Genomic DNA, 53,061 nt, shown 5'->3' on the forward strand with positions numbered 1-53,061 from the left:
CCATGTACCTGCCCAATTTACTGCTGCACTCCTTGGCTGTATGGGGCTTCACCTTGTTCGGCAGGCTCGCCCGAGTACAACAGCCTCAAATTGGGTTCGTGTACCTCAGGTCAGGACTTTGCCGCCGGCTTCCTTCAGATTCCGCCTCACGGCGGACACCCTTGCCTTAAGCTAACGGTTGGTACAGCCAACCCCCGTTCGGGACTTTCACCCTATAGCTACCGCCCATGCCGGGCGCACCGAAAAAAACCTCTTCGTATTTGTACGAAGAGGTTTGGTTTGAGAAAAAATGGGAACACTATGAAACAGGTACTCTTTTCGTTGGAAAAGAGTCAGCTGAACCCCTACTCCCCCTAGTTTCGGGGTTCTCACACCTCTACTCCCTTTATCTTCCTACACGGGGCGTCGATGAAACAGGCGGCGCTCCCTTTTTTTGCCTTCCAGTCTTATATCCCCGCGTCCGCCATTGTCTGCCAACGGCACTCCCTACATGGTCAGCCGGTACAGGTAGGCCAGCGCTGTCAAGATGAAGGCGAATCCCAGGAGAAAAAAGGTATTGGCCCGCTGCCTGACACGCTGCTCGTCGCCGTTGAAGTGGGCGAGCAGGCGGGCACGCCAGCGTTTGGTGCGGGGCTGCCACATCAGCAGCAGGCCGACAGCGAAGAGAAACAGGGGCAGCATCATCTGCGCTTCACCCCTTTTTCTTGCGCCGCAAGAGCCAGCCTTTTTCCGGCTCCTCGGATGCCCCTTCCACGATCAGGCGGGCCGACTCTGCAAGTTGGTACGCCTCGTCAAACGCCAGATGGCGAAACGCTTGTTCCGCTTTGGTCAGCATGTCATCCACCTGCCGGTTTTGACGGCGGTAGCGGTTGGCGTACTGGATCGCTCCTTCTGCCTTTTGGCAGGTGGCGATCGTCAGCTCCGCCAGATGCTCCGTCTCCAGCAGCAGTTCGTTGGCTTCATTGATCAAAATGGACACTTCGTCCAGGTCGTAGCGGTACTGCTCCATCATTGCCTTGATCCGCGTGAGGATCTGCACCACGTCTTCAAACAGGAATTTCAACCGGGACGGAATGCCCGGCAGGTAGCTCCGCTTGATCTCCTGACGAAGCCGCACCAGCGTGCTGGAGATTCGCTCCAACTCGTCGAGGGCGTCGTCCTCCGTCTCGATGACCAGCCGCTCCGGTTCCGGATGTTGCTCCTGTTTCGCCTCTGCCTGCGCTTCGTGGCCTTTGGGGATCACCAGTTCATATTCTGCGTCCTCCTGGTCCGGCACCTCTTCCACGTGGCTGACAGCCATGCGTTCTTCGGCGTGGACCGGCGGTTTTTTACCGGGACGGGCAGCCGGCGAGTCAAACAGCCATTCCCGCTCCGCCTGGGTCAGCGCCTCTTGTGACGCCGCCGCGGGGGCGACAGCGCCGTCTTCCGGTCCGGTTTCCAAACGCTCCGACGCTGCAGCAGTCCGTTCCTCATTTTCTCCTGTCAAGACATGGCCGGCAGCCCCCTGTGCGGCGGCTTCCGCTGTGGCTGCTCCCGACAAGGCCGCTGCTGCTGGTGGGGTTGCAGCGGCTGCTGGTGCGGTTTTAGCGTTTTCTGATGCAGTTTCAGCGGCCCCTGATGCGGAAACAGCCGCCGCAGCAACAGCTCCCGCTGCCGCATCGGCAAGCGCTGCTGCAGGTGCAGCCGCCCGATCTGCCGCCGCCGGCTTGATCGGCATCTCGTCAGCAGCGTTTTCTCCGATGATTCCATTTGACTCTCCGCCAGCCTGCTCCCCTGCCCTGGGTTCTGCTGCGGAGAGGGATGCTGCTGCCTCCCGTTGGCTCAGGACCATGTTCTCGATGTTCTGGTACGTGGTGTCAATCAGCACGTCAAACGCTTTTACATGGGTCTCCACCATGTCCAGGCTTCCCTCTTCCAATGCCGACTTCGCCGCATTGATCAGCTGCTTGGCCTGCATCAGGGAGCCTTCCAGCGGGTCGCGGTTCAGATCGTACCCGTCACCCGTCGCCTGGATGATGCCTTCCTCCAACTGCCTGAACTCTTCCGGCATCTCCTTCAACACGCGTCCGACCAACGCCGGTATCCGCTCCAGGTCGCTGGTCAGCTTGCCCAGCAGCTGTTGCGCCTTCAGCGTGATGTCATAGGCCAGCACGTCGTCGCCGTCCGTGCGCGCTTCCTTGATCTTGGCGCGCATCATTTCCACGTCATCCAGCGCCGTCTTCAATTCGTGAAAGGACAGCCCGTACTCCAGACGCAGGTCGGACAGTCGCCGTTCCACCTGCTCCATCTGCTTGCCGATTTCCGGAATGGCCAGCTTGCTTTCCTTTTTCGTGGCGATCACCTGGGTGGTGTCCGTCTTCAATGCGTCCAATTCCTGCTCGATGGAACCGAGCATCTCCCGCGCTTCCTCCAGCAGGCCGAGCGCCATTTGGAAGCGGAAGCGGTCGCACGCCTCCTCCGCGTCCAGAATCATCATCTCCACATCGGGGATGCGGATGCGCAGCAGGTTTTCCTTCCGGTCGGCCAGGTGCATGAACCGCTCCTCCGTCTTGCCGCGGGAACGGCGCATCTGCTTGTCCACCTCAATGACGTTGATTTTTTCCACCAGTTGGTCCTTCCACTCCTCCACCGCATCCACCTGGGCAAAAATGGCGCGGCGGCGGATCATCGCGTACACCAGCGCAGCGGAGAGAGCGGCAAAGACTGCGCCAATCCCGTACAGCCACCAAGGCAGACCCGAGTCCGATTGTTTCTGCTGCTGGGCAGTGTCTGGAGAACCTGCGGCCGCGCCCGGCTTGTTCTTCAACCCTTCCAATTCTCCCTTGACTTCCGACAAAAACGCCTGGATTCCCTGCAGGTATTGTTTGTCCACGCGGAACGGTTCATAGTAGGCCTCCGCTTTTTCGTGCAGCAGCTCAGGAGTGGCCCCTTTTGCCGCCAGGGCCGGTCCTGCATGTACCCCAAGCTCCTGGGTGTTGATGTCAAGCACGACCATCAGGGTGTCCTCGGGCAGGTTGTAGTTGTCGTACAGCTTTTTCGCGTATTCGTCGGGCGTTTGCGCTTCCGGTTGGGTGCTTTCGACCACCACCACCTTGTAATTGCCGCCGAGCTGCTTGATTGCTTCGGCAGCGCTCTCCCGTTCGTTCTTTTTCAGATAACCGTCGGCGTCTTGAATCACTTCGTCCGTTTTGTCCGGAAACGGCACAGCCATTGCCGGATTCGCATATAAGAGCATGCCTGCCAGACAGAGCAGGACCCAATTTCTTTTCACGGTCATGACAACCCCTTAATGTAAAAATTCTCAAGAATCACGAGCCGGCTTATCCGCGGGCCGGTAGCAGCCACGCTTCCAGATAGCGCATGACGGAGACGAGCAGCCAATCCGCAAACTCCTCCGAAGCCGGCTCCAGATAGTAGACTTCCCGCACCGATTGCGGCTGCAAAAACGGGTAAATGAGCTGGCTGGCCGTGGCCAGTGCGATGCGATCCACCGGCACGACGCGAAACTCTCCCGCAGCAATTCCTTCTTCGATCACGTTGGCGATGCCGTGCTTCCAGCGGCTCAGGTACAGCGTCATCACTTCCCGCGCCAGCATCGACTCCACGCTCAATTCACGCTGAATCAGCCGAGTGATCGGCGCGTGCTCCCGCTGAAACGACAGGTAGAGGCGAATCACCCGCTCCAGCCGTTCCATGGCAGGAAGTCCGCTGTCTTCTTTTTCCCGTATATCCAGCTGGCGAAACAGCGTTTCAAAATACGAGGCGATCAGCGTCTCCAGCACGCCCTGCTTTCCCCGGAAGTGGTAGGAAATGAGCGCGACGTTCACCCGCGCTTCTTCCGCGATCTGACGCACGGACGTGCCGTGGTAGCCGTGTATGTCAAACAGCTTGGCCGCTGCCGACAGAATGCGCAGCTTGGTCTGATCCATTCGCCATTCCCCTCTCCAGTTCCGGCCATTGAAAATCCGAACCGGGCAGCAAGGCTGCTCAGGCACATGCCTTTTGTGCAGACCATTCGCCAACAAATAGACAGTCCTGTAGATAGTTCGACAAAGTTTTCCAGAGTTCCTCCTGCCAATTCTGGGCAATTACGCGAAAACGTCTCGACAGCGCAAGGTCGGCGGCTGCTGTGACGCCCCGCGCAAAAAGGCGCTCACACACCGCACCTGCGGCACGCGAACGCCTGCTTTCATTTTTACTTTGATGTTTTCTCCGCGCTCGTCGGGTTCGGCAGCGGCTGCACTTGTCCGTAGTTCTGCAGAAATGTCTCCACCCGGGTGTGTTCCAGTACCCGTTGGTTGTTGGCGTCGTACTCGGAGCGAATGGACATCACCAGGCTGGTGGGCAGCATGGTGGTCTTGTTGTAATACACGGTGTACTCCGCCTCCAGCTCCATCTGGTCAATCATCTCGTCGACGTTTGTCTCCGCCGCCTGGATGGACACTCCCTGCCGGAGTGCTCGCCACGCACCGTCGGACAGCGTCATCGCCAGCTTGAGCCGCGGCTGATGGGCAGACTGGACATGCAGGCCGGCCTGCTGCTTCATTTGTTCTGCCAGCCAATTTTTCAGCTTCGTCGAGTCCAGCAGCACCCGCACCGCTTCGATGTCATCTGCCGTATTGCGGTCGGTCAACGGCAGCACGCTCTTTTTCATCTCGTCCATCTGGCGAAAGGCAAAGACCGGGTCCCAGTTGTTCAGCTCCTGGCGAAACGACCCGTCGAGTCCCGCGCTCTTCCATTCCCGGTCGCTCTCCTGCTTGACGAACAGCCGCTCTTGCCTGGACAAAAGCGACAGGGTTTGGACCCGCTTTTGTTCGGGCTGTGACAGCTTTACGTTCATCAAGATGCCTTCCTTATGCTTCCGTCCGGAGAAACTGACGACGTTTGCGTTGGCGGTGTCCCCGGTCAACAGCTTGGTCTGTCCGTAAAACGCAAATGACTCCTGCTCGGCAAAACGGTCGCGAACCTGGTCATAGGCGGCTTGCGCGTTTGGCCTGTCTCCCATCGTATTGCAGCCTGCCAGCACAGCGCACAGCAGGGGCAAGAAAACGAAGTGCAACGCTTTGCGCATGTTCGTCCCTCCTCCTCGTCGCCATTAGGGTATCCGAGGAAGAAAAGGCTTATTCTGCTGGCGGGTCAAAGGGAATAGTAGAGCACGCCGTCTTTCTCCCTGATCTCCACCTGGTGCAGAATCGCCAACAGGTCGATGTGGCCCAGTGTTTCCGAGAGTGTGAGCGGCAGTTCTTTTTCATACAGCGTTGGAAACAAGAGCGCATTCAGCTCGTAGGCCGTCTTTTCACCGTCAGCCAGGAACCGGCGGAGCATGTCCGTCCGCTCCCAGTTTTTCTGCAATCGCGCCAGAATCAGCTCGCGGTGATTGGTGACCGGCTCGCCGTGCCCGGGCAGCACCAGGTCGATCTCCATGTCGGCGCACATCTGAAGCGCCGTCCGGTACTGCACCAGAGTCAGCGGTCTGGCCCGCGACTGATCGCGGGGCGGCTCGACAAAGGCATTGGAAGAGATGTGTTTGATGATGTGATCCCCGGCGATCATGACGCGATCAGCCGCCCGGTACAGGGAAAGATGGCTCTGCGAGTGGCCCGGGGTGTAGAGAACCTGCCACCCGGACAGATGGGGCGCCGTCTGTTCGTGCTTTAGCAAGCCGTCGATGCGGCTTTTTTGGGAAAATGTCATCATCAGCTGGTGAAACTTGCGGATGAGGGAGAGTTTCTCCTCGGGCACGCCGCTCTCCCGATAGAGCTCGTGGAAAAACCGATCGTGAAAATCGAGAAACGGTTCGTGCCACTCCACGTACGGGACGGAGAGCGGATGGGCGTAGATGCGCGCTCCCGACGACTCACGGACACGTTCCAACAACCCGCAGTGGTCGACGTGATGGTGGGTCAAAATCACCTGTTCGATCGCATCCACCGGGTAACCGAGCTCATCCAGTCCGTCCGTCAGCGCCTGCCAGGCCTCTTCGGTCAGCGGTCCGGCATCCACCAGCGTCAGCCGTTCGCCCTCCACCAGATAGACGTTGACCGCGCCGACGGAAAAGGGAGTGGGAATCATAATCCGGTACACCCCATTCGCTACTTGTTCAGCCATTCGCTTGTGCTTGTCAGTGCTCATTCGCCATTCCCCCGTCCTGTCTGTGTTTGTGAATCCTGGAAAAGCTGGTGCGTTCCTGTCGGCGAAGCCAATTTTATCGGCAGAAAAAGCAAAGAGCCTCGTTTGGCTCCTACGCGAGAATCACCTGGTTTCTGCCTTTGTGTTTCGCCTCGTACAAGGCGACGTCTGCCTGGTGGAACAGCTCTTCCACGCTGTACTGCGGCTGCTGATCCCGGCACCATGCGGCCAGGCCGCAGGAGATGGTGACCTGCGGAATCGTTTCCGCCTGCACAAGGGAGCGGATGCGCTCGGCGATGCCATGGGCGGTCGCCTTGTCCACACGCGGCAGGTAGATCGCCAGTTCCTCGCCACCCCAGCGGGCCGCAATATCCGATTCACGAATGTTTCGTCGAATCAGGTCGGACACCTGCAGCAGGACTTCATCGCCCACCTGATGCCCGTACGTGTCGTTTACCGTTTTAAAATAATCGATATCTATCAAGAGGAGCGAACCGTGGCTGTCTTTCTCCAATGAAGTCCGCACGCAGTCGTTCAGGTGGCGCCGGGTGTAAAGTCCGGTCAAGTTGTCGGTGATCACCATCCGCTCCACTTCGTTGTGCAGCATGGCGTTGGTCATGGCCAGGCTCACGTGCTGCCCGAAGATCTCCAGCAGTTTATAATCGTCAAAACCAAAAAAATGATGGCGGGAATCCGCAACGAGCAGCACGCCTCCCAGCTCTCCTTCCACCACCAGCGGCACTCCCATCAGCGATGCGCAGGGCATCAGGGAAAAGGGCAGCGGTTTGGCACCGGGCTGTGCGAGCATGAGCACCTGTTTGCCGGCCACGGCATCCGCCAACGGTTTTTCCGAGGCCGACACCAGCTGTCCGTGACACGCGGGCAGCGATGACGAGATGACTTCAAAGCGGTCGTCGTCCGGCCGTTTGCGCAGGATGGCGACAAATTCAGCCGAGAAGGTCTCCAGGAGCTTCTTTGTCACAAAGTCGAGGATTTCCTTCAGATTCAGGCTGCGGTTCAGCTGCCGGGCCATTTCGTTGATCAGACGCAGCTCGCGGATCAAGTTGCGCGACTGCTGGTAGAGCTGGGCGTTTTCAAAGGCTTTCCCCGCTGTCTCCGCCAGGATGGAGATGTACTCCGTCTCCTGCCGTCCCGGCGCTGCCTGCCGTTCTGCCGTCAGCTGCAGCACCCCGTAAATGCCCTGTTTGCCCAACAGCGGGGCGGCGATCACGGCCATCGGGATGCCGTCGTGCTCTTCGTAATCGACGACCAGCCTTCCCTCCAGGTACGCCTGCGTGCTGGTGGACGCGTCATCGTCCTGAAAGGAGAGGGGTTTGACGGGTGTGGTGGCGTTGGTTTCCACGGTCAAGAACAGTTCGACAAAGGCCGTCGGAAAGAGCTTTCGGATGCTGGTCACGATCTCGTTCAGCACGTCTTCCACGTCGATCGAGGCCTGAATCCTGGTCATCAACTGATACAAGAGATCCTTTTGCGTGGCCTCACGGCGCAGCGCATCGGCGACCATGGTCCGCCACAAGGCGTAGCTCGCCTTTTCCCCCACTTCCTGCAGGAAGGCGACATCCCGCTCATCGTACACGCAATCCGGCTCATCAGGCGCAAGGTGCAGAAACAGCGCGTACAGCGGCCTGTTTTCGCAGGAGATGGGAAAGACGACGGTGCGCTGCTCGTCCCACACGGACGGCGTGATAACCCGATCGCCCAGTCGGGCCGCCACCTGTCTGATGTGGCAGTCCCCCTCGCCCGCCGGCTCGCTGGTGGCCAGCTCCCGGCTGTTCAGCGTTCCGGCTTCCGTCAGCTTGACGGCAGAGCAGTACCCTTTCTCCACGATGTCCGCGATCTGCCGCACCAAGCTGGCCAGCAGGTCCTGTGTATTGTCATGTCTGGCCAGGTTCATCACGATTTCGCTGGTGGCGTGCTGAATGTAGGCATCGTATCCCATCCGGAGCAACGGTTCCAGCCCACGCATGAAGGAACAAAAATCGAAGTCTACCTCGTTGTGGGGGGCCAGCATGCCGATAACGGCACGGGCACGCCCGTCGCGTTCGCACAGCGGAAACGCGCCCCAGACCAGGGGACCGCTGTCCGCCACACATACCGTGATCTCTCCCGTACGCAGGGCGCGGGATACGGGAGAACGGGCATCACCGCAAAGCGAGCTGCCCTTTCGCAGGTCAAGTCCGTTGGGATTCCAGGTTTGGCCGCCTTGCATCCTGATAACTTTGAGCAAACAGCCGACGGAATCTGTCAAGTAAAGAATGCCTGGACGCTTTTCCGGCCAGGATTGCAGAATAAAGTGGGCCATGTAGGAAAAGACCGTCTCCAACTTCCCCAACTTTTTGCTTGACACGAGATATTCCCTCTCTCAGCGTATTCTCATTTTTCCAAATGGTCAGTATCATTGACCTGCAGCACTTCCCAACTCTGTCCGGTGTAGCGGAACACGTTGACTGCCGTATTGTCGATCCGCGTTACACCCGTCCCCTGCTCGCCATTGGTCACGTAGTGCAAAAAGCAATTAATAAAGCCTCCGTGGGATACGACAACAATCTCTTCGCCCGGATGGTCTGCCGCCAATCCGGTCAACGTCGTCACAGCTCGCTGTTGCATTCCCTCGAAGGTCTCAATTCCGCATGCCGCTTCATCTTGGTGGGCAAATCGTTCCCTGATTTCTTCGTACGTCAATCCTTCCCACTGACCGTAGCACCGCTCCCTGAGCGCATCCAAGGCGGAAACGGAAACACCGGCGTTCTCCGCAATCTGGCGGGCTGTCTGCATCGCCCGGCTGAGATCGCTGGAGTAGACGGCACGGATGGTCTTGCCGCGAAACCGGGCAGCCACCTGCCGAGCCTGGCGCAATCCTGCTTCGTTCAGCGCCACGTCACTGTGGCCCTGAATGCGGCGCGCAAGGTTCCAATCCGTTTCACCGTGGCGAATCAAGTAGACGATTGTATCCAAGTTGATTACTCCTCCCGTGATTCTGGTGCTGGTCTTTTTTCATTATATAAGATGAATGTTTGCAATTCCATATAGATTACGACACATTTGGGACAAAATTCCCATTTTTCCTCCCGCCTCCATTTTCTCCCCCCGCGTGAAACGAGCGCGCCAATTCTCTCGTCAGAGAAGGTGTACGCGTGATTTTGACACCGAGGAGGAATTGTACATGAAACCATGGATCATCCGATCGGGATCCGTCGTGCTGAGCGCTGTCCTGTTGGCGCCTGCCGCCCAGGCTTACGCCGCGCAGCTGCTGCCGGCCGAAGCTCCCGTCCAGGCCACACCGATCAGCGCCCCGGCAGGCAATCAGCTGACCGACGCCGCCAGCAAAGCCAAACTCTCCAAGGAGGCAGCGCTGAATATCGCCAAAAAACTGGTTCCGCAGGGACTGGAGCTGGAAAACGTGTCGTTCCGTTCTGCCGACATCTGGCGTACGTTTCCGGAATGGACGTTTATCTGGGTGAAAAAAGACCAGAACGAGATTGCGTACTCCTATACTGTCAGCATCCACGCCGACAGCGGGGAGCTGACCGGCTATTCCCACTACCAGCAACATCCGTCCAAACCCGCCTATGCAGACCGCGTGTCGTATGCCGAGGCACAGAAGGCGGCGGAGCAGTTCCTCGCCCGTCACAACCCGGCCAAAGCGAAAGCGACCCGTCTGTATACGCGGGATCTGCCAGTGCCCAAAACGCCGCTTGATTCCAATACCTCCTACACATTCCGGTTTGTCCGCCTGGTGGATGACGTGCCGTTCCCCGACAACAGCGTGGAGATCACCGTCAACGCTGCCGGTACAGTCACCGGTTACACGCTGAGTTGGAGTGACGGCGTCCGCTTTGAAAAGCCGCAACGGATGCTGTCGCCCGAGGAAGCTGCCGCGCTGTTCAAGCAGCACGCCAAGGCAAAGCTCTCCTACGTGCTTCCCTGGGATGCGCGGGGGGAGGAGCGAAACAAGCCGATTCTGGCATATGAGAACCCGTTCACCTTTTACCTGGACGCAAAAAACGGTACGCCTTTGACGGACTCGCTCGAGCCGCTCAAACCTGAGGCGGAGACATCACCCGCAAGCAGCAAGCGCCTGTCCCCGCGCCATACGGGCAGTGCGCTCACCCAGGAAGCTGCCGTGCAGTTGGCAGAACGGACGTTTGATCTCTCCGGATACAAACTGCGTGCTGCCTCCTACAACGAAAAGGACTCCAACGGCAGCCGGCCGGTCTGGAACCTGGAATACCAAACAAAGAACGCCAACGGCCAAAGCTATGTCTATATCGCCATGGACGCGCTCAACGGAGACGTGTACCACTTCAGCAAGAACAACCAGCTGCCGGAGCCTAAAAAGGACGCGGCCAAAAAAGCAGACGCAAACAGCTTGAAGAAAAAAGCAGCGGAAGTGATCCGCTCCTGGACGCCGACCTGGGCCGACCGGCTCTATGTGACGGAAACAACAGAACTGAAACCGGACGCCGAGCGGTACGAGGTGCGGTTCCAGCGGCTGGTCAACGGCATTCCCGCTGCCACCGGCTCAGCCAGCGTCTCATTTGATGCTGCCACCGGCGAAGTGCTCACCTACAACACGCATTTTGGGTCCGAGACCTATCCGTCCCAGGTACCGAAGCACCGCTCCGCCGCGGAAGCATTGGCAGCCTGGGAGAAGGAAACGGAAGTGGAAGCGGTCTACATGCTCGAGCCCTTGCCGGATGACGCGGTCGCTTTCCGCGCTGAAAAAGCCGTTACGCTGCCGGAACGCAAGGCAAAGCTGGTGTATCGGGCCGCAGTGACGCCGCTGGATCAGCCGTACGTCTATGACGCTGTCAGCGGCGACTGGCGCAGCCTGTCGACGGGCAAGCCGATCCAGCTGCATCGTCCCGCCCCTGCCGACCTGAAGGGGCACCCAGCCGAGAAAGCGCTGATGCTGATGTACGAGTACGAGGCGCTCTCCCTGATCGACGGCAACATCATGCCGGAGCGCAGCATTACCCGCGGGGAAATGATCCAGATGCTGATGCTCAGCCTCAATCAAGGACGGGTACTGCCCGTGGCCGCCGGACGAAAAGCGAGTTTCAGCGACGTCGCCAGCACGTCCAAATACTTCGCCGCTGTCGAAGCCGCAGTCGATCGCGGCCTGCTGGACAAAAACTCCCCGTCGCTGAAGCCGGATGAGACGATCACACGGGAAGAACTGGCGGACATGATCGTCCGCGCCCTGGGATACCGCAAACTGTCGGAACACGCTGAGATGTTCGCGACGAAGCTGACCGACATCGACCAATCCACCCACCGCGGCGCCATCGTGATCGTGTCGACGCTGGGCATTATGACGCCCGCCAAAGGGGAGTTCCAGCCGAAGGGCAGCGTCTCCCGGGCTGATGCTGCCGTCGCGTTTGCCCGTTTCCTGGAAAAACGCAGCGAGCTGGAAGAGAACCGCACGTTTTAACCGGCTTAACTGGCAGCTGCACCAGCAGCCAAAAACGCAGCCGGGGCGGACCCCATGAGGCCGCCCCGTTACATTTTCCTTGACTTTGCGCGCTCCAAGACTATAATATTGGATGTATGTGTACAGGGTAGCATTGATTGCAGGTAAAAACGGAAGTGTCACCCTCTCTTAGTTTCATCCCTTTACAGGCTGCGGCTGAACTACCTGTGAGGAGCACGATGCGGAAACGCTACCGTCCGAAGTTCGTGTAGGTAAAGATGGAACTAGCCTTCCGGAAGTAAACACCTGTGAATCCCATTTTAAAGGAGAATGAAAACATGGCACGTTACACTGGTCCACGTCACAAACTGGCTCGTCGTCTGGGCATCTCCCTGGATGGCACTGGCAAAGACATCAAACGGAATTACCCGCCTGGCCAACACGGCCACAGCCGCCGCAAACTGAGCGAGTACGGCATCCAGCTGCAAGAAAAACAAAAACTGCGCCACATGTTCGGCGTGAGCGAAAAGCAATTCCGCCGCACGTTCGAGCAAGCTACCAAAATGCACGGCGTTGTTGGCGAAAACTTCATGAAACTGCTGGAGTCCCGTCTGGACAACGTGGTATACCGCATGGGCTTCGCGCCGACTCGTCCGGCTGCGCGCCAACTGGTTAACCACGGTCACTTCCTGGTAAACGGCAAAAAAGTGAACATTCCTTCCTACCGCGTACAACCGGGCGACGTGATCAGCGTTCGCGAGAAGTCCCGCAACCTGCAAATCATTAAAGATTCGCTGGAAGCGCGCAACTTCCTGCCGAACTACATCACGTTCAACGACAACGCAATGGAAGGTACGTTCAACCGTCTGCCGGACCGCGAAGAAATGCCGGCGGAAATCAACGAAAAACTGATCGTCGAGTTCTACAGCCGTTAATCTTTGATAGAGAAAAAGAAGTCGGGTTATCCCGACTTCTTTTTTTTGCCAAAAGCAAGTACCTGCTCCCATCCGGCTTGCTCATCGGGTCCGTCAGCTCATCGCCGCTTTGACCCGCTCGATCTGCCTGAGGTGATCGCGGATGTGGTCGACGTACTTTTGCAGCAGCTGGGCAAATGTCATGGGGCCGGCTTCCGAGTGAATGCCCACCCGCTGCCAGTCGTCTTCCGTCAGTCTGGACAGGACAGGCAAAAAGCTTTCCCGCAGAAACTTGAACAGCAGCAGGTATTGCCCGGCGTCCAGTTCATGGTAGCGTAATTGGGCAGCCCATTTGTCCTGGTCAAAGGCGGTCAGCAGCGGCCGATCCTCAGCCAGAACCGTTTTAAACCGATGAAGCCCGACAATCTCTGAGTCAGTCACATGCACGATGATTTCGTGGATGCTCCATTTGCCAGGTGCCGGCCGAAAGCGCATCTGCTCCTCGCTCAAGCCGTCGATGGACGCCCGCAGCAGTTCGTATCCCTGTGCGTATTCGTGTATCAGTTCTTTCATCCTTCCACTCCCTCCATGAACAAGCGTTACACTCATTGTAAAGAAAGGACGAAATATTTACAAAACAAACCCGATCTCTTGCCTGCAGCCGACGCAGACGCCAACAGCACGATCCCCGTCAACAGGACAAGATGCCTTGCCTCCCATAATAAAAAGCAGTCCGCTCGGAAAAATTCCGCACGGACCGCTTTTTGCCTTGTCTACACCAGTTTCACCTTTGCAAACTTCCGCTTGCCCACCTGGACGACCATGCCGTCCGCAAGCGGCACGCTTTGATTAATGTCGGCCACTTTCTCCTCGTTTACCTTGACCGCTCCCTGCTGCACCATGCGGCGGCCCTCCCCCTTGGAGTCGACCAGCTTCAGGTCAAACACGAGGTTGACAATGTTGGCCTCGCCGTTTTCGTACGCTGCCAGATTCAGCTCCACTTCCGGCAGATCGGTCGGCAGGGCGCGCTGCTGGAAGACGGTTTTGAAGTAGGTCTCCGCCTCTTCAGCCGCCTCCTCGCCGTGGAACATGCGCACAAAGGTTTTCGCCAGCCGCATCTTGGCATCACGCGGGTGCACGCTGCCGTCGGCAAGGCCGTTCTTCAACGCTTCCAGTTCCTCGCTGGAGATGTCGGTCGCCAGTTCGTAGTAGCGGAGCATCAGCTCGTCCGGCACGGACATCGCCTTGCCGTATATTTCGTTCGGCGCTTCGTTGACTCCGATGTAGTTGCCCAGACTCTTGGACATCTTCTGCACGCCGTCCAGCCCTTCCAAGAGCGGCATGGTGAGGATCACCTGCTGCTCCTGGCCGTACTCTCTCTGCAGGTGGCGCCCCATCAGCAGATTGAACTTCTGATCGGTGCCGCCCAGTTCCACGTCGCTTTGCAGCGCCACCGAATCGTAGCCCTGCATCAACGGGTAGAAGAATTCATGCAGCGAGATGGCCTGGCCGCTGTTGAAGCGCTTCTCGAAATCGTCCCGTTCCATCATCCGGGCCACCGTGGTCCGGGCCGCCAGCTGCACCACGTCGGCAAACGTCAGCGGCGCCAGCCAACTGGAGTTGTAGTGCACTTCCACGCGGCTGGCGTCCAGCACCTTGCCAAACTGCTCCACGTAGCTTTTCGCATTCTCCTTCACCTGTTCCTCGGTCAACTGCTTGCGCGTCTCCGACTTGCCCGTCGGGTCGCCGATGCGGCCGGTGAAGTCGCCGATGACCAACTGCACGGTGTGGCCCAGTTCCTGGAACTGACGCAGCTTTTGCAGCACGACCGTATGGCCGACGTGAATGTCGGGAGCGGACGGGTCCAGTCCCAGCTTCACTTTCAGCGGACGGCCGGTCGCGACGAAACGCTCCAGCTTGCGGCGCAGCTCCTCCTCGGGAATAATCTCCACAGCACCTCGGCGAATCACCGACAGCTGGCGTTCCACTTCCTGCTTCTGCGCTTCTGTCAGCGCGTATGTCTCATTTGTCTGTTCGACACTCATCCCAGTACAGCTCCTTTTCTTTGATCCATACTTGCATAAAATAAAAAAACCCGCCCCAATTTAGGGACGAGTCTGCACCCGCGGTACCACCCTAGTTGAAAAGATGCGCACGGCATCCTTTCCGCTCATCGCACAGGATAACGGTCTGCTCCGTCCGGATTGTCCGGAAGGCTCCCGGTGTGTACTTCGCGATGTGGAAGGGGCTGGTTTGCACCGAACACCAGCTCTCTGACAACTCCGCTTGTCACTCGCTACTGTCACCGTTCGACGCCACGGTCTTCTGTAAACACGTATACTGTTATTGTTGCACAGCGGCTATTTCATGTCAACGGCGCGCTTCTATCCTCCCGATCCCGCCTATGGTATAATCAGGATAACACTAGGGGGTCGTAGAACTATGTCGAACAAGCACTCTTCTTCCTCTGAACCAGCCAAGCGCAAGCGCCGCCGCGGCCGCAGGCGGACGATCCTGCTGCTGGTCAAGGGTCTGCTATTGATGGGGCTGTTGGGCGTCATTCTGGCCGGAGGTGTTGTGTTAGGCTACGTTGCTGCGCTCGTCAAGGACGAGCCTGTGCGCAGCCGGGAAGAACTGCAGCAGAAAATCTTCACCAATTACCTCACCGGCTTCGCCTTTTACAACGACGGTTCGCTAATCGGACAGCTCCGCGCGTCTGAAGGGGACCGGCGCCTGGTGAGAAAATCGGAAGTCTCTCCGTATCTGATCAACGCCATCATCGCCACCGAAGACAAATACTTCTTTCAGCACAAGGGTATCGTGATCCAGTCGACGCTGCGCGGCGCCTTGCAGGACTTGACCAACCAGCCTGTCGTCACCGGCGGCAGCACGCTGACCCAGCAACTGGTGAAAAATACCATCCTCTCGCATGAAGTGAGCCACATGCGCAAGGCGCGGGAAATCTTCAACGCGATGCGTATCGAGCGGATGTTTTCCAAGGACCAGATTCTCGAAGCCTACATGAACGAGATCTACCTCGGGAAAAATGCCAACGGCTCCAATGTCTACGGCGTCCAAGCAGCGGCCAAGGGCATTTTCAACAAGGACGTGAAAGACCTCGACCTGGCGGAGGCCTCCTATCTGGCGGGGATGATTCAAAACCCTGGGGCGTACTCGCCGTTTAACAACGAAGGATACAAACGCGGAAAGGATCGCCAGAAGATGGTGCTGGACCGGATGATGGAAAACGGGTACATCACCCAGGCTCAGTACGATGAAGCACTGGCGTCCGATCTGAAGTCGCGGCTGGCCAAACCGGCGAAGCAGGCGTACCGGGAAGTGCCGTTCCTGATGATGGAAATCGAGGAGCGGGCCGCCCGCGCGCTCGTCGACGCCGAATTAAAGGAAAAAGGGCGGGACAAGTCCAGCGTCGAGCGCAACGAGTACCGCCAACTGATCGAAGAGAAGCGCCGCGACATCCTGCGCAACGGCTACAAGGTGTACACCACGATCAACAAGGACGTCAACACGATCATGCAGGCCGTGGCCCAGGACCCGAAAAACTTCGGAAAAAACGCGACGTACACGATTCGCCGCGCCAACGGCAAGACGGAAAAAATCGAGAACGCCCTGGAAGAAGTCGGGGCCATGCTGATTCACAACAAAACCGGCGCCATCCTCGGCATGATCGGCGGACGGGATTTCAACGTGGAACAGACCAACCACGCCACCGTTCCCCGTCAGCCGGGTTCGGCCATGAAGCCGCTGGCTGCCTATGCGCCCGCGTTTGAACTGGGACTGCTGCAGCCCGGTTCGCCGATCGACGATTCGCCCGTGCTGCTGGCAGACGGGAAAACCGGCTCCCACCTGCCGATGAACTGGAACAACAAGTTTCACGGTATCATGAGCGCCCGCGAAGCGCTGCGGATGTCCTGGAACATCCCGGCGATCAAGACGTACCTGAAGGTGGGCATCCCGAAAGCGCTGGATTACGTGAAAAAAATGGGCGTCACCACCTTGGTCGACAGCGACAATTACGCCGCCACAGGGGTGATCGGCGGGCTGGCGTACGGATTGACGGTGGAGGAAATCACCAACGCCTACGCCACCTTTGCCAATCGCGGGTCATTTGTGGACGCCTACCTGATCGAGCGGATCGAGGACAGCCAGGGCAGGGTCATCTATCGGCACGAAGCAAAGCCGGTACAGGTGTACAGCGAGCAGACCGCCTACCTGATCACCGACGTGCTCCGATCGGTGGTCAACGCCGGCACCGGGACCCACATCCGTCAGTACGTTCCGCGCAAGGTGGACATCGCCGGCAAGACGGGGACGACCAACAACAACAACGACTTGTGGTTCGTCGGTTACACTCCCGAACTTTCCATGGGCGTCTGGATTGGGTTCGATGAGCCACATCCCATTCCTGACCGGGACAAGAACGTGCCGATGGCCGTGTGGGGCAAGATCATGAAGCAGATTATCGACAAACACCCCGACTTGTCGCCGCCCGACAAGACCTTTGCCAAACCGGCCGGCATCGTCACCGCCACCGTAGACAGCAAGTCCGGACTTTTGCCGAGCGAACTGTCCAAACAAGCGGGCCATCTGATCACGGATCTGTTCAACCAGAAGTACCTGCCGACGAAAACGGATGACTCGCATCAGAAAGCACGCGTCATCCTCTACAACGGCGAGCGCTACCTGGCCAAGGAAGGAACGCCGGACGACTTTGTGTCAGAGGGCATCTTCTTCCGCTCACCGGACCCGCTGCCCGACAGCGAGCAGCTCGCCAAAGACAAAAAGGCCAACGTCAAGCCGCTTGATTGGGAGCAGCGCCTCCCCGAAAAGGAAGATCCCAGGACCGAGGTGGCCGGCGCTCCCGCCGCTCCGACCAACGTCACCGCCGTCCAGTCCGGCAAGCAAGTGACACTTTCGTGGAAGTCGGGCGGCGAAGCGGACCTGATCGGCTACCGGATTTACCGCGCCAACGGGTCAAACGGCTTCGTCCGCGTCGCCACGGTGAAAGACCCGGCCGTGCTCAGCTATACGGATGCGTCGGCAAACGGCGGACGATACTACGTCACTGCCGTGGACATCACAGGCCAGGAGTCGGCGCCGTCAGCGGCAGTCTCTGCCGGAAATTCCACAGGCACGTGGGAGGTCCCAACCGCCCCCGGCCAAACGGAATCGCCGCTCCCGGAGCCAAACGACCCCGGCATCGGAAACGGCGGAGACCCAATCGCCATGCCGCCCAGCGCGCCCAAGTCTTTGACGCTGACAAAAGTTCAGGGCGGCTGGAAACTGCAGTGGAAGCGCAACAGCACAAACGAACAGGTCATCGCGTACAACGTCTACTTCAGCCCGGACCCGGCAACCGGATACCTGCTCCTGGAGTCGGTGACCGGCACCAGCTATGTGCACATGAGCGAAGACAACAGCGGCACGTATTACATCACTGCCGTCAACAGTTTCGGAGAATCGCCGCAATCGAACAGCGTTGCCGCCCACTAAACGACGTATGATAGGGATAGAGAGGTGAACAAGAGATGGTTTTGCTGCCATCTCTTGTTTTCTAAACCAGGAGGTGCGTCAATGAAGCACGTCAAGCGCTATCATTCACAGCAGCTCGTCGCCGGCGGAAAGCGGCTGCTGGTGGAGGGGCCCGTCGAACCGGAACGTCTCGCCTCCCTCCGCTTGGACGAAGGGCTCAAGGCGTTTCGCATCCCCGAAGAGCAGCACAAGGCCCTCGTGGAAATTGCCGCCCTGCCGGAGGGACGGATCATCGTAGCCCGGGAAGCGGACCTGGTGCTGGGCTACGTCACGTTTCTCTATCCCGACCCGCTTGAGCGCTGGTCGCAGGCCCAACTCCCCGACCTGCTCGAGCTGGGGGCAATCGAAGTAAGCCAGGCCGTCCGGGGCGGCAGTGTCGCCAAGACGATGCTGCAGGTGGCCTTTATGGACGACGCGATGGAAGACTATATTGTCATCACGACGGAATATTACTGGCATTGGGACCTGAAAGGAACAGGGCTGGATGTGTGGCAGTACCGAAAAGTGATGGAAAAGGTAATGGGCAGCGTCGGCATGGTCTGGATGGCGACGGACGATCCGGAAATCTGCTCCCATCCGGCCAACTGCCTGATGGCCCGAATCGGCAGTCGGGTCCCGCCGGAGAGCATTGCTGCTTTTGACGCCATGCGCTTTCAACACCGCTATTTCTATTAGGAGTATTTGGAGCGCCAGGAAAAAGGGGGAGTTTTGCCCATGCGAATCGAGAAGATCATGCGCCGACGGGTCGTCACTGTCCATCCCACCACCAGTATCGGCGATGCACTGAAACTGCTGCGGGGCAACCGCATTCGACATCTGCCCGTCGTGGACCAGGAGCGTCTCGTGGGAATCATCTCCGACCGCGACCTGCGCGATGCCCTCCCGTCCACGCTGCTTGCGCACGACGACGATCACACTGTCCTGCAAAAACCGGTGGCGGACATCATGCAGCGCCAGGTGATCACCGCCCATCCGCTCGATTTTATCGAAGACGCAGCAGTGCAAATTTACGAACACAAGGTAGGATCGCTCCCGGTCGTGGAAGGAAACCGGCTGGTCGGCATCATCACCGAATCAGACCTGTTCAACAGCCTGATCGAACTGTTTGGCGTGAACAAACCCAGCTCCCACATTGAGGTGGAGGTAGACGACCGCGTGGGCATGCTGGCGGAAGTCAGCCAGGTGATGCGCGAAGCCCAGGTGAATGTCTGCAGCGTGGTCGTCTTCCCCGGGGACCAGCCGGGCAGGAAGAATCTGGTCTTCCGCGTCCAGACGATCGACCCGCGCCCCGTCATGGAACTGCTGCGCAGCAAGGGCTTTGCGGTCGTCGCTCCCGGGGAAGGGGGGGAGGGGCGTTGAGCCGGAACGCTCGTCTGATCTACTCTGCCGATTACACCCGCTACTACTTTCACGACGAACATCCGTTCAACCAGCGCCGGTTGCTGCTGACCTACGATCTGATGAGCGCCTACGGTTTGATAAACGACGCCGACATCCTGCCGCCGCGGCTGGCGACCGACGAGGAACTGGCGCTGATCCACGATCCGCGCTACATCCAGTTTGTCCGGCAGCAGGGGGAAAGTGACACCGAGCTGCCGCTGGCGGCCGGGTACGGGATTGGCACCGAAGACGTCCCCTTCTTCCCGCAGATGCACGAGGCCGCCGCGCTGATCGTCGGCGGCACCTTGCAGGCGGTGGACGCGGTGATGAACGGACAGGCGGAGCATGCCTTCAACCCAGCGGGCGGACTGCACCACGCCTTTCGCGGGAGGGCATCCGGTTTTTGCATCTACAACGACTGCTCCGTCGCCATCGCCTATTTGCGCCAGCACTGGGACGCCAGGATTCTCTATATCGACACCGACGCCCATCACGGGGACGGTGTGCAGTGGGCCTTTTATGACGATCCCAACGTCCTCACCGTCTCCCTGCACGAGACCGGCAAATACCTCTTTCCCGGCACCGGCAGCCTGACGGAACGGGGAGAAGGCAGCGGCTACGGCTATTCGGTCAACATCCCGCTGGAAGCGTTTACAGAAGATCAGTCGTTTTTGGACATTTACCACGAGTTGGTTCCCAAATTGGCGCGCGGCTTCAAGCCGGATGTGATCGTGACGCAAAACGGCTGCGACGCCCACACCTACGATCCGCTTACCCACCTCTCCTGTTCGATGCGCATCTATCAGGAAATTCCCCGGCTGGCTCATCGGCTGGCGCACGAGTGGTGCCAAGGCCGCTGGATTGCCGTGGGCGGCGGAGGCTATGACATTTGGCGGGTGGTGCCCCGCGCCTGGACATTGCTCTGGAGCGAGATGACCGATCAGCCGCTCGCGGACGGCCCGCTGCCGGAAGCGTGGCGCTCCCGCTGGCAGCCGCTGAGCGAACTGGAGCTGCCGACCCGGTTGTTTGACGATCCGTTTCCGCCCATCCCCCGCCGGGCGGAGATCACGGAGAAAAACCGCATCACGCTGGAACGGGCGCTGATGTACGCGCCGATCGAAACGGATAGCTGAGCGGACAACCGGCGTGCCGGTATGAAGGGCATGCAGGGCGCACCATATGAAAAACCGGTCTCTCCCGCGAGAAACCGGTTTTTTCATGCGTGTTTCACTATGAACGGCTCAGCAGCTTTTCCAGCTCGTCTGGCTGAAAGCCTTTGACTGCTTTGTCGCCGACCACCGTCACCGGCACGCCCATGAATCCGAAGCGCTCCACTTCTTCCTGGTAGGCGCGGCTGGTCATCACGTCCCGCACTTCAAATGCGACGCCTTTGGCGGTCAGCCACTGTTTCACCATGTCGCAGTCGATGCAGTTTTTGGTGGAGTACACGATCACGCCAGGCGTCATCGCGCGCAGCATCCGGCTGACGATCGCGTACGAACGCTGCGACGCCAACCGGGTAAACTCCGCGAAGTTGACGTGTGCAGAACCGTCGGCCTTGTCCGACATGGAGCGAACAATCACAAACGGCACGCCGTTCATGGCGCATACCTGCCCGACGGCTGCCCCTTCCATCTCTGTGCAGTGAGCGTCAAACTGCTCACGGAGCCATTTGACCTTTTCCCTGCTGGCGACGAACTGGTCGCCGGAGAGAATTCGCCCGCTCGCGACCTGCACGTCGTCTTCCAGATCCTTGCCCGCCGCAATCGCCAGCTCCCGCAGCGCCGGGTCGGCCTGCCACACCCATTGCTCGGTATACGGAATCTGGCCGGGGGCAAATCCCAGTGCCGTCACGTCAATGTCGTGCTGCACGCAGTCCGTGGAGACGACAATATCGCCGATGTTCAGATCGGGGTGCACCGCTCCCGCCACCCCGGTGAAAATGATCCGGTCCACCTTGAACTGATCGATCAGCATTTGCGTGGTGACAGCGGCGTTTACCTTGCCCACCCCCGATTTACAGAGAACGACGGATGTTCCCTCCATCTCTCCCTCGTGGTAGACAATGCCCGCCTTCTCCGTGCTGACCGTGCCGGTCATCGCTTCCAGATACAGCGCAATTTCCTCGTCCATCGCGCCGATAATTCCAATGCGCATCGCTTCGTTCCCTCCTGCTCCTCTTGCTGTCAAACACTTGTTCCTCTCGGCGCTTTAGATTTCTCGCGGCCGGGTGCTTTCGCGGTATTCAATACGGTGGGGCAGCAGCACAACGTGCTCCTCCACGTGCTCGTTGTTCATGTACTTGGTCAACAGGCGCATCGCCACTGCTCCGATGTCGTACATCGGCTGGACGACCGACGTGAGCCGCGGCCGCACCATTTCCACCAGGCGGATGTTGTCGTGCCCGATCACTTCGATGTCGCCCGGTACGTTCAAGCCGGCATCCTGGACGGCGTGAATCGCCCCGATCGCCATTTCGTCACTGGCAGCAAAAATGGCGGTCGGCGGGTCGGACAGCTTGAGAAACTCCCCAGCCGTACGCAGCCCTGATTCGTAGAAGTAGTTGCCGTGGGCCACCAATTTTTCGTCATGCGAAATCCCGGCGTCGGCCAGCGCCTTTTTGTAGCCCTCGTAGCGCATCAGACCGCCCAGCGGGTCATTGATCGGACCGGTGATCATCGCGATCCGCTTGTGCCCGTGTTCGATCAGCGCCTTGGTGGCGTCGTAAGCCGCCTGGAAATGGTCGATGGTGACGGACGGCAATGTGTTGTCCGCATCACGCGTGGCCGCCAGAACGATCGGCACCTGTGCGCTGGTGAACGCCTGCAAGTGGTCTTCCTTGATTTCCGCTCCCATGAACAAAAGGCCGTCCACTTGTTTTTCCAACAGTGTGTTGATCAACTGCAATTCCTTTTCCATGCGCTGGTCCGAGTTGCACAGGATGATGTTGTACTTGTACATGGTGGCGATATCTTCAATGCCGCGTGCCAATTCGGAAAAAAACAGACTGGAGATGTCCGGGATGATGACACCGACCGTCGTTGTTTTCTTGCTGGCTAATCCGCGCGCGACTGCGTTGGGCCGATATCCGAGACGTTCGATCGCAGCCAATACTTTTTTTCGCGTCAATGGTTTGACATTCGGGTTTCCGTTGACAACCCGGGAAACCGTCGCCATCGAAACTCCCGCTTCTCGTGCCACATCATAGATAGTAACCGGCATCACATACCCTCACTTTCCCCATAATATGGTTTTCATGATCATTTTCATAAATGTATGCACTTATGATACGACAAGCCGTGCCCGGTTGCAATCGTTTATCAGGCGAGCGGCCCCTCATCTCATCAGTTTGTTCATCGTTTTCAAAAGTTCGTCAATAACCTCGCTGTCTCCCTGTTGAATGCGGTCGATGACACAGCTTTTCATGTGCCCTTCCAGCAGCATTCTGCCCACCGCATTCAGCGCCGACTGAGCCGCCGCGATCTGATTCAGGATGTCGTCGCAGTACACGTCCTTTTCCACCATGCCGCGGATGCCGCGAATTTGTCCTTCCACCCGGTTCAGCCGGGAGATGAGATTGCTCTTGATCTTGTCCGGCCGCGGCGTGGACCGCTCCGGCGCACAGCAGTGCTCCTGTTCACTCATCCGCTTTCGCTCCCTTCAGCCATGTCCTCTTGTGCTTAGCTTACTGGTTGGGACGTGTTTCGTCAAATGAAGAGGGCCCTCCCGCCGATCGGAAGAGCCCTGGACACTTATTTTATGCAAGACGGACGAATCAGCGCTGCACCGTTGGCGTTGCTTCCTTGTACAGACCGGATGCGAGCAGTTCGTCGAGGATGTGGTTGAACTGCGGGATGTTGACCTGCTGCTTGGCGTCGGACAGAGCGACGTCCGGATCCGGGTGCACCTCGATCATGATGCCGTCCGCGCCGACAGCAAGACCGGCCTTGGCCGTAGGCAGGAGCAGATCGCGGCGACCGGTGGAGTGAGTGACGTCGACGAATACCGGCAGGTGGGTCTCCTGTTTCAACAGCGGCACGGCAGAGATGTCCAGCGTGTTGCGGGTCGCTTTTTCGTAGGTGCGGATGCCGCGCTCGCAGAGCATCACCTGCTTGTTGCCCTCGGACAGGATGTACTCCGCAGCGTAGATGAACTCTTCGATCGTCGCCGACAACCCGCGCTTCAGCAGGATCGGGTGGTTGATCCGGCCGGCCGCTTTCAGCAGCTCAAAGTTTTGCATGTTGCGGGCCCCGATTTGAATGACGTCGATGTAGCGGGTGGCCAGTTCCAGGTCAGCGGGATTGACGATTTCGCTGATCGTCACCAGGTTGAATTCGTCCCCGATCCGCTTGAGAATCTCCAGGCCTTCCACGCCCAGGCCCTGGAAGTCGTACGGCGAGGTACGCGGCTTGTACGCTCCTCCGCGCAGCACGCGAAGACCGCGCTTGACGTGATTCTCCGCCACGGCGCGCACCTGCTCGTAGCTCTCCACGGAGCACGGGCCGGCGATCATGATCGGACGGCCTCCGCCAAACTCCACGCCCTTGATCGTGATCACAGTGTCTTCCGGCTGTTTTTTGCGGCTGACCAAAAGAACCTTTTTATTGTCGTCTTTCATCAGATCGAGCGACGCCTGGAAAATTTGCTTGAACAGATGGCGGATCGTATTGTCGCTGAACGGACCGTTGTTGTTCTCCACCAGCTGGGTGAGCATTTGGCGCTCCCGTTCCGGATCAAAGGGGTTGACGCCCTGCTTTACTTTCTCTTTGCCCAGCTCCTGAACGAGTTCGGCCCGCTTGTTGATCAATGCGAGAATCTGCAGGTTGATCTCGTCAATCTGTTTGCGCATGGTTTCGATTTGGTCGTGTGCCATCTTCGCTCCACTCTCCTCGTCTTCTTTGTTCTCACCACAATAAATTAGGGTTATTATAATCAATCAAATTGCCCTTGTCAGCAGTTTAGCGCCAAAAAGCATGAAAGTAAATTGCAAATTTGTTTTAAAACGTTTGCAATTTTTCCTCTTGTCGAGAAGATTGCCTGTTTCGACAGGATTCTCCGCACTTCGAGTCGAAAACATTCCCGAAGTGATTTCCCGGATTTTCCTATGGAATGAGGAGTGACCTGATTTTGTCGGACATTGTGCAAACAGCTTCGGATGAGCTGATCTTTGCTTTGGATATTGGGACACGCAGCGTAATCGGGCTGATCGTCGAGCCTTCGGGCGATCGGTTCCGCATCATCGACTGCGCCATCCGTGAACATGACGAACGCTCCATGCTGGACGGACAGATTCACGACGTCGACGCCGTCGCCAAAGTCATTCGGCAGGTCAAGGAGCAGTTGGAAGAAACGCACGGCTCACTGAAACGGGTGGCTGTGGCGGCGGCGGGCCGTTCGCTGCGGACGCGGCGGGTGCGGATGGATATGCCGATTGCCCCGCACGCAACCATCTCCCGCGACGACGTGCTGGCCCTGGAGTTTTCCGCCGTTCAGGAAGCCCAGGCCCAACTGGCCCATGAACTGAACGAACGGGACGTCACCCGCTACTACTGCGTTGGATACAGCGTCGTCAACTACTACCTGGACGGCGAACTGATCGGCAACCTGCTCCACCAACGCGGGGACACTGCCAGCGTCGAGGTGATCGCCACGTTTTTGCCCCGCGTGGTCGTGGACTCGCTGCTGGCTGCGCTGAAGCACTGTGACCTGGAAATGCAGGCGCTGACCCTGGAGCCGATCGCGGCGATCAACGTGCTGATCCCTGTCACCATGCGCAGGTTGAACATCGCGCTGGTGGACATTGGCGCCGGCACTTCCGACGTGGCCCTGACCGAGGAAGGGACGATCACCGCCTACGGCATGGTGCCGGTAGCCGGGGACGAGATTACCGATGCCCTGATGAACGCCTTTTTGCTCGACTTCCCAATGGCAGAGGAAGTGAAGCGGGCGCTCTCTTCCAGCGAAACGGTATCGTTCACCGACATACTCGGGATGGAGCACAACCTGTCGTCTGCCGAGGTGGCAGCTGCCATCGACAGTGACATCCGCCACCTGGCTGTCAACATCGCAAACAAAATCCTGGAACTGAACGGCAAGCCGCCGCAAGCCGTGATGCTGATCGGCGGGGGCAGCCTGACGCCTAGACTGACAGAACGCGTCGCGGAAGCGCTGAAGCTGCCGCCGTCTCGCGTCGCGGTCCGGGGCGCAGATGCCATCCGGCAGTTTGTGGACGAACATCCAGACATCACCGGACCGGAATTCGTCACACCGGTCGGCATCGCCGTCGCGGCGCGCCGCCATCCGATCAAATACGTGACCGTCACCGTCAACGACGCGCCGATCCGCATCTTCGACCTGCGCAACATGACGGTCGGCGACGCGCTGATTGCGGCCGGCATGGACATCCGCCGTCTCTACGGCCGCCCCGGCATGGCGATGTCGCTGACCGTAAACGGCCGAATCAAAATCATTCCGGGCGGCCACGGCACCCCGCCCGTCATCGAGAAAAACGGGGAAGCGTCGGGGCTGGACGCCCCCGTGGCGGACGGCGATGTGATCGTCGTCGTGCCCGGTCAGGACGGCCGCGAAGCGGAGGCGCGGGTGCTGGATCTGCTGGACCGCCTGGACACGCTGGAGCTCACCTGCAACGGCCAGCCGCTGTCACTCGGCCCCATCGCCCTGGTCAACGGCGTGCGGCAACCGCTGGACGCCCCTCTCGCCGACCGCAGTGAGCTGGAGATTCGTCTGCCCGGCACGGTGGAAGAGGTGCTGCGGGAAGCGGGGCTGCTCCCGGACGGAGACGAAGCAGCGCCGCCTCCCCTCCGGTTCAGCGTCAACGGCCGCTCATACACCCTGCCAACCCGCAACCTCCGGGTGGAGGTAAACGGCAAACCGGCCGCACTGGACGATCGCGTGCGGCAGGGCGATGAGCTGGCATTCCGGGTGGAAGAACTGACGATTCCCGCCATCCGCGACGTCATTCCTCTCGAGGAGTGGGGGCAGGAGACGATCACCGTCCACTTCAACGGTCAGCCTGTCGTGCTGCCTGTGGGCGGCGTATCCGTCACGGTGGACGGCCGACCGGCACAGGCGGACGATCCCGTCCGGGACGGCGCGGTGATTACCGTAAAGGCAGCCGAGCCCGTCGCGCCCCTGTTCAGTGACGTTTTCCGCTATGTCGACGTCCCGCTGGAAAAGCCGACGGGCGAAGGCAACTTTCGCCTGGTGACGCTCGTCAACGGGGAGCCGGCTTCGTACCACACGGTGTTAAAGAACGGCGACAAACTGGAACTGTATTGGGAGTAACCGTCTGCTCTCACAAAAAAACGGGTGCGGCCCTTACAAGCCCACCCGTTTTTTTGTGCAGTTTCACATTCGCGGCGCCACCCTGGGACGAGGCCGACAGCGAAGAGAGGCGGACGCTTGCGTTCGCCCCTCCCCCGCCGTTCGCTGCATCCGCTCTAGCCTTGCACAGCCTCGCGGATGGCGTCCTTGGTAATTTTCCAGTGGGAGGTGTGCCATTTTACCTGGCCGTCCTCCAGCAGAAAAATCTGCGGGGACTCGTGTTTGATGGCAAAGTGCTCCTCCACCGCGTTGGAGACAGGACGGTCCTCGCGCACGAGAATGACCGCCGCGGGAAGTTGCTGTTCGCTGAGGAACGCCTGAAACTCTTCATAAGCGGTCGTGCTGATCGGGCAGATCGTGCTGTGCTTGAACAGCAGCCGTTTGCCCGCGCCCGACACGAATTGATCCAGTTCCTCCAGCGTGTGCAGTTGTACTTCCGTCACGAAGAATCGCTCCTCTCACATCTGGTGCATGCGTCTACCAGTATACGGAATCGCATCGGCGAAGTCTACGTTTCCCGTGCGATACAGCCCGCAGGCCAGCGCGCGGCGATATCTCGTAAATGCAGCAGAATTCTTACGGCACAGCGAAAAAAGAGCCGTCCTTTCGTGAGGACAACCCGGTTCGCCTAGACCATGATTTTCGTCAAACGCTGTCGCAATTCGTGCATCCATTTCTGGTCCCCCAGCGATCGGGCCAGCAAAAACAGGTCCAACAATTCGTTCACCCGCTCCTGCAACGCCTCTCGCACAGTCGCATCCTCTTTCTCTTTGGCGATGAGCACCATCAAATGGGAAAGTTCTGACACGTCTTCAAAATTAATCGATTGGCGCTGCGGATGTTGGCCCCATTCCTCCATCAGTTTCTTCAGATCAGCTTTGATGACGTCCACCACCTGGGAATGGCTGCAAGCATCGTTTTCGCAGACGTGTACCGGCACGTTCATGATTTTCACGCGGCCGCGGTACACGACGTTGCGCAGCACGAGCTCCATGCCACTTCCGCAGCGGCTGCATTTCTTGTACATGGGTTCACCTCTATCCGCATCTGTGTACTCCCCCTACGTATTCGAGCCTTCTTTCTGCAATCCTGCCCAAAACGAGGTGGTACTTGGTGGATGGATTGACATTCCCAAGCAGAAAAAAACGCCCGGCGGCTGACCTCCCGCCGGACGAAAGAACAAGACCGGACAGGGATCAACCGCCGGGCGCAGCCACCAAGCGGCATCGCTTCGGCAACACTGCCGACGATCAAGCGTATATGGCGTTCACTTTCTCGCAATGCGGGCAGACAGCCACTTTTCCGGAACGGCCCAGCTCGTCCTCGACGCGATAGCCGGTGATTCGCTCGGAGAAGCAAAACAGGCATTCCGTGTTAAAGTCCATATCGTACTGTGCCTTCCATACGATCGATTTAAAATCCTCGCCGACGCTGATCAAAATCGTCGGAGCCTCGTGAAGCAAAGCTCTGCGCATGACAACTGCCATCCTTTCATATCGCGTAGTCTTTACGTATCCTCTAGCTTTTCCATGTTTTCAGAATAATATACTTCCCAAAAATGGGCATTTGCCCGTTACGGCTCTGTGTGAAAACCCATATGTTATGGGTGTAAGCACAAGAGGCTTAACAAACAAAAGGAGGATGTTTGATGAGCAGCATCTTTAACGGCGACCTGGACGATTTCACTCTGGTGTTGATCCTGTTCATCCTGCTGGTGATCGTTGGTTGTTCCTGCGACAATTAAAACGGCAGCGCACATCTGCGCCAATCATAGCATATACATTAGCACCGAATCCTGCACAGCGCGTTTCATACGCACGCTACCCTGACCACGGGTAGCTTTTTTCTCGTCGATTTGTGTACAATATTTACAATACATACTAGTGCAATGGAAAGTGAGGTACGTCTGTGCAATGAAAGATCCCCGTATCGAAAAACTGGCCGATGTGCTGGTGAACTACTCGACGCGCGTCCAGCGCGATGAAAACGTTCTCATCTATGCGATCGGCGAGGTAAGCGAACTGGTTCGCGCCGTCATCCGCAAGGTGTACGAGGCGGGCGGCAACCCGTACGTGCAGTTGATCGACCAAGCGATCCAACGGGAACTGCTGCTTGGCGCAAATGAGACGCAGTTGGGCGTGATGCGCGATGCAGAAGTTTCCTTCATGAAGCAAATGGACTGCTACATCGGCATTCGCGGCAGCGACAACATCAGCGAGCTGTCCGACGTACCGGGGGACAAGATGCAGCTCTACAACAAGCTCCTGCTGCGTCCCGTACTGGACGTGCGCGTGCCGGAGACCAAGTGGGTCGTGCTGCGCTACCCCAATGCGTCCATGGCCCAGTTGGCCAACATGAGCACCGATGCTTTCGAAGACTTCTATTTCAAGGTCTGCACTCTGGATTACGGCAAAATGGACAAGGCAATGGACAGCCTCGTCGAGCTGATGGAAAAGACGGACAAAGTGCGCATCACCGGCCCGGGCACCGATCTGACCTTTTCCATCAAAGGCATTCCGGCGATCAAGTGCTCCGGACAGTCCAACATCCCGGATGGCGAAGTGTTCACCGCTCCCGTCCGCGACTCCGTCAACGGCGTCATCAGCTACAACACGCCGTCGCCGTACCAGGGCTTCACGTTTGACAACATCAAGCTGACCTTCAAGGACGGCAAAATCATCGACGCGACCGCCAACGATACCAAACGGATCAACGAAGTGTTCGATACGGACGAAGGTGCGCGCTACATCGGGGAATTTGCCATCGGGGTCAACCCGTACATCCAGAACCCGATGAAAGACATCCTGTTTGACGAAAAAATCGACGGCAGCTTCCACTTCACACCCGGTCAAGCCTACGATGAAGCGTTCAACGGCAACAGGTCGTCCATCCACTGGGACCTGGTCTGCATCCAGCGTCCGGAGTGGGGCGGCGGCGAAATCTGGTTTGACGACCGCTTGATTCGCAAAGACGGCCGCTTTGTCGTTCCGGAGTTGGAATGCCTCAATCCGGAAAATCTGAAGTAACGATGCAATCGCCGCACAAAAAAGCGAAGGGACGCAAAATCCCTTCGCTTTTTTATCTGCTCTCTTAATTCGCTGCGGCCCGGACAGTCTCGTCCGTTCCCTACAGGGGACAGGCGGTCTGTTGTTTCAGCAGAGCCGGCATGTGTTGTTCCAAAAACGCAATCGTCGTCTCCAGGTGGTGGATCGTGTACTCCCAGCAGAATCGCTGGTACTCGTCAAGGTGCTGCTGCAGATCCTGGTACGAGTGTCTTGTGTGCTTGAGCAAGTCCCGCTGCATCTCCAGACAGTCCTGCATCAGTTCCCTTTGCTCCTCTGGCGTGCGGCTCTTGCCGAAAAAGATTTTGACCAGCATGTCGGACCGCAGCACCGGCGGCAGTATCGGGGTCAGCATCTCCTTGCGAAACGCCTCCCGACCGGCCTCCGTGATGCTGTAGAGGATCTTGTTCGGCTTGCCCGACTGGATGACTTCCCGTTTGGTTACGTATCCTTCGTCCTCCAGCTTGCGGAGCGCCGGGTAAATGGCACCGAAGCTGGCGTCATAGAAAAAGCCGATGCTGTTGGAAAACGCCTGTTTGATATCGTACCCACTCATCTCTGTGTAACTCAAAAACCCGAGAATAATTGTTTTGACATCCATCTCTCTACATCCCTCCAACACGCTGTCTGCACTGTCGAATGCGCTATATGTTCGAAATATTCTATATAAGTATTATAAGACCTTTATTATGATTATACCAATCCTATTTCTTTATTATATCAATTAAAATTATTGATATATCCATCTCGTAAATATTTGGGCGTCCCTTCCTCCCTGCTGTGCCATAAGATGATACATACCTATCTGCTGTGGGGGGAGATACCGTGACAAGTAAAAAATGGTCCCATTACACCAAAGTCAAGTACCCTGTGAGCAGCAGTTTACATCCTCTCAACTTTTTCGTGCCGATTGTGGAGCGCGTCAAGGCAGGCGTCGTCTCCATTGTGACCGAGGATACGCCCCACGGGCACAAAATGGAATCGCTGATCCGCAGTCTGATCACCGACGAGTCGCCACTTCCCTCCGAGCGGAGTTACGGCTCCGGTTTTATATTTCATCCCAAAGGATACATTCTCACCAGTGAGCACGTGATAGGAAAATCGCGGACCATCTACGTCAAACTGTACAACGGGAAGGTGTTTGAAGCACAACGGGTGCTGACCGACCGCGTTCGCGACTACGCTGTTATCAAGATCGACGCGGATTGCAAGCTGACCCCGCTGCGGCTGGGCAGTTCAGCCGACACGAAGGTGGGCGAATGGGTCATCAGCATTGGTTCCCCGCCTGCCGCCATAGCGGCAAACCGAGGACTAAATGGCGAGTGCCGCTTGGGAGTGAATGCAACTTACCTTTCTCAAGTATGTATGTTACAATTAAGGACAACACAATAAGCTGTTTCGCAGAGGTGACACCGACGTGGGTCAAGAATTTGCTGGCGAGCAAATGTGCCCGAAGTACGAAGGGGCCATGAACATTCTCGGCAAGAGATGGACCGGACTGATCATCCATGTGCTGCTGCTCGGGGCTGTCCGTTTCAAGGACATCCGCGAAATGGTGCCGCACATGAGCGATAAAATGCTGTCGGAACGATTGAAAGAACTGGAGGAACTGGGCATTCTGGAACGCAAGGTGTTTCCGGAAACTCCCGTCCGCATTGAATACCATCTGACGGAAAAAGGAAAAGATCTGCGCCCCGTGATCGAATCGATTCACGCTTGGGGCCAGAAGTGGATATAGTCGGCTGCACCGGCTGTCCGCGCCCCGCTAAAGTCCCGCCAGGAACGTCGGCGGGGCTTTTTTGGCTGTCCAGGCATATGCACCGCTTCCCTGCTGTAGACTCTACCATCCGCGATGAGGGAAGGTGGTTCGATGCGAACGGCTGTCTACATTCGCGTCAGTACGGAAGAACAGGCCAAGGAGGGATTTTCCGTGGCCGCCCAGCGGGAGCGGCTGCTCGCCTACATTCGCTCCCAGGGCTGGACCTTGGCGGACATCTACGCCGACGAAGGCGAGAGTGCCAAGGATACGCGCCGGCCTGCGCTGCAGCGGATGCTGGCAGACGTGCGGCTGGGGCGGATCGACGTGGTGTTGGTGTACCGGCTGGACCGCCTGACCCGCTCCGTCCTGGATCTGTACCGGCTGCTGAGCCAGTTTGAACGGTACGGCGTCCGCTTCAAAAGCTGCACGGAAGTCTACGACACGACGACGGCAATCGGCCGGCTGTTCATCACGCTGGTGGCGGCTCTGGCCCAATGGGAGCGGGAAAACCTGGCGGAGCGAGTGAAGCTGGGGATGGAGCAGATGGTGCGGGAGCGAAAACGGCCGGGCGGCCCCCCGCCCTACGGTTATGAATGGCAGGACGGCCGGCTGGTGGTGCATCCGACAGAGGGAGAGGCAGTGCGCGGCATGTTCCGGCATTTTCTGGCCGGATGGACACCCCGGCAGATTGCCGAATGGGCCAACCATGAGGGCTTTCGCGGAAAACACGGTGCCCGCTGGAGCCCCGGTGCGGTGACCCGCCTGTTGAAAAATCCGGTATACTACGGAGCCCTGCGGTGGAACTACGCGGAAGGCGGCCAGCGGCTCAACCGGCCGGAAAAGTGGATGCTCGTCGAACGGGCACATCCGGCCATCGTCGATGCCTCTACGTTTGCAGCCGTCCAACAGCGGCTTGCGGAGCGGCGGTCTCTTCATCCCCGGGTCCTCTCTTCGCCGTTCATCTTTTCCGGCCTCCTGTACTGCTCCCGCTGCGGCTCACCGATGCGCGGCAAGACGGCCCGGACCAAAAAACCCAACGGCAAACGCTACACGCACCACTATTACCTGTGCAAAAACAGGCAGAAGGGCGGGTGTCAGGCCGCCGCGATCCGCGAAGATCGGCTGGCCCGGGAAGTGATCAGCCACCTCCACCGCTACGGGGAGGAACTGCGTGCGGCCTGCCGCGAAGCTGTCGCGTCCGGGGCAGCTCAAACGGAAATGGCGGCAGCGGAAGCGCTGCTGAAAAAATGCCGGCAAAGGCGGAAACGCTGGGAAGACGCCTATGCCGAAGGGCTCATCACACTGGGAGAGTACCGCGCCAAGCTGGGAGAGCTGAAACAGGCGGAACAGGAGGCGCTGGCCGCAGCGCAGTGCCGCCCTCTTGCGGCCGTTTCGGACGAGTGGCAGGAAATGCTGGCTGATTGGTCCTCCATCTGGGAGAGTGCCACGCGGGAAGAGCGCCGGCAGTTGGCCGACATTCTGCTCCGCCGTCTGGAAGCGGATACGTGTCCGTCAGCGTCCGGCTCCGGTCTGGCCGTGCGCCTCACGCTGCTCGCGTTTCGCTGAGGCAGTTTGCCCCTACGGGAGCAGACGGTTCCCCGCTCGGTCTGGAAAACTCCGTCACGGCCGGCATCATCAGTGCCAAAAACCGGCGCCTGCAGGTGGCCAGGCGGATGTACGAGGATATTTTTCAGACAGACGCGGCGATCAACCCCGGTAACAGCGGCGGTCCGCTGATCAATCTGAACGGAGAAGTGATCGGACTAAACGCGTTCATTATTCAATCCAGTCAATGTCTCGGATTTGCCATCGGCATTGACGCGCTGAAGGAGCGGTTGGCACAGTTCGTGTTCACCTAAGCTAAGCCCCTCCCGCCTCGCAGGTGATGCTGACTTGCCGCACCGGCTCTCGCCCCCAACAAAAAACCCCGTCTACCGTGACGGGGCTTGTTTTTCAAAGGCAATCAAATACACGCCGCTGCCCTGTTCATTGATCTGTTGTTCCGCCTGCTTCAACTGCTGAAGCTGGGCCTCTGTCAAGCGGGCAATCGGCAGTTCGTCGAGCCGGTTCTGTTTCACGTGCCATTCCTCCGTTTGTTGTCAGACTCGAAATGTAGTCTGCCCACTCAGGAGGTTATGTATTTACGCCACGTGCAGAAGAGCCTTGGCAATGGCTGCACAAGAACGTTTGCAGAACACAATCGGCAGTTCCCGGTCTTTTGCCTGATTTTTCACCGTCTTGGCCAGATTGTGGTTGACGAAGTCGGTCAGCACCAAAATCATGTGGACGCCGGTCGGGATTTTCACGCCGGTTTGCGAGCTTTTCCGGCCGGTCACGTGATGAATCTCGGTAAATCCTTGATTTTGCAAAAAATCAACGATATTGCCCAGGCGGTCACCGCCGATGACGAGAATGGACGACATGGTAATTCCCTCCTACTTGAATGGTTTGCTGAATCGTTGTATGTTGTGTCTCGCTTGTTTTCTAATTGATAATGAATCTCACTATTATTGATAAATATTATCATTCCCAATTAGCTTTGACAATACTCTCCGAGGTAACATTTTTGTGTCAGCAGAAATACTAAGACCGATCCTGCATTGTTCTTGTCCGGTGCCTTTTTCCAGCGATATGATATAATGAAAAGACACTTACCAGTGAGGAGGTAGCGTTGGGTGCAAGAGATGTCACAACTGCACGCCATATTTACCCGCACCAGCGGCTTTATCGAGCGCTTCATGGGCATCATCCAGCCGATTATCGACGCGGCGCAGGATGAACACACCCGCCTGTACTATCACCACATCTTGGAGGAAGAAGAACAGCGCCTCGGCCGCCTGAACGAGCTGATTCCCTACCTCGACTCCCTCATCGACGGGGACAAGGCGAAACAACTCAGCGATCGGGAGTTTTCCCGCCTGCTTTCCGACATAAATCTGGAACGGTTCGGCCTGCACAACTTCCGCGAACACCTGGAACTCTCCCTGTACGAGTTTCAGGACGAGGAGACGCGCAGTGTCCTGAGCAGCATGCGCGAAGCGACCCAGGAAGATTACCTCCGCGTCAAGGAGATCATTGCCGCGCTGAGCGAACGCTTTTCCGACGACGACCGCCGTCCTGACCTGACCGACCATGACGAGGGGCACGACATTCACCAGGTGGATCACCTGCAGGCTTCCGCGGCCCAAATCGGTTCAGCACACGCCGGAAAAGCACCGGGAGCCGCACATGCCGTTTCCGCCCCGGCAGCCAAAAAAGGATTGACCGTCGGCAGTTTGAAGGGGTTGTAAAGGGCCGTTTCTTCTTCATCATTTTTGAACGAATTGGAGGTAGCAACGATGGACAAGCTCCGCAAGTTTCCCGACTCTCCCTTGACGAAAGACGAGTGGCACCAATTGGACGAGACCGTCGTCGAGATGGCCCGCCGCCAACTGGTCGGACGCCGCTTTATCGATATCTACGGACCGCTTGGCGAAGGCATCCAGACGATTACCAACGACATTTACGAGGAATCCCGCTTCGGGGGCTTAAGCCTGCGCGGCGAATCCCTGGAGCTGACCCAGCCGAGCCGACGGGTCAGCCTGACCATCCCGATCCTGTACAAAGACTTCGTGCTGTACTGGCGCGACGTCGCCCAGGCCCGCACCCTGGGGATGCCGCTGGACATGAGCGCCGCAGCCAATGCGGCCGCAGGATGCGCTCTGATGGAAGACGACCTGATTTTCAACGGCTCCAAGGAGTTTGATCTGCCCGGCCTGATGAACGTCAAGGGGCGCCTCACCCACTTGAAAAGCGACTGGATGGAATCCGGCAACGCATTTGCTGACATCGTCGAGGCCCGCAACAAGCTGTTGAAGATGGGACACAGCGGCCCGTACGCGCTGGTCGTCTCTCCGGAACTGTACTCGCTGCTGCATCGCGTCCACAAGGGGACCAACGTCCTGGAAATCGAGCACATTCGCAATCTGGTGACCGACGGGGTGTACCAATCCCCCACCATCAAGGGACGCACCGGCGTGCTGGTTGCCACCGGCCGGCACAATCTGGACCTGGCAATCGCCGAAGACTTCGACACCGCGTTCCTCGGCGACGAGCAAATGAACAGCTTCTTCCGCGTTTACGAGTGCGTCGTGCTCCGCATCAAGCGGCCGAGCGCCATCTGCACGCTGGAAGAAACGGAGGAATAAGTACGGGGAGGCACTTCCGCCGAAAACAAGAAGAGTCCTCATCACAGAGGACTCTTCTTTCGTATGAGAATCACGTCTTTTCAGCTGCTGTTGCACGGTCTGCTGCCTACTGCGTCACGACGGCGGTGTAGGCGGCAATGGCGCTGTCCAGCCGGTCGATGGCCAGCTTGGTATCTTCCCTGTTCAACAGGGTGTAGTTGAGCCGCATCGTGTTCACCTGCGGCTCGGCTGCGTAAAACGGGATGCCTGGTACGAACGCGACGCCTTCCCGCACGGCCTGCGCGAGCAGTTTTTCCGAATGGATGTGTTCCGGCAGCTTCACCCAGAGGAACATGCCTCCCCGCGGCTTGTTCCAGGTAATGCCGCTCCAATTCTTGCTGGCCAGCAGTTGGTGCATCCATTCCATCCGCTCCTGGTAGGCGGCACGGATCTTGCTGATGTGGGCGTCCAGATCGAAGCGGGACAGCAGTTGATGCAGCGCAATCTGGTCAATGGAACTGGAGTGCAGGTCGACGGCCTGTTTCGCTCTGACCATCGTCTGGATCACCTGAGCGTCTCCGATCGCCCAGCCGATCCGCAGCGCCGGCGCCACCGTTTTCGAAAAGGTGCTGGTGTAGACGACCGCCGAACCTTCGGGGTGCTGATCCAGCGAGAAGATGGTCGGATACGGCGCCTCCCCGTCAAACTGAATCTCGCCGTACGGGTCGTCTTCCAGGATCAGGATGTTGTTGTCGCGGCACTGGCGCAAAAGGCCAAGACGCCGTTCCAGACTCCATACCTTGCCGGTCGGGTTGGCAAACGTGGGAATCACATAGGCCATTTTGGGACGGTACTGGGCGATCTTGCGGGCCAGATCCTCCATGTCCATGCCCTCGTCGTCCCCCTCCACCGGAATAGCGCGAATGCCGCGGAACTGAAACAGCTGCAGGGCAGCCAAATAGGTGGGGTTTTCTACCAGCACGACGTCGCCTTCGTCCAGATAGACGCGACAGAGCAAGTCGACGGCCTGCTGGGAGCCGGTGGTAAGCAGCATGTTTTCCACGCCCACATTCATGTTCTTTTGTTTCATCCGGGATGCCACCCACTCGCGAAGCGGCAGGTACCCGTCCGTCAGACCGTATTGCAGCGATTTCGGCCCTTGACTGAGCGCGCGGTCAAATGCAGCCTTCATTTCTTCGAGCGGAAAAAACTCCTCTGCCGGCAGTCCGCCAGCCAGCGACAGCACCGGGGTCCCCTGCGTCAATTTCAGAATTTCCCGCACGGCCGAGGAGCTCAGTGCGCCAACCGATTGTGAAAAAGCGTACTCCATGTTCCGTTCCCCCTTGATTGAGTTTATCCTTGTTGTATCACTCACGCCGGGAGAAGTCCAATCTATGCTTGCTATAGACGGAATAGGTTTTGGCTATTGTTCTCTTGGACAAGCAAAAAAGGAAGCGTAAACCGCTTCCCGTCTCATTCTCTGGATCGTGTTCGTTTGTATCGCGCGCCAGGGTTCAGGGTTCGGGTTCCCTATGCGATGCGAACCACCCGGGCATTTTCCGTCTGCGGCAGGAATGACAGATCGACGTGTTCGCGCGCCACATCGAAGCCAATGTCTTCAGCAAGCAACAGCGCTTCTTCACGGAACGTCGGCGTGCAGCTTCCTTCGTTCAACTGGCACAGCCGCTTCAAGCGCTTAAGCCGCTCCGCCATCTTCTCCGCGCGCATCACCTCGTTGCGCAGGTCACACACGTTTACGTGCACCGCGTCGGCGATCATGCTGATGTCATTGATATGGACAATGAGCCGCTTGCCCTCCTCCGTGACAAAACCGAGCGAGCAAAACTGTGCGCCGGACATCTCCAACCGTGTGAGCACGGCGTTGGCAAACTCCTCGCCGGACCGCAGGCGAATCAGACCCGCTTCTACGGCGCCGCCTATCTTGCGCTCATTGGAGATGACCGTATACATGTCCGTATATCCGTTGATCTGGTAGCGCATGATACCCTCCTGCCGAACAAACGTGATCATTGAGATCAATTATCATTACCACACCCATCGTATAATGAAAATCATTATCTGTCAATGCTGAGAATGATTTTTACTGAGAATGGATTTTTTTGCATGGGCGCGTCATTCGTGATCGCGCCCGCCGCGCTTTTTTATAGTATTCGCCCGCCCGGTTTTGGACTATGCGGCACTCGCCTATTTTGGGCGGGGCCCATCCCGGACGCGGCACTGCCCCGCCTCCGCCTCGCTTCCCAAAAAATCAAACCGCCAGGGCGTTTTGCGAACACACTGGCGGTCAGTTCTCAATCACATGAACGATATATTGCTAGTTGCACGGGGAGAAAATACCCAAACGCTCAATCCGCGCCACTGCTTCCGCCAGCCGCTCTTCGCTGGCCAAAAGCGCTGCGCGCACGTACCCTTCGCCGGTGGGGCCGAAACCTACGCCCGGTGCGACAGCGACATGGGCTTTTTCCAACAGCAAGTCGGCAAATTCGGCAGAGGTAAACCCTTTCGGCACCGGCAGCCAGGTGAAAAACGAGCCCTGCGACGGTGCCGCCTCCCAGCCGATGCGGTGCAGGTTGGAAAACAGCGCGTTGCGCCGGCTTTCGTAGACGGTCACCAACTCGCGGACACACTGCTGGGAATCGGTCAGCGCCCGGACCGCCGCCATCTGGATGGCGCCGAACAGGCTGCAGAAGTAGTGGTCCTGGATCAGGTTGATCAGCCGGACCAGTTCCCGGTTGCCGACCATCGCGCCGACGCGCCAGCCGGCCATGTTGTACGTTTTGGACAGCGTGTAAAATTCCACGCCCACTTCTTTGGCTCCCGGCACCTGCAGGAAGCTGACCGGCTTCTTGCCGTCGAAGCTGATCGCTCCGTAGGCGAAGTCGTGACAGACGACGATTTCGTGCTTGCGGGCGAAACGGACCGTCTCTTCGAAAAATTCGTACGGCGCATTGACCGCGGTCGGGTTGTTGGGGTAGTTCAGGAACATCAGCTTGGCTTTGTCCAGATCCTCTCGGGCCAGCTCGCCGTAGTCCGGCAGGAAACCGTTCGCGGCGCGCAGCGGCATCATCACCATCCGCCCGTCGGCGATGGCCACTCCCGACCAGTAATCGGGATAGCCGGGGTCCGGCACCAGAGCCACATCGCCCGGATTGAGCAATACCTGGCAGATTTCCACCAGTCCGGTCTTGCTGCCGAACAGGATGGCCACTTCCTCTTCCGGGTCCAGATCGACGTCAAACTCCTGCTTGTACCAGTGGGCGACAGCCCGTTTCAGTTCCACACGACCGCTGAACGGCGGGTACTTGTGGTGAACCGGACGGGCAGCATGTTCCTGCAGTTCCTCGACAATGTGCGGCGGCGTCGGCAGATCGGGGTTGCCCTGCCCCAAGTTGATTACGTCATGGCCGGCGGCGATGGCCTTGTTCACTTTCGCCACCAGCGAGGCAAAAAACTGCGTCGGCAGACGGTCAATCATGGCGGACGGTTGGATGCGCATCAGTCTCTCGTTCCTTTCCCTTGGGTAAATCGTGCAGACGTCGGCGGCTAAGCAAAAAGCCCCTTTTCCTGTACAGAAAAAGGGGCAGATCGACATCTCCACGTTCTTATCTGTCAGGAATGCTCCTGCTGGAATTGGCACAGCATCTGCACAGGCAGATCCGCTGCCGGGCTTCATCGGGCCAGTCCCTCCGCCTCTCTTGATAAGGTGATTGCGTGCTATTCAGTTTCGTTTGCAGTCTCGTTCCATCCCAGCAGCATCCGGCGGGTCAGCGACCGTGTCGCCCCCCGCAGCGACGTCCCTGCAGGGCCGCCGCAGCATTCCGACTGTGCTGGTTGGATATCTCTTTCATACTACTTGAGCAAGCGAACAGTGTCAAGATGTCGGCTGGACGTTTACCTTGGCGCCGTCTTTCAGCAGCGTCTGTCCGCGCACGACGATTTGCTCGCCTTCTTTCAGCCCTGCCTTTACCTCCACCAGATCGCTGGATTCGATCCCGGTCTGCACTTCCACTTTTTTTGCCGTGTCTCCCTCCAGCTTGTAGACGAACCGCTTGCCGTTCTCGTCAAAGACGGCCTTGAGCGGCACCACCAGCATGCTGTTGGTTTGCTGATGCGCAAACTGGATGCTGACGACCATGTCCGCCTTCAGCGAAGCGTCCTGCTTGGCCAGGGCAATTTCCACCGGATACGCGCGCAGCGTCTGATCCATCACGGGACTGATCGCGCTCACCGTGCCGTCCAGCTCCTTGGAGATGGCAGAGATTTGAATCTTCACCTTGTCCCCTTTTTTCACTGACGTTACTTCCTCTTCGGAGAGGTTTGCCTTGACGATCAGCGGATCGGTATCCACGATGGTGACCACTGGCGCTTGCGGCGAAGCCATTTCCCCTACCTGACCGTTGACGGCGGAGACGAAGCCGGAGATCGGGGCGGTCACCGTCGCGTTGGCCAACTGTTCACGCGCGTTTTGCAGCGAGATGCGGGCCTGTTCCACGGATGCCTGAGTGACGGCCACTCCCGTCTGCTTTTCAGCCATCTCCAGCGCTTCCTTGGCGTTGGCATACGCCGTCTTCGCATTGGTGAGGGCCGCCTGTGCCTGTTCCAATTGCTGCGGAGACACCGCTCCCTGTTTGAACAGGTCAGACATGCGCTGGTAGTCGCGTTCCGCGTCCCGCAGCGCCTGCTCGGCCTGCACCAGACCGTTTTTCGCCTGCTGCAGCCCCTGGTCGGAGGCGGCATTACTCTGCTTCAGGTTGGCTACGGCGAGATCGTACGCCGCCTGCGCCTGCTGCACTGCATTCTCCAGATCCGTTTTCTCCAGGCTGAAAAGCACCTGTCCCTGTTTGACATACTGCCCCAGTTTTACGTTCAGCTGCACAATCTTGCCGCCCACTTTTGGAGCCAAGGTGACTTCCTTGTTGGGGGCCAGTTTCCCGGTTACCCCCGCGCGCGTCGACACGCTTCCCTTTTTCACTGTATCGACCTGTACCGGCACCGGCTTGTTATCCGTTTGCGTCTGCTGCGTGGCCGCATCCGGAGCCGTACAACCTGCCAGGGCAACTGCCAAGGCCAGCAGCAGCCCAAGACTTCCCTTGTTCATCTTCATACCGTGTAGCCTCCTATCCCAACGTCGGCATTTCCTGGCCGGCCGCTTTTTTCTGCTTGCGTTTTTCTTTGCGATTGCGCCACTTTTGCCCCAGATCGTCAAACCAGGTGTAGACGACCGGAATCAGCACAAGCGTAATCAGTGTGGAGAAACTGAGACCGAAGATGACGACGACAGCCATGGGCGCCATCGATTCGTTCCCTTCCCCGCCGCCAAAGGCAAGCGGCATGATTGCCAGAATCGTCGCAAGTGACGTCATCAGAATCGGACGCAGACGGATCGGACCCGCCTGGAGGATGGCCTCGTTCCGCTCCACGCCCCGTTTGCGCTGTTGGTTGACGTAGTCGATCAAGACGATCGCGTTGTTGACGACAATCCCGATGAGCAGGATGTACCCGATCAGCGCCGGAACGCTCAGCGGATAGCCGGTCGTAAGCAGGCCCACGACCACGCCGATGAACGTCGGCGGGATGGAGAACATGATGACAAACGGTGTAAACAGGGATTCAAACTGGCTGGCCATCACCATGTAGACCAGCACGATCGACAGAATGATCGCCAGTCCCAGGCTGCCGAACGACTCGGCCATCTCCTTGCTCTGACCGCCGAATTCCAGCGTGTAGCCGTCCGGCAGTGACAGGGCGTTCAGCTTGGCCATCACGTCATTGGAAACCGAGTTCAAGTCGCGTCCGACGATATCGCTGCTGATCGTCACTTCCCGCGACTGATTGGAGCGTTTGATCAGCTGCGGCACGTCCTTTTTGACGATCTCGGCGACAGACGACAGGGCGACCTGCGCGCCGCTCGCCGTCGGGATGCGGAGCTGCTGCAGGTAGCTGATGTCGTCCTGATACGACTTGGGCAGCATGATCTTCACGTCAATCTGGTCATCCCCCGTCTGGTAGGTGGTGACCGTCATGCCGTCAAACGCCGTGCGCACGTTGGACAGGACCTGACTGGTGGTCAGCCCGTACAGGCTCGCCTTTTTCGGATCGACCAGCACCTGCACTTCCTGGCGCGTCTCTTCCAGCGAGGTGGTGACGTTGCGCGTGCCCGGCACCTGTTTGATCTCGCCGGCGATGATCGAGCTGATGTCCTCCAGCACGTCGAGGTTATCCCCGCGCAAGCTCACTTCCAGCGGTGCCCCCATCGGGCCGCCCGACTGGTCCAATTCCGTTACCTCAATCTCCGCCCCCGAGATGTCGGCCAGCCGTTCGCGCAGTTGTTCCGTCACCTGCTCGGTGCTGACGGAGCGCTGGTCCTTGGGCACCAGCTTGATTTGCAGCTGCGCCTGGTTGGACATGGCGCTGGCGATGAGCGCCGGGCCGCCGGAGGAGCCGATCGAGGTGTACAGCTGCTCCATTTCCGGCAGATCTTTTACGCGCTGTTCCACTTCGGCGACCACTTTTTCCGTCTCCTGCAGCATGGTGCCGTTCGGCAATTTAATGGAGATGGAAATCTGTCCCTGGTCCATCTTCGGAATAAATTCCGCGCCGACTCCGCCGGTGAGGGCAATTGCGCCGACAAACAAGGCGATCGTCAGGGCAAACACGGTCTTGCGGTGACCAAGCGCCCACTTCAGCAGACGGCCATAGCCGCGCGCGATTTTGTTAAATCCTTTGTTGAACCACATCACCGGATTGAGGCCCCGGTAGTTGGCCACCGCCTCTCCCTCGGTGTGCGGCACTCGTTTCAGCCAGCGGGAACTAAGCATCGGCACCAGCGTCAGCGAAGCCAAAAGCGCGGCGATGTGCGAGTAGACGACCGTCAGCGCCAGCGGGCCAAACAGCTCGGAAGCCAGCCCTTCGACAAATACGATCGGAGCAAATACGGCGATTTGCGCCAGCGCGGAGGCCATCACCGCCGTGCCCACTTCCCTGGAACCGAGTCGGGCCGCTTCCATCATGCCCTTGCCCTGCTCCCGATAGCGGAAAATGTTTTCCAGAATCACGACCGCGAAGTCTACCAGGGAACCCAGCCCCAGGGTCAACCCGGCAAGCGAGATCATGTTGATCGTCTGTCCGGTAAAGTACATCAGGCAGAAGGTCGCCACCACGGAGATCGGAATCACGATGGAGACGATCAACATGGAACGGAAGCTGTTCAAAAACAGGAACAGGATGATGATCGAGAACACCCCGCCCAAGAGCGCGTGCTCTCCGACCGTGTAGATGGAATCCTTGATAAACGTGGACGAGTCGAGAATCGTGGTCAGCTTGACGTTGGGAGGCAGCATCTGTTTCAGCGCCTCCAACTCCCGGTTTACCGCGTCTGCCACTTCAATCGTATTACCGCCCGAGGCTTTGGTAATGGTCAGGCCGACGCTGGGCATTCCATTCATGTACGCCTTCTGCGTCACGTCTTTGTACGTCTCGTTGACCGTCGCCAGGTTTTTCAGCGCGATGCTGCCGTTCTGCACATGAATCGGCGTCTCGCCAATGTCGGTAACGGTATCGTATTCGCCATCGACCCGGATGCTCAGCTTGGTGTCGCCTTGGCGAATCACACCGGACGAACCGGACACGTTGGTAGCCATCAAAGCCTGCTGGATCTGGTCAATGCCGATCCCGTAAGCGGCCAGCCGGTTCGGGTCGAGCACGACCTCGACGATCTTCTCCTGGCCGCCGGAGACGCCGACGGAGGCAACACCGTCAATCCGCTCCAAATGCGGTTTGATCGTGTCTTCGGCGATCGCCTTCAGCTTGACGATGTCTTCTTCCCCGGTCAGGGAGAAGGTCATGATTGGTTGACTGTTGGGGTCCAATTTCAGAATGCGGGGGGACTTGGCGTTGTCCGGCAGGATTCCGCGGATCAAGTCCACCTTGTCACGCATGTCCAACGTTGCCTGGTCCATGTTTGTTCCCCAGTTGAACTGCAGGATGACCTGGGAGGCCCCTTCGATGGAGTTGGACATGATTTTGTCTACGTTGGGCACCGTTCCCAATGCTTCCTCGATGGGACGGGTCACCAGCTTTTCCACTTCGGCAGGCGTGCCGCCCTCGACGGTGGTGACGACCACCGCCACCGGCAGATTCAGCTCCGGATACAGCTCAACCGCCAGCTTGGGCAGGGAGACGAAGCCGAAGATGAGCAGGGCCACCGTCATCATCAGGATGGTAACGGGGCGTTGAATGGAGAAGCGGGAAAGATTCATCGTGTACAGCTACCTCCCTTTTTCGGAAACGATTGTTGCCGTTTTTCCAAATAGTGTGTCAAGATCGTCAGCGATCGGCACACATCTTCCACCTCTTGACTGGACATGCCGTCGAACAGCTTGTCAAAGTAGCCGCCCTGCATAAAGGGAATCCGTTGCGTGATCGCTTCCGGGGTGTCGGCAAGTTCCACCCAGACGATGCGCCGATCTTTTTCGTCCCGCACCCGTTTGACATAGCCGTCCCGTTCGAGCCGGTCGACGATGCCGGATACTGTGCTGTAGGAGAGGTCGATCAGCCGGCTGATTTCCCCAATAGTCCTGGGCGCCTCTATTACGGGACCCAGGACGAACATCTGCGGAATGGTCAATCCGCATTGGGTCAGTTCCTGGGCGATGACGTCCAGGTAGACCTTGTTCATCTGGATCAACTGCTTCGACATGCGCCTCATAGGATTCATAGGCCACACCTCTGTTATTTCGCGTCACGAAACATTATGACACAGGACATATTTCGCATCAAGAAATTTTCGTGGTAAAATGTATCATTTTTTCAACAGACCACCCTCCAACACGGCTCACCCCTTACCATGCCACGCGTTTATGAACTCAATATGAACTGGGGTAATCCATGTCTACCATGAATAAACGCCCCTCGCACGAGAGGGACGCTGCCGTAAAAGCGTATGTTATTAGACCCTATTACCTATTTCATTTTATCTATTTCATTTGCTTCACATCCGGAGTCGGAGACAAAGGCCTCTCCCCCGGCTCATTTCTCCGGCACGCTTACCGCCGGCTGCGTCTCCGTCCGCTTGACGAACGAGCTGTACGCGGCAAAACAGCCTACCGCCACCAGTGCCAAGACCGCCATCAGGTAAAGCATCCCTTGCGGAGCGAGCGCCTCGAAGGCCATCGCCCCCACGAGCGGTCCCGCCATCCTTCCAGCAGAGGCGATACCGCTGACAATGCCCTGGACCATCCCTTCCCGGCCGGCCGGGGCCAGATCGGCAGCGATGGTGGGGACAGCCGGCCACACCAGCATTTCGCCGATCGTCATCACAAACATGGCCGCAACAAATCCGGCGTAGGCCGTCGATTGCGAGAGGATGAGCATCGACAGTGCAAACACGTACCCGCCGAGCAGCAGCTGCGCTTTCAACGTCCGGGCGAAGCTGTTGATGATCCAGGAGATCAGCGGTTGGCCAAACAAGATGAGCGCTCCGTTCAGCGTCCAGAGCAGACTGTACTGCCGAAGCGAAATGCCCAGCGTCTGCATGTAGGCGGAAAGCACCGTCGTCCACTGCACGTAGACGATCCAGCAGACCAACAAGCCGCTGCAGAGCACGGCGAGCGCCCCCCAGGCAACCGGCCGATGGTTTGTTCCCGCCGCAGCCTGCTTCGCCTCTGTCTCGGCCGATTCCGCCGCGTGAACCTGTTCATTTGGTTGATCCGCCAAATGCTGCGGCAGGCACCTAAGAAACATCGCCAGCGTCACAGCCTGCGCAATCGCGTTTCCGAAAAACGTCCAGGCGAACGACACGCTGGCCAAAACGCCGCACAAGGCCGAACCGACGGCCACCCCGATGTTGAGCGCGACGTAAATCACGTTCAGCCCTCTGCGCCCGCCTTCCGGCCAGAGGCGGACAGCCAGTGCATTCAGTACAGGAAAGATCGTGCCAAAGAAAAATCCGTTCAATAACAGCAGCACGGTGTAGGCGGTGAAGTCGGTCGTCAAGCCAAGCGCGACAGAAACAGCGATCGCGCCGACAGAACCGACCGCAAACGTCCGCCTGTGTCCCCAGCGGTCAAAAAGAATGCCGCCTGCCACACTCCCCACGAGGTTGGCTCCCTGGTTCAACAGCAGCAATAGTCCGGCTACGGTGAGCGGTTGGCCCAGGTAATCGTGGATGTAAATGGTGACCAGCGGCCATATGCACGCCATGCCCGTGGAAGTCATGGCGGCAACGACGGCGAGAACCCGTATGCTGCGCGGATACATGTTCCATATTCCGCTCATGTCTGGTTACTCCTCAATCCGATGATAATCTCCGCTTTTTCCGCCCGTTTTGCTCATCAGGCAGGTGGGGCCGATAACCATCCCCTTGTCCATCGCCTTGCACATGTCGTAGACAGTGAGAGCGGCTGCACTGACGGCGGTCAGCGCTTCCATCTCCACCCCCGTCTTGCCGGTGGTTTTGACTGTCGCCTCTACCTCCAGCGTGTCGGGGGCGACAAAGGCAAAGCTGATGTCGACGCCGGTCAGCGGCAGCGGATGGCACATCGGAATCAGCTCCCACGTCTTTTTCGCGGCCATCACGCCGGCCACCTGGGCCACCGCGAGCACGTCTCCCTTGGACACGCGCCCTTGCCGGATGCGGTCGAGCGTCTCCGGTTTCATCGTAATTCTGCTCTTCGCCACCGCTTCCCGCCGGGTCTCCTTTTTGTCGGAGATGTCCACCATGCGGGCGCGCTGCTGGTCATTAAAATGGGTTAATGTATCGCTCATGCTGCGCTCCTCCTCGATTGATCCCCCCTTGGAGGGAAATGGGCGTATTGCCGTCCACCCTGCCGGTCCAAGCCGCCTGGGCCAGGTGGACGAATGTCGCCCGTCGTATCTCTCATCACCTCTAACCTTACCGCTGGCGCTCTGTAAAATCAATGCAGAAACTGCGCAAAGCGTTACACTCATTAGACAGTATCCGCTTTGGTGTGTTATCGTTTCCGGTAGAAAGCCATTCAACCTGCCGCCGCTTCCCCTGTACAAAGATACCCGGCGTCAGGTTGTTCAAAACCGGGAAATGAGGAGTGCATCGATGCAAATACGCGTGCTGTTGTTTGCCGGCCTCGCCGAGAGGGCCGGTAAGCGGGAGATTCAAGTGAGCGTAGCGGAAGGAGCTCTCGTCCGCGACCTGCTGCAGGCAGTCGGAGAGCAGTATCATGCGCTGGCGCCGCTGTTGGGGAGCTGCTTTGTCTCCGTCAACCAGGAATATGCCGAACCGGACAAGGCGCTGGCACCAGGCGACGAAGTGGCGATTCTTCCCCCGGTGAGCGGCGGCGAAGAGCCGCGCTTTGCCGTAACGACGGAGCCGCTCAGCGCGGACAAACTGGTCCGGCTCGTCTCCAATCCCCGAGCCGGGGCTGTGCTTACCTTTGTCGGAACCGTTCGCGAATTTACCAACGGACAGCGGACCGTCTCCCTCACCTACGAGGCGTACGAACCGATGGCCGTAGAAAAGATGAAGCAAATTGCCAAAGAAGTGGCCGAGCGCTGGCCGGGAGCGGAACTGGCCATGCATCACCGCATCGGCGACCTGCAAATCGAGGAGATTGCCGTCGTCGCCGCCGTCGCCACGCCGCACCGCAGCGAAGCGTTTGAAGCGGGACGGTACGCGATCGAACGGCTGAAACAGATTGTTCCCATCTGGAAAAAGGAAGTCTGGGAAGACGGCAGCGAGTGGAAAGGGCACCAGCAGGGACCGTGGAACCCGCTGGCGCTTCCTGACGAGTCAGAAAGGAGATAGAGTTGTGAACACGCGATACTCCCGGCAAATCCTGTTTCCTCCGATTGGCCGGACCGGTCAGGAACGGCTTCTCCGCAGCCGCGTGGCGATCGTCGGCATGGGCGCGCTGGGAACGGTGCTGGCCAACCATATGGTCCGGGCCGGGGTCGGTTTTGTCCGCCTGATTGACCGCGACTTTGTGGAGCCGAGCAACCTGCAGCGGCAGATGTTGTACGACGAAGACGACGCCCGCCAGCACCTGCCCAAGGCGATAGCCGCCCACGCCAAGCTGACGAAGATTAATTCGGAAGTGACAGTCGAGCCGGTGGTGGCCGACCTGACGGCTCACAATGCGGAAAAGCTGTTGCCCGACGTCCAGCTCGTGCTGGACGCCACAGACAACTTTCAGGTTCGCTATCTGATCAATGACGTCTGCGTCAAGCACGGCATTCCCTGGGTGTACGGCGGAGCGGTCAGCGCCACCGGCACGTTTACGGCCATCCGGCCGGGGATTACCCCCTGCCTGCGCTGCCTCTTTCCGGAAGCGCCCAATCCGGGGGAAATGCCAACCTGCGACACGGCCGGCGTAATCGGTCCGATCATTCACATCGTCGCCTCTTACCAGGCGACGGAGGCGTTGAAACTGCTGGTGGACAATCAGGAAGCGCTCAATCCCCATCTGGAGCACTTCGACATCTGGGCCAACCGTCACCAGCAGATCCGCGTACAAAACGGGCGGCGAGCCGACTGCCCGACCTGCGGACAGCGTCAGTTTACCTGTCTGATGCCGGACACTCAGGAGGGACAGGCTGTCTCCTTGTGCGGTCGCAACACGGTGCAGATTTCGCCTGCGGCCGACGCGCAGCTCGATCTGGACCAACTGGCGGAACGGCTGGCGCCGTTGGGGCACATCGAGCGAAACAGATTTCTCCTCCGCTTTCACGTCGACCCGCACACGCTGGTCGTCTTCCCCGACGGACGTGTGCTGGTGCAGGGTACAGACGACATCAGTCTGGCCCGGACGCTGCATGCGCGGTACATCGGTGCGTAAAAGGCGGCGAAAACCAGCCATCCTTTCGCTGCCACCTGCCACCGCTGGCTTATGCCTGCGCGGCAGGGATCGCCGGCTTTCGTGGTCGGCAGCCCGCAGCCATATAACGGAGCCATAAAATAATAAGGAAGCGATTGCATAACTTCCCCCGCCGCTGTCATACGGATGGCGGCCATTTTTTCAGGCTGACCGAGGAGAATAATCCCAGCCAAGGGAGTTCATGGCGCATTACATTTACCTGATGGGGTTATAGTAAGTCTGGAACTTTCTTCGAACGTATGCATAACGCTGCACCATGTTTTTTCACTGATTTTGTGCAGCCATCATGAATTTTGGGGTAGAAGCCGAGCAGCAAATCGAGTATAATAGGGGCGTATCGAAGAAACGAAACTGCGTTTCATCAGATGAAACTCCAAGTAAAAAAGGGAGGTTGTGCACTTTGGCTAAACACGATGCTTACAACGTGAAGTCTTCCCTGCAAGTGGGCGGCAAGACGTACGCATACTACCGCCTGCAAGGCTTGGAAGAGCAAGGAATCGGCGAAGTTTCCAAGCTGCCGTTCTCCATTAAAGTGCTGCTGGAAGCGGCTGTGCGTCAGTTTGACGGCCGCGCCATCACCAAAGAACACGTGCAACAACTGGCCAACTGGACAAAAGGCCGCGACGAAAACAAGGAAGTGCCGCTCATGCCGGCCCGTATTGTTCTGCAAGACTTTACGGGTGTGCCGGCCGTCGTCGACCTGGCTGCCATGCGCATCGCGATGAAGCGCGCCGGCGGCGATCCGAAACGGATCAATCCGCTCGTTCCGGTTGACCTGGTCATCGACCACTCCGTCATGGTTGACGATTTCGGCAACGACAAGGCGCTGGAAAACAACATGAAGCTGGAATTCGAACGCAACCAGGAGCGCTACCGCTTCCTGCGCTGGGCGCAAACCGCGTTTGACAACTTCCGCGCCGTTCCGCCGGCAACCGGTATCGTGCACCAGGTAAACCTGGAGTACCTAGCAACTGTCGTGGCAACCCGCGAAGTAAACGGCGAACTGGTGGCCTTCCCGGACTCCCTCGTCGGCACCGACTCCCACACCACGATGATCAACGGTCTGGGCGTGCTGGGCTGGGGCGTCGGCGGCATTGAGGCGGAAGCCGGCATGCTCGGCCAACCGCTCTACTTCGTCACCCCGGAAGTCGTCGGCTTCAAGCTGACCGGCACCCTGAAAGAAGGGGCAACCGCAACCGACCTGGCGCTGACCGTTACGCAAATGCTGCGCAAAAAAGGCGTGGTCGGCAAATTCGTCGAGTTCTACGGCCCGGGCCTGTCCAACATCTCGCTGGCAGACCGCGCGACCGTCGCCAACATGGCGCCTGAATACGGCGCAACCATGGGCTTCTTCCCTGTCGACGCCGAAACGCTCAACTACCTGCGTCAAACCGGCCGCAGCGAAGAGCAAATCGCCCTGGTGGAAGCGTACACCAAAGCGCAAGGCCTGTTCCGCACCGACGACACGCCGGATCCGGTCTTCACCGAAACGCTGGAACTGGATCTGTCCACCGTCGTGCCCAGCCTGGCCGGTCCGAAGCGTCCGCAAGACCGCGTCGAACTGACCAACATGAAGGAATCCTTCAACAACAGCCTGCGCACGCCGATCGAAAAAGGCGGCTTCGGCCTCTCCGAAGAAAAGATCAAGGCGGAAGCAACCGTCACCTACCCGAACGGCGAGACGGCAACCCTGAAAACCGGTTCCGTCGTCATCGCAGCCATCACGTCCTGTACCAATACATCCAACCCGAGCGTAATGCTGGGCGCCGGCATCCTGGCGAAAAAAGCTGTGGAAAAAGGACTGAAAAAACCGCCGTTCGTGAAGAGCTCGCTGGCTCCGGGTTCCCGCGTCGTGACCCAGTACCTGATCGACGCCGGCCTGATCGATTCGCTCAACGCGCTCGGCTTCAACGTGGTCGGTTACGGCTGCACCACCTGCATCGGTAACTCCGGTCCGCTGCCGGAAGAAACCAGCAAGGCGATCGCCGAAAACGACCTGACCGTGGCAGCCGTACTGTCCGGTAACCGCAACTTCGAAGGCCGCATCCACGCGCAGGTAAAAGCGAACTACCTCGCTTCCCCGCCGCTGGTCATCGCATACGCCCTGGCCGGCACCGTGGACATCGACCTGACGAAAGATCCGATCGGCATCGGCAAAGACGGCCAGCCGGTTTACCTGAAAGACATCTGGCCGACGCCGCAAGAGCTGGCGGAAGCGATGAACAAGGCGATGAATCCGGAACTGTTCCGCGCCCAATACGCGAACGTGTTTACGCAAAACAAGGCATGGAACGAAATCGACGCACCGAAAGGCGACCTCTACGAGTGGGATGAAAACTCCACCTACATCCAGGAGCCGCCGTTCTTCAAAGACCTTACCGGCGACGTCGGTCACATCGAAGAGATCAAAGGCGCACGCGCACTGGCTCTTCTGGGCGATTCCGTCACCACCGACCACATCTCGCCGGCGGGCAACATCTCGCCGACCAGCCCGGCAGGCCTGTTCCTGCAGTCCAAAGGCGTGGAACGCAAGGACTTCAACTCCTACGGCGCTCGCCGCGGCAGCCACGACGTGATGATGCGCGGTACGTTTGCCAACATCCGCATCCGCAACCAAATCGCGCCGGGCACCGAAGGCGGCGTAACCAAGTACCTGCCGACCGGCGAAATCATGTCCATCTACGATGCGTCCATGAAGTACCAAGCAGACGGCACGCCGCTGGTGGTACTGGCCGGTAAGGAGTACGGTACCGGTTCCTCCCGCGACTGGGCGGCAAAAGGTACGTTCCTGCTCGGCATCAAAGCGGTAATCGCGGAAAGCTTCGAGCGCATCCACCGCTCCAACCTGGTGGGCATGGGCGTGCTCCCGCTGCAGTTCGCCGACGGCCAAAGCTGGAAATCGCTCAACATCGACGGTACGGAAACGTTTGACATCGTCGGCTTGAACGACAACGTACAGCCTGGCCAACGTCTGAAAGTGAAGGCAACCCGTCAGGATGGCAGCCAGTTCGAGTTCGACGTCATCGTCCGTCTCGACTCGATGGTGGATGTCGACTACTACCGCAACGGCGGCATCCTGCAAACCGTCCTGCGTCAACTGCTGGACGAAGGCAAACCGGTAACGGCGTAACCAATAACATTCCTTACAGCACCCGCATGAAACAGGCAAGCGAATGCTTGCCTGTTTTCATTTTCAGCGTGTAGACAAAGTCCGTGGCGAATGGGTGATCGGGCTCTCTCGCTCTATTGAGGCCCATCATTCCATGCCATATACTTTTTCTCCACCTTCGGTTTATCAATGTGCAGGCCTTCCTGCCTGGAAACGATGGTAGATCGGTTGCTTTGGAACCTTCTTGATAAAAAGGCACATTGTCTTCAGCCCCAGGCACTTCTTCATGATGGAGTGCCTTTTTTTGTGCACAGCTGGACGGGGCAAAACAAAAAACGACCAAATCAGCGGATTCGTACGTCAGCTGAGGGACGGCATTAGAAAGCCGGCACAACCCTCCGTTATTCTTATTCTCGGTAAATTTTTTCACATCCGGAGAGTTCAGCTCTTTCGCCAGCTTTTGAAAAATCCGTCATCACATAGGTTCTAGTGTTCTTAATCACATTCATTTAACAAAATACCTCTGTTTACAATTATTGGTTTTTAGGTGTGTATTTGAATTGATGTAAATTTTTAGAAGGAGGAAACTCTATGTCGCGCAAAAGGGTTAAAGTTGCAGCTGGTCTATTTACGATTGTTGCTTCACTCTCTTTCTTTACTACTAGTGCATTTGCAAACTTCCTAGGGGGGAAGTGGGAGATCTCAAACATTATTTATGAAAACATTAATTTAGAGAAAAAGTACTCTCGCGTTCTTTGGACTGCTGTTGATAAATGGAATGGAATTAGTAGTAGTTTTGATCTTTCACCTGCTGATTCGGATGAAACTGGTTATGTTGCAGTAAAACATCTACCTAGAGCAGAAGATAATTATCTTGGCTGGAGTGGCACTTATGGTTACGCAATCCCCTATGATGACAGAGGAAGAGAGAACCGTTCTCCATATGCATCAGCCGATGTTGTTATTGTACGATATTTATGTGACAAACTGGACGAGGATGACACTATTAACATGATTACCCATGAATTTGGTCATGTTCTTGGGCTTGCACATATAGATAGTAGAAAAATTGATTCTATTATGGACTATGCAGACGTATTTGACTGGGATATAGACGGACCAACAAGTTACGACAAGAAAAATATTCGCGAACTCTACGGTCGATAATTTGAAAGGATGTGTTATCAGTGAAAAAAATGATAACGACTGTGACTGTGTGAAGATCAACGTTAAAATCCCCAATATAATCGGTTGAAAATTCCCCACTTTCATCGCAAACTCTCTCCTTGGAGGAGAGAGGAATCATGATAAAGAATGGGGAGTTTTACATGATTCACGAAAT

At 58.0% G+C, this 53,061-nt stretch carries 46 protein-coding genes, 1 riboswitch and 1 other annotated feature; of the genes, 19 read left to right on the plus strand and 27 right to left on the minus strand.

Annotated features, from left to right (window positions below):
- Positions 1-486: 486 nt before the first annotated feature.
- From ETC00_RS16960 to ETC00_RS16990, 7 genes are all read right to left on the minus strand, one after another.
- Positions 487-684, minus strand: a complete 198-nt coding sequence (locus ETC00_RS16960) for a hypothetical protein (protein ID WP_171567313.1) — start codon at positions 682-684, stop codon at positions 487-489.
- A gap of 7 nt (positions 685-691) precedes the next feature.
- Entirely contained in the window at positions 692-3,271 is a 2,580-nt protein-coding gene (locus ETC00_RS16965; RefSeq protein ID WP_171567314.1) for a septation ring formation regulator EzrA, read from the minus strand.
- 49 nt (positions 3,272-3,320) lie between these two features.
- Entirely contained in the window at positions 3,321-3,929 is a 609-nt protein-coding gene (gene refZ / locus ETC00_RS16970) for a forespore capture DNA-binding protein RefZ (protein WP_171567315.1), read from the minus strand.
- A 266-nt stretch (positions 3,930-4,195) separates the two neighbouring features.
- A complete protein-coding gene (locus tag ETC00_RS16975; protein WP_171567316.1) occupies positions 4,196-5,071 on the minus strand; it encodes a hypothetical protein in 876 nt (291 codons plus the stop codon).
- A gap of 65 nt (positions 5,072-5,136) precedes the next feature.
- Positions 5,137-6,132 (minus strand): MBL fold metallo-hydrolase, encoded by a 996-nt coding sequence (locus ETC00_RS16980; RefSeq protein ID WP_171567317.1) that lies wholly within the window; start codon positions 6,130-6,132, stop codon positions 5,137-5,139.
- 109 nt (positions 6,133-6,241) lie between these two features.
- On the minus strand, positions 6,242-8,497 hold the full coding sequence (locus ETC00_RS16985; protein ID WP_230077265.1) for a GGDEF domain-containing protein: 2,256 nt from the start codon (positions 8,495-8,497) through the stop codon (positions 6,242-6,244).
- A gap of 26 nt (positions 8,498-8,523) precedes the next feature.
- On the minus strand, positions 8,524-9,105 hold the full coding sequence (locus ETC00_RS16990) for a histidine phosphatase family protein (protein WP_171567318.1): 582 nt from the start codon (positions 9,103-9,105) through the stop codon (positions 8,524-8,526).
- Between the two features lie 208 nt (positions 9,106-9,313).
- Here ETC00_RS16990 and ETC00_RS16995 point away from each other — a divergent pair, with 208 nt between their 5' ends.
- Both ETC00_RS16995 and rpsD read left to right on the plus strand, forming a co-directional pair.
- Positions 9,314-11,584, plus strand: coding sequence for an S-layer homology domain-containing protein (locus ETC00_RS16995; protein WP_171567319.1), 2,271 nt, complete (start codon positions 9,314-9,316; stop codon positions 11,582-11,584).
- 317 nt (positions 11,585-11,901) lie between these two features.
- A complete protein-coding gene (gene rpsD / locus ETC00_RS17000) occupies positions 11,902-12,498 on the plus strand; it encodes a 30S ribosomal protein S4 (protein ID WP_171567320.1) in 597 nt (198 codons plus the stop codon).
- A gap of 93 nt (positions 12,499-12,591) precedes the next feature.
- On the opposite strand, the gene ETC00_RS17005 is transcribed toward rpsD, so the two are convergent.
- Positions 12,592-13,050, minus strand: a complete 459-nt coding sequence (locus ETC00_RS17005) for a DinB family protein (protein WP_171567321.1) — start codon at positions 13,048-13,050, stop codon at positions 12,592-12,594.
- Between the two features lie 200 nt (positions 13,051-13,250).
- On the minus strand, positions 13,251-14,522 hold the full coding sequence (tyrS, locus tag ETC00_RS17010; protein ID WP_171567322.1) for a tyrosine--tRNA ligase: 1,272 nt from the start codon (positions 14,520-14,522) through the stop codon (positions 13,251-13,253).
- A 59-nt stretch (positions 14,523-14,581) separates the two neighbouring features.
- Positions 14,582-14,799, minus strand: a binding site (T-box leader).
- A gap of 120 nt (positions 14,800-14,919) precedes the next feature.
- Here tyrS and ETC00_RS17015 point away from each other — a divergent pair.
- The 4 genes from ETC00_RS17015 to ETC00_RS17030 all read left to right on the plus strand — a co-directional run bounded on the left by ETC00_RS17015 (position 14,920) and on the right by ETC00_RS17030 (position 20,543).
- Entirely contained in the window at positions 14,920-17,991 is a 3,072-nt protein-coding gene (locus tag ETC00_RS17015) for a transglycosylase domain-containing protein (RefSeq protein ID WP_171567323.1), read from the plus strand.
- An 81-nt stretch (positions 17,992-18,072) separates the two neighbouring features.
- Positions 18,073-18,705, plus strand: coding sequence for an N-acetyltransferase (locus ETC00_RS17020; protein ID WP_171567324.1), 633 nt, complete (start codon positions 18,073-18,075; stop codon positions 18,703-18,705).
- Between the two features lie 39 nt (positions 18,706-18,744).
- Positions 18,745-19,389: a CBS and ACT domain-containing protein gene (locus tag ETC00_RS17025; protein ID WP_171567325.1), complete on the plus strand. Its 645-nt coding sequence runs from the start codon at positions 18,745-18,747 to the stop codon at positions 19,387-19,389.
- Complete coding sequence (locus ETC00_RS17030; protein WP_171567326.1) at positions 19,386-20,543, plus strand: acetoin utilization protein AcuC; 1,158 nt, start codon at positions 19,386-19,388, stop codon at positions 20,541-20,543. The genes ETC00_RS17025 and ETC00_RS17030 overlap by 4 nt, the downstream gene beginning before the upstream one ends.
- Positions 20,544-20,640: 97 nt before the next feature.
- Here the strand turns inward: ETC00_RS17030 and ETC00_RS17035 are convergent, their stop codons facing one another.
- The 4 genes from ETC00_RS17035 to ETC00_RS17050 form a co-directional block, all read right to left on the minus strand.
- Positions 20,641-21,567 carry a 5'-methylthioadenosine/adenosylhomocysteine nucleosidase gene (locus tag ETC00_RS17035; RefSeq protein ID WP_171567327.1) on the minus strand — a complete coding sequence of 309 codons (927 nt, stop codon included), beginning with the start codon at positions 21,565-21,567 and terminating at the stop codon, positions 20,641-20,643.
- Positions 21,568-21,621: 54 nt separating this feature from the next.
- Positions 21,622-22,632, minus strand: coding sequence for a catabolite control protein A (ccpA, locus tag ETC00_RS17040; protein WP_171567328.1), 1,011 nt, complete (start codon positions 22,630-22,632; stop codon positions 21,622-21,624).
- Positions 22,633-22,746: 114 nt separating this feature from the next.
- On the minus strand, positions 22,747-23,055 hold the full coding sequence (locus tag ETC00_RS17045) for a metal-sensitive transcriptional regulator (protein WP_171567329.1): 309 nt from the start codon (positions 23,053-23,055) through the stop codon (positions 22,747-22,749).
- Positions 23,056-23,185: 130 nt separating this feature from the next.
- The gene (locus ETC00_RS17050; RefSeq protein ID WP_171567330.1) at positions 23,186-24,283 is read right to left on the minus strand and encodes a bifunctional 3-deoxy-7-phosphoheptulonate synthase/chorismate mutase; all 1,098 of its coding nucleotides are present in this window, start codon (positions 24,281-24,283) and stop codon (positions 23,186-23,188) included.
- Between the two features lie 254 nt (positions 24,284-24,537).
- Here ETC00_RS17050 and ETC00_RS17055 point away from each other — a divergent pair, with 254 nt between their 5' ends.
- On the plus strand, positions 24,538-26,715 hold the full coding sequence (locus ETC00_RS17055) for a cell division protein FtsA (RefSeq protein WP_171567331.1): 2,178 nt from the start codon (positions 24,538-24,540) through the stop codon (positions 26,713-26,715).
- Positions 26,716-26,870: 155 nt separating this feature from the next.
- Here the strand turns inward: ETC00_RS17055 and ytxJ are convergent, their stop codons facing one another.
- From ytxJ to ETC00_RS17070, 3 genes are all read right to left on the minus strand, one after another.
- The gene (gene ytxJ, locus ETC00_RS17060) at positions 26,871-27,197 is read right to left on the minus strand and encodes a bacillithiol system redox-active protein YtxJ (protein WP_171567332.1); all 327 of its coding nucleotides are present in this window, start codon (positions 27,195-27,197) and stop codon (positions 26,871-26,873) included.
- Between the two features lie 185 nt (positions 27,198-27,382).
- Positions 27,383-27,781 (minus strand): hypothetical protein, encoded by a 399-nt coding sequence (locus ETC00_RS17065; protein ID WP_171567333.1) that lies wholly within the window; start codon positions 27,779-27,781, stop codon positions 27,383-27,385.
- A gap of 223 nt (positions 27,782-28,004) precedes the next feature.
- The gene (locus ETC00_RS17070; protein ID WP_171567334.1) at positions 28,005-28,229 is read right to left on the minus strand and encodes a hypothetical protein; all 225 of its coding nucleotides are present in this window, start codon (positions 28,227-28,229) and stop codon (positions 28,005-28,007) included.
- A gap of 173 nt (positions 28,230-28,402) precedes the next feature.
- Between ETC00_RS17070 and ETC00_RS17075 the strand changes: the two genes are divergently transcribed.
- Together ETC00_RS17075 and ETC00_RS17080 are read left to right on the plus strand one after the other, a co-directional pair.
- Complete coding sequence (locus ETC00_RS17075) at positions 28,403-28,498, plus strand: YjcZ family sporulation protein (protein ID WP_029098693.1); 96 nt, start codon at positions 28,403-28,405, stop codon at positions 28,496-28,498.
- Positions 28,499-28,667: 169 nt separating this feature from the next.
- Entirely contained in the window at positions 28,668-29,780 is a 1,113-nt protein-coding gene (locus tag ETC00_RS17080; RefSeq protein ID WP_171567335.1) for an aminopeptidase, read from the plus strand.
- A 100-nt stretch (positions 29,781-29,880) separates the two neighbouring features.
- Here ETC00_RS17080 and ETC00_RS17085 read toward each other — a convergent pair whose 3' ends face one another.
- The gene (locus ETC00_RS17085) at positions 29,881-30,417 is read right to left on the minus strand and encodes a PadR family transcriptional regulator (RefSeq protein WP_171567336.1); all 537 of its coding nucleotides are present in this window, start codon (positions 30,415-30,417) and stop codon (positions 29,881-29,883) included.
- A gap of 224 nt (positions 30,418-30,641) precedes the next feature.
- Here ETC00_RS17085 and ETC00_RS17090 point away from each other — a divergent pair, with 224 nt between their 5' ends.
- From ETC00_RS17090 to ETC00_RS17105, 4 genes are all read left to right on the plus strand, one after another.
- The gene (locus ETC00_RS17090) at positions 30,642-31,208 is read left to right on the plus strand and encodes a S1C family serine protease (RefSeq protein WP_171567337.1); all 567 of its coding nucleotides are present in this window, start codon (positions 30,642-30,644) and stop codon (positions 31,206-31,208) included.
- 25 nt (positions 31,209-31,233) lie between these two features.
- Positions 31,234-31,554, plus strand: coding sequence for a winged helix-turn-helix transcriptional regulator (locus tag ETC00_RS17095; RefSeq protein WP_304415198.1), 321 nt, complete (start codon positions 31,234-31,236; stop codon positions 31,552-31,554).
- Between the two features lie 132 nt (positions 31,555-31,686).
- On the plus strand, positions 31,687-33,141 hold the full coding sequence (locus ETC00_RS17100) for a recombinase family protein (RefSeq protein ID WP_171567338.1): 1,455 nt from the start codon (positions 31,687-31,689) through the stop codon (positions 33,139-33,141).
- Positions 33,081-33,434: a S1C family serine protease gene (locus tag ETC00_RS17105; protein WP_304415196.1), complete on the plus strand. Its 354-nt coding sequence runs from the start codon at positions 33,081-33,083 to the stop codon at positions 33,432-33,434. Before ETC00_RS17100 ends, ETC00_RS17105 begins: the two co-directional genes overlap by 61 nt.
- A 72-nt stretch (positions 33,435-33,506) precedes the next feature.
- Here ETC00_RS17105 and ETC00_RS17110 read toward each other — a convergent pair whose 3' ends face one another.
- Together ETC00_RS17110 and ETC00_RS17115 are read right to left on the minus strand one after the other, a co-directional pair.
- Positions 33,507-33,653: a hypothetical protein gene (locus tag ETC00_RS17110; RefSeq protein ID WP_171567339.1), complete on the minus strand. Its 147-nt coding sequence runs from the start codon at positions 33,651-33,653 to the stop codon at positions 33,507-33,509.
- A 63-nt stretch (positions 33,654-33,716) separates the two neighbouring features.
- On the minus strand, positions 33,717-33,998 hold the full coding sequence (locus ETC00_RS17115) for a DUF2325 domain-containing protein (protein WP_171567340.1): 282 nt from the start codon (positions 33,996-33,998) through the stop codon (positions 33,717-33,719).
- 252 nt (positions 33,999-34,250) lie between these two features.
- On the opposite strand from ETC00_RS17115, the gene ETC00_RS17120 reads away from it, so the two are divergent.
- Together ETC00_RS17120 and ETC00_RS17125 are read left to right on the plus strand one after the other, a co-directional pair.
- Positions 34,251-34,865 carry an IMEF encapsulin system ferritin-like cargo protein gene (locus ETC00_RS17120; protein ID WP_171567341.1) on the plus strand — a complete coding sequence of 205 codons (615 nt, stop codon included), beginning with the start codon at positions 34,251-34,253 and terminating at the stop codon, positions 34,863-34,865.
- A gap of 48 nt (positions 34,866-34,913) precedes the next feature.
- Complete coding sequence (locus ETC00_RS17125) at positions 34,914-35,762, plus strand: family 1 encapsulin nanocompartment shell protein (RefSeq protein ID WP_171567342.1); 849 nt, start codon at positions 34,914-34,916, stop codon at positions 35,760-35,762.
- 106 nt (positions 35,763-35,868) lie between these two features.
- On the opposite strand, the gene ETC00_RS17130 is transcribed toward ETC00_RS17125, so the two are convergent.
- The 8 genes from ETC00_RS17130 to moaC form a co-directional block, all read right to left on the minus strand.
- Positions 35,869-37,071, minus strand: coding sequence for an aminotransferase-like domain-containing protein (locus tag ETC00_RS17130; protein ID WP_171567343.1), 1,203 nt, complete (start codon positions 37,069-37,071; stop codon positions 35,869-35,871).
- Between the two features lie 200 nt (positions 37,072-37,271).
- Positions 37,272-37,742, minus strand: coding sequence for a hypothetical protein (locus ETC00_RS17135; RefSeq protein WP_171567344.1), 471 nt, complete (start codon positions 37,740-37,742; stop codon positions 37,272-37,274).
- A 334-nt stretch (positions 37,743-38,076) separates the two neighbouring features.
- Positions 38,077-39,258 carry a pyridoxal phosphate-dependent aminotransferase gene (locus ETC00_RS17140; protein WP_171567345.1) on the minus strand — a complete coding sequence of 394 codons (1,182 nt, stop codon included), beginning with the start codon at positions 39,256-39,258 and terminating at the stop codon, positions 38,077-38,079.
- 103 nt (positions 39,259-39,361) lie between these two features.
- A riboswitch (SAM riboswitch) is annotated at positions 39,362-39,467 on the minus strand.
- 166 nt (positions 39,468-39,633) lie between these two features.
- Complete coding sequence (locus ETC00_RS17145; protein WP_171567346.1) at positions 39,634-40,866, minus strand: efflux RND transporter periplasmic adaptor subunit; 1,233 nt, start codon at positions 40,864-40,866, stop codon at positions 39,634-39,636.
- A 13-nt stretch (positions 40,867-40,879) separates the two neighbouring features.
- Entirely contained in the window at positions 40,880-44,020 is a 3,141-nt protein-coding gene (locus ETC00_RS17150) for an efflux RND transporter permease subunit (RefSeq protein WP_171567347.1), read from the minus strand.
- On the minus strand, positions 44,017-44,478 hold the full coding sequence (locus ETC00_RS17155; RefSeq protein ID WP_171567348.1) for a MarR family winged helix-turn-helix transcriptional regulator: 462 nt from the start codon (positions 44,476-44,478) through the stop codon (positions 44,017-44,019). The genes ETC00_RS17150 and ETC00_RS17155 overlap by 4 nt, the downstream gene beginning before the upstream one ends.
- Positions 44,479-44,789: 311 nt before the next feature.
- Positions 44,790-46,037: an MDR family MFS transporter gene (locus ETC00_RS17160; protein ID WP_171567349.1), complete on the minus strand. Its 1,248-nt coding sequence runs from the start codon at positions 46,035-46,037 to the stop codon at positions 44,790-44,792.
- A gap of 6 nt (positions 46,038-46,043) precedes the next feature.
- A complete protein-coding gene (gene moaC, locus ETC00_RS17165) occupies positions 46,044-46,526 on the minus strand; it encodes a cyclic pyranopterin monophosphate synthase MoaC (RefSeq protein ID WP_171567350.1) in 483 nt (160 codons plus the stop codon).
- A gap of 307 nt (positions 46,527-46,833) precedes the next feature.
- Here moaC and ETC00_RS17170 point away from each other — a divergent pair, with 307 nt between their 5' ends.
- The 4 genes from ETC00_RS17170 to ETC00_RS17185 all read left to right on the plus strand — a co-directional run bounded on the left by ETC00_RS17170 (position 46,834) and on the right by ETC00_RS17185 (position 52,886).
- Positions 46,834-47,541: a molybdenum cofactor biosynthesis protein gene (locus ETC00_RS17170; protein ID WP_171567351.1), complete on the plus strand. Its 708-nt coding sequence runs from the start codon at positions 46,834-46,836 to the stop codon at positions 47,539-47,541.
- A 4-nt stretch (positions 47,542-47,545) separates the two neighbouring features.
- Positions 47,546-48,571, plus strand: a complete 1,026-nt coding sequence (locus ETC00_RS17175; RefSeq protein ID WP_171567352.1) for a ThiF family adenylyltransferase — start codon at positions 47,546-47,548, stop codon at positions 48,569-48,571.
- Positions 48,572-49,010: 439 nt separating this feature from the next.
- Positions 49,011-51,740 carry an aconitate hydratase AcnA gene (acnA, locus tag ETC00_RS17180; RefSeq protein ID WP_029098674.1) on the plus strand — a complete coding sequence of 910 codons (2,730 nt, stop codon included), beginning with the start codon at positions 49,011-49,013 and terminating at the stop codon, positions 51,738-51,740.
- Positions 51,741-52,310: 570 nt separating this feature from the next.
- Positions 52,311-52,886, plus strand: coding sequence for a zinc metalloprotease (locus tag ETC00_RS17185; RefSeq protein WP_171567353.1), 576 nt, complete (start codon positions 52,311-52,313; stop codon positions 52,884-52,886).
- Positions 52,887-53,061 lie beyond the last annotated feature (175 nt).

The organism is Brevibacillus sp. MCWH (assembly GCF_013096935.1).
GTDB lineage: Bacteria > Bacillota > Bacilli > Brevibacillales > Brevibacillaceae > Brevibacillus > Brevibacillus aydinogluensis.

Coding starts and splice junctions, on each gene's coding strand:
- ETC00_RS16960 (WP_171567313.1), bottom strand. CDS start 684: ATGATGCTGCCCCTGTTTCTCTTCGCTGTCGGCCTGCTGCTGATGTGG.
- refZ (WP_171567315.1), bottom strand. CDS start 3,929: ATGGATCAGACCAAGCTGCGCATTCTGTCGGCAGCGGCCAAGCTGTTT.
- ETC00_RS16975 (WP_171567316.1), bottom strand. CDS start 5,071: ATGCGCAAAGCGTTGCACTTCGTTTTCTTGCCCCTGCTGTGCGCTGTG.
- ETC00_RS16980 (WP_171567317.1), bottom strand. CDS start 6,132: ATGAGCACTGACAAGCACAAGCGAATGGCTGAACAAGTAGCGAATGGG.
- ETC00_RS16995 (WP_171567319.1), top strand. CDS start 9,314: ATGAAACCATGGATCATCCGATCGGGATCCGTCGTGCTGAGCGCTGTC.
- rpsD (WP_171567320.1), top strand. CDS start 11,902: ATGGCACGTTACACTGGTCCACGTCACAAACTGGCTCGTCGTCTGGGC.
- ETC00_RS17005 (WP_171567321.1), bottom strand. CDS start 13,050: ATGAAAGAACTGATACACGAATACGCACAGGGATACGAACTGCTGCGG.
- tyrS (WP_171567322.1), bottom strand. CDS start 14,522: ATGAGTGTCGAACAGACAAATGAGACATACGCGCTGACAGAAGCGCAG.
- ETC00_RS17015 (WP_171567323.1), top strand. CDS start 14,920: ATGTCGAACAAGCACTCTTCTTCCTCTGAACCAGCCAAGCGCAAGCGC.
- ETC00_RS17020 (WP_171567324.1), top strand. CDS start 18,073: ATGAAGCACGTCAAGCGCTATCATTCACAGCAGCTCGTCGCCGGCGGA.
- ETC00_RS17025 (WP_171567325.1), top strand. CDS start 18,745: ATGCGAATCGAGAAGATCATGCGCCGACGGGTCGTCACTGTCCATCCC.
- ETC00_RS17035 (WP_171567327.1), bottom strand. CDS start 21,567: ATGCGCATTGGAATTATCGGCGCGATGGACGAGGAAATTGCGCTGTAT.
- ccpA (WP_171567328.1), bottom strand. CDS start 22,632: ATGCCGGTTACTATCTATGATGTGGCACGAGAAGCGGGAGTTTCGATG.
- ETC00_RS17045 (WP_171567329.1), bottom strand. CDS start 23,055: ATGAGTGAACAGGAGCACTGCTGTGCGCCGGAGCGGTCCACGCCGCGG.
- ETC00_RS17050 (WP_171567330.1), bottom strand. CDS start 24,283: ATGGCACACGACCAAATCGAAACCATGCGCAAACAGATTGACGAGATC.
- ETC00_RS17065 (WP_171567333.1), bottom strand. CDS start 27,781: ATGTACAAGAAATGCAGCCGCTGCGGAAGTGGCATGGAGCTCGTGCTG.
- ETC00_RS17070 (WP_171567334.1), bottom strand. CDS start 28,229: ATGCGCAGAGCTTTGCTTCACGAGGCTCCGACGATTTTGATCAGCGTC.
- ETC00_RS17075 (WP_029098693.1), top strand. CDS start 28,403: ATGAGCAGCATCTTTAACGGCGACCTGGACGATTTCACTCTGGTGTTG.
- ETC00_RS17080 (WP_171567335.1), top strand. CDS start 28,668: ATGAAAGATCCCCGTATCGAAAAACTGGCCGATGTGCTGGTGAACTAC.
- ETC00_RS17085 (WP_171567336.1), bottom strand. CDS start 30,417: ATGGATGTCAAAACAATTATTCTCGGGTTTTTGAGTTACACAGAGATG.
- ETC00_RS17100 (WP_171567338.1), top strand. CDS start 31,687: ATGCGAACGGCTGTCTACATTCGCGTCAGTACGGAAGAACAGGCCAAG.
- ETC00_RS17115 (WP_171567340.1), bottom strand. CDS start 33,998: ATGTCGTCCATTCTCGTCATCGGCGGTGACCGCCTGGGCAATATCGTT.
- ETC00_RS17125 (WP_171567342.1), top strand. CDS start 34,914: ATGGACAAGCTCCGCAAGTTTCCCGACTCTCCCTTGACGAAAGACGAG.
- ETC00_RS17130 (WP_171567343.1), bottom strand. CDS start 37,071: ATGGAGTACGCTTTTTCACAATCGGTTGGCGCACTGAGCTCCTCGGCC.
- ETC00_RS17135 (WP_171567344.1), bottom strand. CDS start 37,742: ATGCGCTACCAGATCAACGGATATACGGACATGTATACGGTCATCTCC.
- ETC00_RS17140 (WP_171567345.1), bottom strand. CDS start 39,258: ATGCGCATCCAACCGTCCGCCATGATTGACCGTCTGCCGACGCAGTTT.
- ETC00_RS17145 (WP_171567346.1), bottom strand. CDS start 40,866: ATGAAGATGAACAAGGGAAGTCTTGGGCTGCTGCTGGCCTTGGCAGTT.
- ETC00_RS17150 (WP_171567347.1), bottom strand. CDS start 44,020: ATGAATCTTTCCCGCTTCTCCATTCAACGCCCCGTTACCATCCTGATG.
- ETC00_RS17155 (WP_171567348.1), bottom strand. CDS start 44,478: ATGAATCCTATGAGGCGCATGTCGAAGCAGTTGATCCAGATGAACAAG.
- ETC00_RS17160 (WP_171567349.1), bottom strand. CDS start 46,037: ATGAGCGGAATATGGAACATGTATCCGCGCAGCATACGGGTTCTCGCC.
- moaC (WP_171567350.1), bottom strand. CDS start 46,526: ATGAGCGATACATTAACCCATTTTAATGACCAGCAGCGCGCCCGCATG.
- ETC00_RS17170 (WP_171567351.1), top strand. CDS start 46,834: ATGCAAATACGCGTGCTGTTGTTTGCCGGCCTCGCCGAGAGGGCCGGT.
- ETC00_RS17185 (WP_171567353.1), top strand. CDS start 52,311: ATGTCGCGCAAAAGGGTTAAAGTTGCAGCTGGTCTATTTACGATTGTT.